This is a genomic window from Halobaculum roseum (assembly GCF_019880245.1).
GTDB lineage: Archaea > Halobacteriota > Halobacteria > Halobacteriales > Haloferacaceae > Halobaculum > Halobaculum roseum.
Genome location: NZ_CP082288.1, coordinates 230,687 through 288,357 on the forward strand (window position 1 = coordinate 230,687; position 57,671 = coordinate 288,357).

48 protein-coding genes (2 of these 48 running past the window's edge) are annotated in these 57,671 nt (G+C 69.3%); 20 read left to right on the plus strand and 28 right to left on the minus strand.

Features of this window, described 5'->3' with window-relative positions:
- The 10 genes from K6T36_RS17475 to K6T36_RS17520 form a co-directional block, all read left to right on the plus strand.
- On the plus strand, positions 1–163 hold the 3' portion of the coding sequence (locus tag K6T36_RS17475; protein ID WP_222923733.1) for a GMC family oxidoreductase. The gene continues 1,457 nt to the left of window position 1, outside the view; only the last 163 of its 1,620 coding nucleotides appear in the window; its start codon lies beyond the left edge, outside the window; its stop codon occupies positions 161–163.
- A gap of 145 nt (positions 164–308) precedes the next feature.
- Positions 309–2,747, plus strand: a complete 2,439-nt coding sequence (locus K6T36_RS17480; protein WP_222923734.1) for a variable surface family protein — start codon at positions 309–311, stop codon at positions 2,745–2,747.
- 157 nt (positions 2,748–2,904) lie between these two features.
- Positions 2,905–4,086 carry an alpha-1 4-glucan-protein synthase gene (locus K6T36_RS17485; protein ID WP_222923735.1) on the plus strand — a complete coding sequence of 394 codons (1,182 nt, stop codon included), beginning with the start codon at positions 2,905–2,907 and terminating at the stop codon, positions 4,084–4,086.
- Positions 4,079–5,323, plus strand: a complete 1,245-nt coding sequence (locus K6T36_RS17490; RefSeq protein ID WP_390182340.1) for an extracellular solute-binding protein — start codon at positions 4,079–4,081, stop codon at positions 5,321–5,323. Before K6T36_RS17485 ends, K6T36_RS17490 begins: the two co-directional genes overlap by 8 nt.
- An 18-nt stretch (positions 5,324–5,341) precedes the next feature.
- Positions 5,342–7,000, plus strand: a complete 1,659-nt coding sequence (locus K6T36_RS17495) for an ABC transporter permease (protein WP_222923736.1) — start codon at positions 5,342–5,344, stop codon at positions 6,998–7,000.
- Positions 6,993–8,246 (plus strand): ABC transporter ATP-binding protein, encoded by a 1,254-nt coding sequence (locus tag K6T36_RS19220; protein ID WP_390182339.1) that lies wholly within the window; start codon positions 6,993–6,995, stop codon positions 8,244–8,246. Before K6T36_RS17495 ends, K6T36_RS19220 begins: the two co-directional genes overlap by 8 nt.
- Positions 8,247–10,496, plus strand: coding sequence for an ArnT family glycosyltransferase (locus K6T36_RS17505; RefSeq protein ID WP_222923737.1), 2,250 nt, complete (start codon positions 8,247–8,249; stop codon positions 10,494–10,496). It abuts the gene before it with no gap.
- 197 nt (positions 10,497–10,693) lie between these two features.
- On the plus strand, positions 10,694–11,569 hold the full coding sequence (locus tag K6T36_RS17510; protein ID WP_222923738.1) for a glycine betaine ABC transporter substrate-binding protein: 876 nt from the start codon (positions 10,694–10,696) through the stop codon (positions 11,567–11,569).
- 120 nt (positions 11,570–11,689) lie between these two features.
- Positions 11,690–13,573 (plus strand): HAMP domain-containing protein, encoded by a 1,884-nt coding sequence (locus K6T36_RS17515; RefSeq protein WP_222923739.1) that lies wholly within the window; start codon positions 11,690–11,692, stop codon positions 13,571–13,573.
- A 101-nt stretch (positions 13,574–13,674) separates the two neighbouring features.
- Positions 13,675–14,481 (plus strand): CPBP family intramembrane glutamic endopeptidase, encoded by an 807-nt coding sequence (locus tag K6T36_RS17520; RefSeq protein WP_222923740.1) that lies wholly within the window; start codon positions 13,675–13,677, stop codon positions 14,479–14,481.
- Between the two features lie 43 nt (positions 14,482–14,524).
- Here K6T36_RS17520 and K6T36_RS17525 read toward each other — a convergent pair whose 3' ends face one another.
- From K6T36_RS17525 to K6T36_RS17540, 4 genes are all read right to left on the minus strand, one after another.
- On the minus strand, positions 14,525–15,652 hold the full coding sequence (locus tag K6T36_RS17525; RefSeq protein ID WP_222923741.1) for a DUF7544 domain-containing protein: 1,128 nt from the start codon (positions 15,650–15,652) through the stop codon (positions 14,525–14,527).
- Between the two features lie 151 nt (positions 15,653–15,803).
- Complete coding sequence (locus K6T36_RS17530) at positions 15,804–16,502, minus strand: dolichyl-phosphate hexose transferase (RefSeq protein ID WP_222609422.1); 699 nt, start codon at positions 16,500–16,502, stop codon at positions 15,804–15,806.
- A gap of 53 nt (positions 16,503–16,555) precedes the next feature.
- Positions 16,556–17,737 (minus strand): inorganic phosphate transporter, encoded by a 1,182-nt coding sequence (locus K6T36_RS17535; RefSeq protein WP_222923742.1) that lies wholly within the window; start codon positions 17,735–17,737, stop codon positions 16,556–16,558.
- A gap of 45 nt (positions 17,738–17,782) precedes the next feature.
- A complete protein-coding gene (locus K6T36_RS17540) occupies positions 17,783–18,544 on the minus strand; it encodes a hypothetical protein (RefSeq protein ID WP_222923743.1) in 762 nt (253 codons plus the stop codon).
- Between the two features lie 283 nt (positions 18,545–18,827).
- Between K6T36_RS17540 and K6T36_RS19225 the strand changes: the two genes are divergently transcribed.
- The 3 genes from K6T36_RS19225 (at position 18,828) to K6T36_RS17555 (ending at position 21,597) form a co-directional block, all read left to right on the plus strand.
- Positions 18,828–19,643, plus strand: coding sequence for a halocyanin domain-containing protein (locus K6T36_RS19225; protein ID WP_222923744.1), 816 nt, complete (start codon positions 18,828–18,830; stop codon positions 19,641–19,643).
- A 6-nt stretch (positions 19,644–19,649) separates the two neighbouring features.
- The gene (locus K6T36_RS17550; RefSeq protein WP_222923745.1) at positions 19,650–20,318 is read left to right on the plus strand and encodes a helix-turn-helix domain-containing protein; all 669 of its coding nucleotides are present in this window, start codon (positions 19,650–19,652) and stop codon (positions 20,316–20,318) included.
- A gap of 193 nt (positions 20,319–20,511) precedes the next feature.
- Positions 20,512–21,597, plus strand: a complete 1,086-nt coding sequence (locus K6T36_RS17555) for a sensor histidine kinase (RefSeq protein WP_222923746.1) — start codon at positions 20,512–20,514, stop codon at positions 21,595–21,597.
- A gap of 92 nt (positions 21,598–21,689) precedes the next feature.
- Here K6T36_RS17555 and nirK read toward each other — a convergent pair whose 3' ends face one another.
- Both nirK and K6T36_RS17565 read right to left on the minus strand, forming a co-directional pair.
- A complete protein-coding gene (nirK, locus tag K6T36_RS17560) occupies positions 21,690–22,787 on the minus strand; it encodes a copper-containing nitrite reductase (RefSeq protein ID WP_222923966.1) in 1,098 nt (365 codons plus the stop codon).
- Positions 22,788–22,937: 150 nt separating this feature from the next.
- Positions 22,938–24,155, minus strand: a complete 1,218-nt coding sequence (locus tag K6T36_RS17565) for a tellurite resistance/C4-dicarboxylate transporter family protein (protein ID WP_222923747.1) — start codon at positions 24,153–24,155, stop codon at positions 22,938–22,940.
- Between the two features lie 188 nt (positions 24,156–24,343).
- Here K6T36_RS17565 and K6T36_RS17570 point away from each other — a divergent pair, with 188 nt between their 5' ends.
- Both K6T36_RS17570 and K6T36_RS17575 read left to right on the plus strand, forming a co-directional pair.
- A complete protein-coding gene (locus K6T36_RS17570; RefSeq protein ID WP_222923748.1) occupies positions 24,344–24,919 on the plus strand; it encodes a DUF7342 family protein in 576 nt (191 codons plus the stop codon).
- Positions 24,916–25,371: a toxin-antitoxin system TumE family protein gene (locus K6T36_RS17575; RefSeq protein WP_222923749.1), complete on the plus strand. Its 456-nt coding sequence runs from the start codon at positions 24,916–24,918 to the stop codon at positions 25,369–25,371. The genes K6T36_RS17570 and K6T36_RS17575 overlap by 4 nt, the downstream gene beginning before the upstream one ends.
- 7 nt (positions 25,372–25,378) lie before the next feature.
- On the opposite strand, the gene K6T36_RS17580 is transcribed toward K6T36_RS17575, so the two are convergent.
- The 12 genes from K6T36_RS17580 to K6T36_RS17635 form a co-directional block, all read right to left on the minus strand.
- On the minus strand, positions 25,379–27,670 hold the full coding sequence (locus K6T36_RS17580) for a nitric-oxide reductase large subunit (protein WP_222923750.1): 2,292 nt from the start codon (positions 27,668–27,670) through the stop codon (positions 25,379–25,381).
- Between the two features lie 129 nt (positions 27,671–27,799).
- Positions 27,800–28,216: a molybdopterin-dependent oxidoreductase gene (locus K6T36_RS17585; RefSeq protein WP_225935257.1), complete on the minus strand. Its 417-nt coding sequence runs from the start codon at positions 28,214–28,216 to the stop codon at positions 27,800–27,802.
- Positions 28,217–28,277: 61 nt separating this feature from the next.
- On the minus strand, positions 28,278–29,858 hold the full coding sequence (locus K6T36_RS17590; protein ID WP_225935258.1) for a P-loop NTPase: 1,581 nt from the start codon (positions 29,856–29,858) through the stop codon (positions 28,278–28,280).
- Positions 29,858–30,472, minus strand: coding sequence for a hypothetical protein (locus tag K6T36_RS17595; protein ID WP_222923751.1), 615 nt, complete (start codon positions 30,470–30,472; stop codon positions 29,858–29,860). Before K6T36_RS17595 ends, K6T36_RS17590 begins: the two co-directional genes overlap by 1 nt.
- Before the next feature lie 6 nt (positions 30,473–30,478).
- Positions 30,479–31,411 carry a HEAT repeat domain-containing protein gene (locus K6T36_RS17600; protein WP_222923752.1) on the minus strand — a complete coding sequence of 311 codons (933 nt, stop codon included), beginning with the start codon at positions 31,409–31,411 and terminating at the stop codon, positions 30,479–30,481.
- 22 nt (positions 31,412–31,433) lie between these two features.
- Entirely contained in the window at positions 31,434–32,495 is a 1,062-nt protein-coding gene (locus K6T36_RS17605; RefSeq protein WP_222923753.1) for an ethylbenzene dehydrogenase-related protein, read from the minus strand.
- On the minus strand, positions 32,492–33,241 hold the full coding sequence (locus tag K6T36_RS17610; RefSeq protein WP_222923754.1) for a TorD/DmsD family molecular chaperone: 750 nt from the start codon (positions 33,239–33,241) through the stop codon (positions 32,492–32,494). Before K6T36_RS17610 ends, K6T36_RS17605 begins: the two co-directional genes overlap by 4 nt.
- A 10-nt stretch (positions 33,242–33,251) precedes the next feature.
- Positions 33,252–34,433 carry a 4Fe-4S dicluster domain-containing protein gene (locus tag K6T36_RS17615; RefSeq protein WP_222923755.1) on the minus strand — a complete coding sequence of 394 codons (1,182 nt, stop codon included), beginning with the start codon at positions 34,431–34,433 and terminating at the stop codon, positions 33,252–33,254.
- Positions 34,433–37,627, minus strand: a complete 3,195-nt coding sequence (locus K6T36_RS17620) for a molybdopterin-containing oxidoreductase family protein (RefSeq protein WP_222923756.1) — start codon at positions 37,625–37,627, stop codon at positions 34,433–34,435. The genes K6T36_RS17615 and K6T36_RS17620 overlap by 1 nt, the downstream gene beginning before the upstream one ends.
- Positions 37,628–37,816: 189 nt before the next feature.
- Positions 37,817–38,224: a MoaD/ThiS family protein gene (locus K6T36_RS17625; RefSeq protein ID WP_222923757.1), complete on the minus strand. Its 408-nt coding sequence runs from the start codon at positions 38,222–38,224 to the stop codon at positions 37,817–37,819.
- Between the two features lie 81 nt (positions 38,225–38,305).
- Positions 38,306–39,520: a TIGR04347 family pseudo-SAM/SPASM protein gene (locus tag K6T36_RS17630; protein ID WP_222923758.1), complete on the minus strand. Its 1,215-nt coding sequence runs from the start codon at positions 39,518–39,520 to the stop codon at positions 38,306–38,308.
- Complete coding sequence (locus tag K6T36_RS17635) at positions 39,517–39,849, minus strand: Htur_1727 family rSAM-partnered candidate RiPP (RefSeq protein WP_222923759.1); 333 nt, start codon at positions 39,847–39,849, stop codon at positions 39,517–39,519. Before K6T36_RS17635 ends, K6T36_RS17630 begins: the two co-directional genes overlap by 4 nt.
- 101 nt (positions 39,850–39,950) lie before the next feature.
- Between K6T36_RS17635 and K6T36_RS17640 the strand changes: the two genes are divergently transcribed.
- Positions 39,951–40,523: a halocyanin domain-containing protein gene (locus tag K6T36_RS17640; RefSeq protein ID WP_222923760.1), complete on the plus strand. Its 573-nt coding sequence runs from the start codon at positions 39,951–39,953 to the stop codon at positions 40,521–40,523.
- Between the two features lie 36 nt (positions 40,524–40,559).
- Positions 40,560–41,645, plus strand: a complete 1,086-nt coding sequence (locus K6T36_RS17645; RefSeq protein WP_222923761.1) for a TIGR04053 family radical SAM/SPASM domain-containing protein — start codon at positions 40,560–40,562, stop codon at positions 41,643–41,645.
- A 29-nt stretch (positions 41,646–41,674) separates the two neighbouring features.
- Here K6T36_RS17645 and K6T36_RS17650 read toward each other — a convergent pair whose 3' ends face one another.
- The 3 genes from K6T36_RS17650 to K6T36_RS17660 form a co-directional block, all read right to left on the minus strand.
- A complete protein-coding gene (locus K6T36_RS17650; protein ID WP_222923762.1) occupies positions 41,675–43,498 on the minus strand; it encodes a formate/nitrite transporter family protein in 1,824 nt (607 codons plus the stop codon).
- 195 nt (positions 43,499–43,693) lie between these two features.
- Positions 43,694–45,028: a hemolysin family protein gene (locus K6T36_RS17655; RefSeq protein WP_222923763.1), complete on the minus strand. Its 1,335-nt coding sequence runs from the start codon at positions 45,026–45,028 to the stop codon at positions 43,694–43,696.
- A 245-nt stretch (positions 45,029–45,273) separates the two neighbouring features.
- Positions 45,274–46,425 carry a multicopper oxidase domain-containing protein gene (locus K6T36_RS17660; RefSeq protein WP_222923764.1) on the minus strand — a complete coding sequence of 384 codons (1,152 nt, stop codon included), beginning with the start codon at positions 46,423–46,425 and terminating at the stop codon, positions 45,274–45,276.
- 111 nt (positions 46,426–46,536) lie between these two features.
- On the opposite strand from K6T36_RS17660, the gene K6T36_RS17665 reads away from it, so the two are divergent.
- Together K6T36_RS17665 and K6T36_RS17670 are read left to right on the plus strand one after the other, a co-directional pair.
- Positions 46,537–46,923, plus strand: a complete 387-nt coding sequence (locus tag K6T36_RS17665) for a winged helix-turn-helix domain-containing protein (RefSeq protein WP_222923765.1) — start codon at positions 46,537–46,539, stop codon at positions 46,921–46,923.
- Positions 46,920–47,219: a DUF7521 family protein gene (locus K6T36_RS17670; protein WP_225935259.1), complete on the plus strand. Its 300-nt coding sequence runs from the start codon at positions 46,920–46,922 to the stop codon at positions 47,217–47,219. The genes K6T36_RS17665 and K6T36_RS17670 overlap by 4 nt, the downstream gene beginning before the upstream one ends.
- A gap of 39 nt (positions 47,220–47,258) precedes the next feature.
- Here the strand turns inward: K6T36_RS17670 and K6T36_RS17675 are convergent, their stop codons facing one another.
- The 3 genes from K6T36_RS17675 to K6T36_RS17685 all read right to left on the minus strand — a co-directional run bounded on the left by K6T36_RS17675 (position 47,259) and on the right by K6T36_RS17685 (position 50,342).
- Entirely contained in the window at positions 47,259–47,702 is a 444-nt protein-coding gene (locus K6T36_RS17675) for a pyridoxamine 5'-phosphate oxidase family protein (protein WP_222923766.1), read from the minus strand.
- A gap of 160 nt (positions 47,703–47,862) precedes the next feature.
- Positions 47,863–49,938: a formate dehydrogenase subunit alpha gene (gene fdhF, locus K6T36_RS17680; protein ID WP_222923767.1), complete on the minus strand. Its 2,076-nt coding sequence runs from the start codon at positions 49,936–49,938 to the stop codon at positions 47,863–47,865.
- A 182-nt stretch (positions 49,939–50,120) separates the two neighbouring features.
- Positions 50,121–50,342, minus strand: a complete 222-nt coding sequence (locus K6T36_RS17685) for a hypothetical protein (RefSeq protein WP_222923768.1) — start codon at positions 50,340–50,342, stop codon at positions 50,121–50,123.
- Between the two features lie 83 nt (positions 50,343–50,425).
- On the opposite strand from K6T36_RS17685, the gene K6T36_RS17690 reads away from it, so the two are divergent.
- A complete protein-coding gene (locus tag K6T36_RS17690) occupies positions 50,426–52,021 on the plus strand; it encodes an SLC13 family permease (RefSeq protein WP_222923769.1) in 1,596 nt (531 codons plus the stop codon).
- A gap of 94 nt (positions 52,022–52,115) precedes the next feature.
- On the opposite strand, the gene K6T36_RS17695 is transcribed toward K6T36_RS17690, so the two are convergent.
- From K6T36_RS17695 to K6T36_RS17710, 4 genes are all read right to left on the minus strand, one after another.
- Complete coding sequence (locus tag K6T36_RS17695) at positions 52,116–53,216, minus strand: TrmB family transcriptional regulator (RefSeq protein ID WP_222923770.1); 1,101 nt, start codon at positions 53,214–53,216, stop codon at positions 52,116–52,118.
- A 166-nt stretch (positions 53,217–53,382) separates the two neighbouring features.
- The gene (locus tag K6T36_RS17700; protein ID WP_222923771.1) at positions 53,383–53,949 is read right to left on the minus strand and encodes a hypothetical protein; all 567 of its coding nucleotides are present in this window, start codon (positions 53,947–53,949) and stop codon (positions 53,383–53,385) included.
- A gap of 38 nt (positions 53,950–53,987) precedes the next feature.
- The gene (locus K6T36_RS17705; RefSeq protein WP_222923772.1) at positions 53,988–55,319 is read right to left on the minus strand and encodes a response regulator; all 1,332 of its coding nucleotides are present in this window, start codon (positions 55,317–55,319) and stop codon (positions 53,988–53,990) included.
- A gap of 120 nt (positions 55,320–55,439) precedes the next feature.
- Positions 55,440–57,671, minus strand: partial view of an alpha-amylase family glycosyl hydrolase gene (locus tag K6T36_RS17710; RefSeq protein ID WP_222923773.1) — the 3' portion only. It continues 138 nt past the right edge of the window; only the last 2,232 of its 2,370 coding nucleotides appear in the window; its start codon lies beyond the right edge, outside the window; it ends in the stop codon at positions 55,440–55,442.

Sequence of the window (57,671 nt, forward strand, 5' to 3'; positions counted from 1 at the left end):
CCCCGCCGAGAGCGTCGTGGACCCGCAGTTGCGGACGCACGACCTCGCGAACCTCACGCTCGCCGGGAGTTCGGTGTTCGTGACGGGCGGCGCGATGAACCCGACGCTCACGATCGCTGCGCTGTCGCTGAAGGCGGCCGAGCACGTCGCGGAGCGGTTGTAAGCCGTAGACGGTCCCGTACCGGCTCCCGTTGTCGATCGGTTCCGTACGGTTTGGACGCCGTGTGGTAGCTTTATTATCCACCCGAAGAATTCGCGGGCAGCCAACATGTACTGGTACAGACACCGCCCGAGTCGGGTGATCCCGGATGGGTAGCGACCCCGCCAGCGACGACCAGGGAGCCGGTTCTCGGCCGGACGCCGACGACGTGCTCGAGCAGTTGGCCGCCAAAGCCAGCGTCGACGACAGTGTCGCGGACGCGACGGTGGTCGAGACACACCGGGAACGTGCGCGGCGCCGGTCGGAGCGAATTCTCACGGCCAGCGACGGGAGGGCGAAGCGGAGCTGGATCCTCCCCGGGACGTACGAGCGACAGTGCGACGAGCGTGTCGCGTACGCCGACCGGTACGACGCCGCGCCTGACGGCCTCGGGACGAAGCGTGTGCCGTACGTCGAGACGGGCCGACCCGTGGAGACCTGTCCGGGCTGTGACGGCGAGGAACGCACGACCTGTTCCAGATGCGGGGGCGACAAGGAGGCGGACTGTCGTACCTGCAACGGCGACGGGAACACGACGTGCTCGGCCTGTGACGGTGACCCGGTCAGCGAGTGCGACGACTGCGAGGACGGCACACAGCCCTGTTCGGCGTGTGGCGGAAGCGCGTCCGAGGACTGCCCGGAGTGTGGGGGATCGGGAGGCCACACCGAAACCGGGCAGTGTCCACGCTGTGAGGGCGACGGCTGGATCAACTGCGAGGACTGCGACGGCGAAGGCGGCGAGTGCGACACCTGCGGGGGCGAGTCGACCGTCGACTGTCCGCGCTGTGACGGCGACGGCGTCGACGACAGGTGGATCGACTGTTCGAGGTGTGGCGGCCGGAAGTCGCTCGGCTGTAGCAGTTGCGACGGAACCGGTACCGAGCGCTGTGACACGTGCGGCGGAACGACGACGCTCTCGTGTGACGCGTGTAACGGGTCGGGGTCGGAACCCTGCGACGACTGTGACGAGTCCGGCGTCGTCCGCTGTACCGACTGCGACGAGAACGGAACGGTGACGTGTGGCCAGTGCAAGGGCGTCGGGGAGGTCGTTCACGCGGTGAGCGGCGAACTCGTGTTCGACGTGGACACGGCGGCCGAACTCGACACCGAGCGCGTTCCCGGCGACTGGATCTCCAGTCAGGACGGCACGGTCGTCGACCGGGAGCGGGACGATCCCGAGAACGCGGGGGGAGTGTACCGCCGCGTCATCGAGGAGGAGGAGATCCCGGCGATGACGATCACATACCGGCACGCCGGGGGCGAGTACGAGGCCGCCATCGTCGACGGAACCCTCCGCTACGACGACGCCCCGAAGCCGGCGGAGAACATCCAGGCGCAGATCGAACACGCGGTCGATAGCGGTGTCTTCGAGTACGACTCCGGCCGGTCGTTCGGCGAGACCGTTCGCGCGGCCCCGGGGGCGCTCGTCGCGGACGGCGCGCGCATCGGCGCCGGCGTGGTACTCACGTCGGTTGTACTTCTCGGAGTGGGGCTGGCGACGACACTGGTTCCGATCGGCGACGGACTCCAAGACGCGGTCGGCGTCGGCGCGGCCGCAGTGGCCGCGCTGTGGTACGCCCAACGAACCGGTGCCGACGAGGAGGGGATCTCGACGGCGTCCAACGGCGGCGGTCTCCTCGCGCCGGCGATTCTCGGTGTGGCAGCCGTCGGAGCGACTATCCAGGGCGTTGTCGGCCCCGCGTCCGGGCTCCTCGCGCTCGCGCTCGCCGCCGGTCTCTGGAGCAGGAGGGTGGCCGGTCGGCTTGCGTTCGAGCGGGCCCGCGTCGATCACCGGGTCCGGCAACGGAGGACGTTCCTCGAGAACACACTCGACGGGCGGCCCTCCGAGGTGGCCGCGCTCGGGCTCGCCGACCTGCTTCCGAGCCCCGAGCCCGTCCCGAGCGGCGATCTGCTCGATCGTGTCAGCAGTCTGGTGGTCACCGTCGGGTTGGGCGCGAACGTCTGGGTCGCGGGCCTGTTGGCGCTCGGGGCCGTCGGCGGCGGGAACCTCCTCCTCGACTACGTCGGGTTCGGGACGGTACTCGTGGTACCCGCGGCGACCGCGCTCGTCGCGACGGCTTCCCTGTCGGTGCTCGCCCTCGGGAGGTTCATCCAGGGCGATCCCGAGGCGGACCTGGACCCCGATACCGAACCCCGGAGCCGCCGGTCGACGGATACGCGGGGGTCCGTCGATCCGGAGGGTTCGGTCCAGTCACGCGAACCTGCCCAGTCGCGCGAACCCGTCGAGTCGCGCGGACCGACGCGGTCGACCGGGTCGAACGGTTCGGCGGACCGACTGAACGACTTCCAACTCACGCTGCTGTACTGCATCGATCGGGGCGGGGGCAACACGGGAGTCGAGATCAAAGAGCGGATGGTGGACCTGCACGACGACCCGACGGCGGAGGCCGGAGTCGATCCCGCCCTCCGACAGTTGACGCGCAGGGGGTACCTCCAACGGACAGATCGGGGCTACTACACGACGCGAGCCGGAGAGGAACTGATCCGAGAACACGAGGTTCGGATCGAGCAACGGGTCGGCTCGTAGCCGGGACCCCGAAAGCCCGTCATACCGGAGGGCCGCGGCGGAATCGGCCCGAGATCGGGCACACCGGGATCGGACACACCGCCCGATCGGGCCGTAGTTTTTGGCCGCCCGAAATATCGACACTCTTTAGGCCGCCCTAATCAGATCGGAGTAACGAATGAGTTCACCGCAGGACATCTGTGTCATCATCCCGACGATACGGGAGTACGAGTGCGTCCGCGAGTACGTCGCGAACGCACGCGACCACGGCTTCGACACGGACAGGCTGTTCTTCGTCCTCGTCACCGAGGACTTCTGTGACACGGGGGCGATGGAGTCGATGCTCGACGAGGAGGGTGTCGACGGCACCGTCTTCGACGGCACCGCACGCGAGGAGTGGTTCGAGGACCACGACGCCGCGGAGTTCTCGCACCTGATCCCCGCCGCGAGCCACGCGCAGACCTCCTTCGGCCTGCTGTACATGTGGGCCCACGAGCGCTTCGAGTACGGCGTCTTCATCGACGACGACACGCTCCCGCACGCCGAGGAGGACTTCTTCGGCACCCACATGCGCAACCTCGCGCACGAGGGGGAGATCGAGTCCGTCCGTTCGGACGAGTCGTGGGTGAACGTCCTCTACCAGTCCGACACCGACCTCTACCCCCGCGGCTACCCGTACGCCGCGATGGACGAGACCGTCGAGACCGACACCGAGCACGTCGACGAGGTCGTCGCCTCCCAAGGGCTGTGGACGAACGTGCCCGACCTCGACGCCGTCCGGATCCTGATGGACGGCGACCTGCAGGGGCAGGCCCAGACGCTCACCGAGTCGAGCGACTTCCGGCGCGACTTCGTCGCCGCCGAGGGACAGTACCTCACGGTCTGCTCGATGAACCTCGGCTTCCGTCGCGAGGTCGTCCCCGCGTTCTATCAGCTCCCGATGGACGACAACGAGTGGGAGGTCGGCCGGTTCGACGACATCTGGTCGGGGCTGTTCCTCAAGCGCGCCGCGGACGTGCTCGGCAAGCAGGTGTACAACGGCGGCCCGCTGTGTGAGCACAACAAGGCGCCCCGGTCGACGTTCGACGACCTCGCGAACGAGGTCGCGGGCCTTGAGCTGAACGAGCACGTTTGGGAGGTGCTCGACGGCGTCGCCGAGGACGCCGATTCCTTCGAGGCGGCGTTCGCGGAGATGGCCGACGCGCTCGCGGAGGGCGACTTCGAGGAGTGGAACAACGGGGCGTTCCTCAACCACTGCGGCGAGTACATGCGCGACTGGATCGACTGCCTCGACCGCGTCGAGGGCGCGGGAACACGTGCGACGGCGGCGGAGGCACCCGAGGTACCGGCGGATGACTGATCGAGAGACACACACCGACATGACCGACGAACACACCACGGACGGACGGCGGACGTATCGGCGGCGGAAGGTACTCGCGGGACTGGGCGCGGCCGGCGCGGCCGGGCTCGCGGGCTGTGGCGGCCTCGGCGGCGACGGCGAGGGAGACACCGGCGGCGGCGACGACGGCGGTGGCGGCGGAGGCGGCGGCGGAACCGGCGGCGACGACAGGATCGACGCCGCCTTCGACGATTTCCGCGGCTCCGGTCCGCTGGCGCAGGGCCGCTCCGACATCGGCGGCACGCGCATCGGCGACCTCGAGGATCTCAGCGGCGAGCTGACGATCTACCTCGGCGGCGGCGAGGGCGGCCTCTACCGCGACCTGCTCGCGAAGTTCGAGGACATCTACCCCGACTTCACCGCGACGCCGCGCGAGTCGGGAACCGCCGACGCGGCGAACACGATCATCAGCGAGGGCCCGGCGACGCCGGCGGACGTGTTCTGGTCGGTCGACGCGGGGTCGCTGGCGGCCGTCTCCGCCGAGGGGCTCGCGGCGGAGCTCCCCTCGGAGGTCGTCGACCCCGTCCCCGAGGAGTTCCACCCCGACGACACGTGGGTGGGTACCGCCGGGCGGGCCCGGGCGGTCCCGTACAACACCGAGGAACTGTCGGAGGACGACATCCCGGACGACGTGATGGAGTTCCCGGAGTTCGAGGGCTTCCAGGACGCGATCGGGTGGGCGCCCACCTACGGCGCCTTCCAGTCGTTCGTCACCGCGATGCGGCTGATCGAGGGCGAGGAGGCCACCCGCGAGTGGCTCCAGGGGATGCTCGACGCGGGCGTCACCGAGTTCAACAACGAGTTCCTCGTGTCGAACGCCGTCGCGGACGGCGCGCTCAACGGCGGGTTCGCGAACCACTACTACGCGCTGCGCGTGCAGGCCGCCCGGCCGAACGCGCCGATCGACCTCGCGTTCACCAGCGGCGACGCCGGCGGGCTGATCAACGTCGCGGGCGCGTCGGTGCTGTCGGCGAGCCAGAACAAGGAGCTCGCGTTCAACTTCGTGCGCCACCTCCTGTCGGCGGAGGCCCAGGAGTTCTTCGCCACCCGGACGTACGGCTACCCGATGGTCGGGGAGATCCCGCCCGTGGGCGGGCTGCCGCCGGTGTCGGAGCTGGACCCGCCGAGCATCGACCTGCGCGAGCTGTCGAACATCCAGCCGACCCTCGACCTGATGCGCGACGTCGGGGTGCTGTGATGCGCGAGGCGGTCTGAGATGGCCCCCGGCGAGGGCGTCGGTCGGATCCACGGCCTGCTCGCCAGCGACGACGACCAGCCGAGCGTGGCGGTCGTCCTCCTGGCGGCGGGCGTCGCGGCCGCGGTGCTCTCGCCGTTGTTGTGGCTGTTCATCAGCGCCTCGGAGCTGGCCGTCGGCGACGCCGTCTCGCTGTTGACCTCGGAGACGACGACGGAGGTGCTCGTCAACAGCCTCACGCTCGTGAGCCTGGTGACGGGCGCGTCGATCGTGCTGGGTGTCCCGCTGGCGGTGTTGACCGTCCAGACGGACCTCCCGTTCAGGCGCTTTTGGACCGTCCTCGCTGCGCTCCCGCTTGTGGTCCCCAGCTACATCGGCGCGTTCGCGTACGTCTCGGCGTTCGGACCCAGCGGCGCGCTGCCGGACCTGTTCGCCCAGTACGGGTTCGGGTTCGTAAACCCCTACCTACCGACGGTGTACGGACTCGGCGGAACGACGCTCGTGTTGACCCTGTTCACGTACCCGTACGTGTTCCTCACCACCCGCGCGTCGCTGCTCTCGTTCGACACGACACAGCTGGAGGCGGCACGCACGCTCAACCACAGCTATCCGCAGGCGTTCCGGCGGGTGATCCTTCCGCAGATCGCGCCGGGGGTGACCGCGGGCGCGCTGTTGGTCGCGCTGTACACGCTCTCGGACTTCGGGACGCCCGCGATCATGCGCCTCGACGTGTTCACCCGCGTCATCTACGTCGAGCTGAACAGTTTCGGCGTGGGGCGGTCGAACGCGACGCTGCTGTCGATCCAGCTGCTGACCGTCACCGCCGTGATCCTCGCGCTCGAATCGCGCGTCAGCGGCGACACCGCCGCGGGGTACGGGACGCCCTCGTCGGTGAAGACGGTCGTCTCGCTGGGGCCCTTCCGATGGCTCGCGGCGGCGGTACCCGCGTTCGTGAGCCTGTTCACGCTGGCGCTGCCCGTGGGGATCCTCACGATGTGGCTCGTGCGCTCAGGCCCGGGATACAGCGGAGGCGGGCTCGCGTTCCGACCGGAGTTCGCGTTGAACTCTGCGTACGTCGCCGTGTTGACCGCGGCCGCGACGGTGGTGCTCGCGCTCCCGGTCGCCTACTACGCCGGGCGGTCGAACTCGCTGCTCTCGAAGGCGGTCGACCGTGCGACGTACCTCGGCTACGCGATGCCCGGCGTCGTCCTCGGACTGGCGCTGGTGTTCTTCTCCAGCCGGTGGCTGCTGGACACGTTCGGCGCCGACGCGGCCCGACTGGTGTACCAGTCGCTGCCGCTTCTTGTGTTCGCGTACGTGGTCCGGTTCCTCCCGCAGGCGGTCGGGTCGACCCGGTCGTCCGTGCTCGGCGTCGACCGCGACCTCGTCGGCGCCGCCCGCCTGCTCGGCGAGGACCCCCGCGGCGCGTTCCGGCGGGTGACACTGCCGCTCATCTCGCCGGGGCTCGTCGCGGGCGCGGCGCTCGTGTTCCTCACGACGATGAAGGAGCTAGACACGACGCTCATCCTCCATCCGACAGGGTTTACAACGATAGTGACCTACATCTGGCGTGTTCAGGAGGCCGGGTACTACGGTCGCGCCGCGCTGCCGGCGCTCGTGTTAGTGGCCGTGTCCGGCCTCTCGATGGTGCCGCTGCTCACCCGATCCGACGATGCGTGACGATACACCCCACCCAGACCGCGACGCAGATCGACCCGATCGAGCCGACGCCGACGCGGCCGGTCCGGCCACCGACGGCGGGACGGCCGTCGACGAGACCGCCGGCAGCCCAACGGATCGCGACCGGGTCGAGTCGGCGGCGACAGTCGGCGACAGCCTCGGCGGCGACGCGGGGGAGCCGACGGGCGAGGCGGTGTTGGAACTCGAGGACGTGGTCAAGCGGTACGGCTCTGAGACGGCCGTTTCCGGCCTCGATCTGACCGTCCGCGAGGGCGAACTCGTCACCCTTCTCGGCCCGTCCGGCTGCGGGAAGACCACGACGCTTCGCATGATAGCCGGGCTGGAGACGCCCTCCGACGGCAAGATTTCCGTCGGCGACGAGGTGGTGGCCGGCGACGGCGCCGCCACCCCGCCCGAGGAGCGCGACGTGGGGCTCGTGTTCCAGGAGTTCGCGCTGTTCCCGCACCTCACTGTGGCCGAGAACATCGCGTTCGGGCTCGACGACCCGAACTCCGAGACCGCCGACGAGCGGGTGGCGGAATTGCTAGATCTGGTCGGACTCGGCGACTACGGCGACCGCTCGGTGACCGAGCTGTCGGGCGGGCAGCGCCAGCGGGTGGCGCTCGCGCGCTCGCTGGCGCCGGAGCCGGAGGTGTTGCTGCTCGACGAACCGTTCTCGAATCTCGACGTGAGCCTCCGCGTGCGGATGCGCGAGGAGGTGAAGCGCATTCTCGACGAGGCGGGCGTGACGGCCGTCTCGGTCACCCACGACCAGGAGGAGGCGCTGTCGATCTCCGACCGCGTCGCCGTCGTCAACGACGGCACGGTCGAACAGATCGGCGACCCCGGAGAGGTGTTCGAGCACCCCACCTCCCGGTTCGTCGCCTCCTTCCTGGGGCAGGCGAGCTTCCTCCCGGCGCGCGTCAGCGAGAGCGGGATAGAGACGAGCGTCGGGTCGTACGACCGTGACCTGTTGAAGGGGCTCGGCGACGGCTACGTCGGCAGCCACGTCGACGTGCTGGTTCGCCCCGACGACCTCCGGGCCACCCCGGTCGCCGAGGGCGACGCCGACGGCGAGGTGATCCGCCGCCAGTACACCGGCCCATCGTTCGTCTATCACGTGAAGCTCGACGACGGCACCGTCCTGCGCTGTCTCCACAACCACACCGAGGAGTTCGAGGTGGGCGAGCCCGTCGCCGTGACGCTCGTCGCCGACCACGCCCTCGCGTGGTACCCCGCCGAGTAGATGACGGGCGCCTCGACCGAACGCGAGCGCGATGAGAGTGCCGGCAGCGAGGACGGAACCGCCGCGCGGGCGGTCGCGGCCGTCCGGTCGCGACTCGACGCCGGCCGCGTCGCCGCGATCGTGCTCGCCGCGATCGGCGCAGCCGTCGCGGTCGTGGTCGCCACCGGCGTGTTCCCGTTCCGGTCGCTCAACCACGACGAGGGCGTCTACCTCCAGCAGGCCGATATGCTGCTGTCCGGGCAGGTGTTCCTGCGTCCCCCGGTCGAGGACGCGTTTCGGCCGTGGTTCTTCGTCGAGAGCGAGCGCGGCCTGTACTCGAAGTACGCGCCCGTCCCGTCGACGGTGTTCGCGCTCGGGAAGCTGCTGGGCGGGTACACGGTCGCGCTCGCGGGGATCGCCGCCGGCCTCGTCGCCGGCACGGTCGCGCTCGGTCGTGAACTGTTCGACGCGCGCGTCGGCGCCCTCGCGGGCGTCCTCCTGCTCGCGACGCCGCTGTTCGTGGTTCACAGCGGCGTGTACCTTCCGTACGCGCTGACGGCGACCCTGAACGTCGCGTTCGCCGTCTGGTACCTCCGCGGGGAACGACGCGAGAGCCGGCGCGACGCGACGCTCGCCGGCGCCGCCGTCGGCCTCGCCTTCTTCGCGCGCCCGTACACCGCGGTGTTGTTCGCGACCCCGTTCGTGCTCCACGCGGTCGTGACTCTCGCCGCCTCTGGCGCGTGGCGCGTACCGCCGGCCGCCGCCGAGCTCGTCGATGAACCGGCCGACGAACGGGCGCGGGGGCTGTTCGTCCGCCGCCTGATCACGGCCGCGCTGGGAACAGCGGGGGTGCTCGCCACCTTCGGGTACAACGCCGTCGTCACCGGCGACCCGTTCCTGTTCCCGTATCTCGCGTTCGCCCCGGAGGACGGCGTCGGCTTCGGCGAGCGCGCCATCCTCGGGCACGTGGTGGACTACACGCCCGAACTCGGGGTCGAGGCGAACCGGCTGGTGTTGGACACGCTGTTCACCGACTGGGTCGTCGCGGGGTCGCTGGGGGCGGCCGCGGCCGCAGCCGGCGTCGCACTCGCGCTCGTCGGGCGGGGGCTTCCGGGCGACCATAAGGCCGGCGACGGCGCGCTCGGCGGACGGGTCCGTCGGGGGCTGCTCGCGGCGACGTTCGCGAGCGTCGCCGCCGGCAACGTCGCCTTCTGGGGCAACTTCAACGTCCTCGGCGCGCTGGAGGTGCGCACAGACGGCCTGATCTACTACCTCGGTCCGTACTACCACTACGACCTGATCGTCCCGACGGCCGTGTTCGCGGCGGTGGCGTGCGTCGCCCTCGCGGACGGCCTGCGGGGGGCCGCGACCCAACTCGCCGAACGGGCGGGCCGGGTCGAGCCGCGCCACGCCCGCGCGGTCGCGACGGTCGCGCTCCTCGTCGCCGGCGCGGCCGCGGGCGGCGTCGCCGTCGGCGCCGTCGACGACACCGTCGAGCGCAACGAGGCGGTGACCGAGGAGCTCCGCGCCGGCTACGGGCCGCTAGTCGCCGACGGCGACCCCGGCGCGGCGGTCCCCGAGGACTCGGTCCTGTTCCTCCCGACGCCGTACGGCCCGTGGCTCAACCACCCGTTCCAGGCGCTGCGCAACGACCCCGGCCACGACGGCCCCCGGGTGTACGCGCTGGGCGACACGCGGGAACTGGAGGTCGCCCGCGAGTACCCCGACCGCGACCTCTACCGCTACGTGTACGCGGGGTCGTGGGTGCCGACCGACGACTCCACGGTCCGCGGCGGGGTCCGGGAGGTCGAGCGCGTCGCCGGCGACCGACTGTACCTGAACGCGACGCTCCAGCGTCCCGAGTCCGTCGAGGGAACCACCGTCCGCGTGACCGGCGACCGCGGGTCGACGTACCTCGTGGCGAACGATTCCGGCGGCCCCCTGTCGCTGTCGATGGTCGTCGAGGACGGCGAACTCACCGTGAGCGGTGAGGATCTGGTCGTCAGCGGCGGCGAGGGCGGCGAGGCCGAGGGCGCGGTGTTGCCGCTCGACGACGGCGACGAGATCGACGTGGAGGTGTTCGTCTCCACCGGACCCGCAAGCGGGTACAGCTACCGGCTGTCGTTCCCGTACGAGCGGATCGACGGGACGGCCCGGGCGCTGACGGCGACCGTCGAGCGGTGTCCGGTGCCGACGCGCTGTGTCCCGGAGGGCGTGGGCGACTCCCCGCCCGACCGCGGGATCGAGGTGACGCTGACGACGCCGACGTGACCGGGGCCAAAGCGACGGACGTCTCCGACCGGGTCCCCCTCCGATCCACGGTCTCGAACCGACACGCGTCACCGACACAGGGTTATTTGTTATCTCAGCGACTGATAGCCGGTATCGTGCGACAGACACGCCGGGAGTCGATACGGTTGGTCGGTGCAGTCGGCGTCGGCGTGTCCGGTGGCTGCTTGGGGCGTGGAGTGGGTCGAGGAACCGAGGATCCGTCGAACGTTCGCGTCGGATCGAAGTCGTTCCCGGAACAACGAGTACTGGGATATCTGGCGTACCACGGGCTTCAGTCGGTCGAGGGAATACAGGTCGTCAACGAGATCGGCTACGGGAACTCTCGCGAGAACTGGGAGGCGACAAGGACCGGGATCAAGGACCTCTACTGGGAGTACACGGGAACGGCGTGGAGTCGGCTCCCGCCGCGCCGTGACGAACGGATAACGGATCCGGACCGGCTGTACCGGCTCGTGAGCGAGGACGCTCGGTCACAGGGTGTGCGGATGGCCCCTCCGGCCTCGTTCTCCAACGGGTACGTCCTGATCGCCGACCGCGACTGGAGCGAACGAACCGGCGTGACGACGATCAGTGAGTTCGCGACGCACGTCGGATCGGGGGACACCGACTTCGGAGTGGCCCTCAACGAGGACTTCTATCACCGGTCGGACGGGTGGTCCGGGCTTGTCGAGTACTACGGGATCGGGTCCGAAGCCAAGGAGACCTTGGAGTCAGGGACGTTCATCATCACGTCGGTAGGTATCACCTACGAGCTGCTGAGTGACGACCGAGTCCAGGTCGCGAGCGGGTTCGACACCGACCCACAACTGGAGAGTCGGTCGTTCGTCACGCTCCGGGACGACCGCGAGTACTTCCTTCCGTACCAGCCGTCGCCGACGGCCTACGCACCGACCATCGAGGAGCACCCGGGTTTATTCGATCACCTCCGGCCGATCGTGTCCGCGTTGGACAAGCGGACGATCAGACGGTTGACCCGGCGGGTCATCATGGAGGACGAATCCCCGAGCGCCGTCGCTCGCTCGTACCTGAACGAGATCGGGGTCGTCGGATGAGCGGACGGCGTTCGGACGGTGGCGGACCGAGCGCCGTGCGTGACTCGCCGGGCGGCGAGGGGGTCATACGGGCTCGGCAGACAGTCGCACGAGCCGGCCACACGTGCGGGGTGATCGCGAATGCGTGAGTCGATCCGCTCGGTGCCAGGGATCCGTCACGTCGTCGGACTGGTTCGCGCCTCGTATCGGCGAAAGCTGGCTACCGCCCTCATCACCGTGCTCGTCATCGTCGGCGTCGTCATCCTGGGACTGTACGTCCAACTCGGGGCGGTGCTGGACGAGAACGTCGAACGATCGATGACCGCTGCGGCGGATGCCGAGGCGGGCGAGCTCGCCGAGTGGAACGGACAGAACCGGCTGGTGACACGGGTGGTTTCCGCCGACTCGGTGTTCGCGAACGGGAGCGATCACGCCGTTCGAGGATACCTCCTCGAGCAACGCGCGGACACGAAGGAGACCCGCATCGTCGACGTGTACGTGATCGATAGGCGCAGCCTCACCGTCGAGGTGGACGCGGATCGGGAGTTGGAGGGGACGGCCGTTCGGTCGTTACCGTGGGAGGAGGAGTTCGCGTTCGACGGCTTCGAAGACGTGCGGACTACGGAGCCGTACCGCTCGTCGAACGGGACGACCGTGATCGGCTACCTCACGCCGATCAGACACGACCCGGGGCACGTCCTCGTGGTGACGATCGACACCTCGGGCGTGTTCGAGCGGTTCGATCACCCGGTTGACGGCGGGTTCACGCGGGTCGTCGACTCCAACGGGACGGTTGTGTTCGCCGACGATCGGTCCGCGACGCTACGACAGTATCGGGATCAGGTACTTCGGGCCCCGGTAGTGAACCGCGGTCTCGACGGCGAGAACGGGTTCGTCCGTAGCTCGACGTACCGAGGACCGGACGGCCGGGGGGAGTACGTCGCCGCGTACGCGCCGGTGGCGAACACCGACTGGGTCGTGATCGAACACGCGCCCGCCGCCGAGGCGTACGCGATAACCAGACGGGCGAGAACGTGGATCGGCGTCGTCGGCCTGATCGCGGTCGGCGGGGTATCGACCGTTATCCTCGTGCTCGGGGCCGACGTGACCAGTGCGCTGTCGAGCCTCGGCACGCGGACGAAGGAACTCGAACGGGGGAACTACGACGTACGCTTCGACACCGAGCGTCGCGACGAGTTCGGCGACCTCAACAGGCGGCTCGCGTCGACGCGAGACACCCTCAACCGGCAGTTCGAGGAGATACAGGCGACGAAGCGGGCGCTCGAGGCGTCGAACGAGGAACTCGCGGAGCGGTCGACGATGATCGACGTACTGAATCGAGTGCTCCGACACAACGTTCGCAACGACGTCAACGTGATCGCGGGTCGCGTGATGTCCGTCGCGGAGGACGTCGACGACGAGCAGACGCGGGCCGAACTCGAGAAGATCCACGAGACGGCGTGGGATCTCGCGACGCTCTCGGACAGAACAAAGCGTATCAAAAACCTGGTCGCGGCGGGGGACGCCGAACGACGGTCGATCGACATCGCGGCGAAGCTATCCGTCGAGTTCGACGGACTCCGTGCGGCTTGGCCCGACTCCGCCGTCGTGCTCGAGGTCGACGAATCGTCGCCGACGGTTGCGGGGGTGCCGACGCTCCCGACGGCCGTCGCCGACGTCGTCGAAGAGGTGATCGAACACAACAACGGACGTGTCGAGATCGAAGTCGAGATCACACGCGAGTCGACAGACGGGCCCGATCGAAACCCGAACGGGTCCGGTCGAAACCCCGTCGTTCTCGAGGTCACCGACAACCGGGACGGGCTTCCCGACATGGATGCTGAGGCCGTCATGCGGGGGGAGGTGACGCCGAAGAAGCACGCGGAAGGGCTCGCGCTCTGGTGTCTTGAGTGGACGGTCAACAAATCGGACGGCGACCTCGTCGTGGACACCGACGATTCAACCTTCCAGATACAGTTGCCGCAACCGACTGAGGCAGACGCAAAAACCGTCAACTCCGAGTGATCGTCGAACGTTCGCCGCGCGCTCGGGACGCCGAGCCGGGGCGTCGGAAGCCGTGACATCCCGGTGGTGGTTTTACGTTCCCGACCGGCGGTCGTTCGGCCATGCTCCCGTTGCCCACCCGCTCGTCACTCCGTCCCGACGCCGGCGCCCACCGCCGGTTCGGCGCGCTGTTCTGCCTCGGTCTCGTCGGCGTGATCGCAGCCTCGGCCAGTGCGGTCGCCGGCGGCGGGTTGCCGGCGCCGCTGGCGGAACTGCACCCCGCCCTAGTGCTCGCGCTCGTGTCCATCCAGCCGGCCGTCTTCCTGGGCGTCGCGGTTGCGGTCGGGCTCGTCGCCGCCCCGCGCGTCGGCCTCAAGTCCCGCGTCCGCGAGTTGGCCGACGGCGACGGCGGCGCGTGGGCCGGCTTCCGATCCGAGCTTCGCCCCGCACTCGGGCTGGGCGGAATCGCGGGCGTTGCGCTGCTTCTCGCCGGGTGGCTGGTCGGTCCCGCGGGCTCCGTCTCCGGCGAGGGCGCGACGGTTCGAAGCGTGCTCGCGGCCGTGCCGTTGCGGTTCCTCTACGGCGGGATAACCGAGGAGCTGCTGCTCCGGTGGGGACTCATGTCGGCGCTGGCGGCGATCGGACGGCGGATGACCGGTGGCGCGCGAGGTGAACTGACCTCCGGCGTCGCGTGGGCGGCGATCCTCGCGTCGGCCGTCCTCTTCGGCTTCGGCCACCTCCCGACGGCCGTGACGCTGTACGGGTCGCTGACGCCGTCGGTCGTCGCGTTCGTCGTGCTCGGTAACTCGCTCGGCGGGGTCGCCTACGGCTGGCTGTACTGGCGCCACAGCCTCGAAGCTGCGATGGTCGGACACGCTGCGACGCACGTCGTGTTCGTCGCCGTCTCGCTGGCGCTGGTCGCCGCGTAGACGGCGTTGCCCGGATCACCCGGATGGCCGATCGGCTTCTCGCTCAGTTCTCGTCGGTGTCGGCCGTTCCGTTTTCGGTGTCGTCGGGGGCATCGTCGTCGCCCTCGGAAGCGATACCGGCACCGCCCTCAGCAGCGGTACCGCCACCGCCGTCGGCGGCTCGGACGGCCGCGCGGCGATCGGCGATCAGATCGAGCGACTCCTCGATGTCCCCGAGGACGAGCAGCGCGTAGTAGCGGAGGTAGACAACGAGGGGTACCTGCACGAGGGCCGCGACCCCGATCAGTGCGAGTCCGAACAACAGCGCAGCGAACAAGACGATCACGATGCCCAGTAACTCGCTCGCCGTCGCCACGAGGACCCCGACGGCCGCGAGCAGTCCGAACGGGATCAACAGCGCCACCGCGCCGACGCCGACTGCCACCGACGCGAGGACCCCGCCGACGACGGACAACACGACGCTCACCGCGGCGTACGCGAGATACTGCCACGGTTCGGCGGTTATCGTCGACCAGAGCCGCCCCCAAGCCCCCAGCAACGTCCGCTCCTCCCGGATCATGATCGGGACCACGAACACGGTCGTGAAGCCGTTGATCAGGCCGGTGAAGAGTCCCAGCGCACCGATGAAGGGTACTACCGCCAGAACCGTGAGGATCGGGACCGCGAGCCCGTTCCCGCCGTCGAACACGAACGGGGCGACGACGAGCGCCGCGGCGACCGCGAGGCTCCCGAGTCCCACGAGGCCGAGCAGGAGTCGGAAGCCGAACAGTCGCACCCCCTGTGGCCACCGACGCCCCCAGTACTCGCGCAGGGAGACCGTCTCCTTCCGTAACGACTCCACGAGAACGAACTCCATGACCGAACCGATGAACAGCGTTCCGAGCACGATGACCGAGATGAGGACGACGATCGTCGCGATGACGAGCCACTCCGCCCCGCCGATCGTCGCCGGGAGCTGAACACCGCCGGGTAGTTCCACCCCCGCACCGCCCCCCGGCCCGCCGCCCTCGAACGGCGCGGACGTCTGGATCCCGCCGAACCCGCCTCCAGGACCGGCCGCGAACAGGACGATCACGGCGAGTTTGACCCAGGAACTTCGATCGACGGGCCACAACAGCGCTTTCGTCGCACGGTACGCGTCGTCGACGTCTTCGACCGCGTGCAGGGACATTCGGAACCACCTATCGGCTCGACAACACGAAGATACCTATCGGTGCGTATCGTGTGGGGTCCGATCCGATACAACATCGATTCCACGTAGTGTCACGTTCAGGTCGAGACCTATACGAGCGGCACGAGCGGGCCTCAGCCCCGCGCCGTCGCTAGAGGAGTTGCCGGGCCCGCTCTTCGAGACAACACTTCAGGATCGACTTGCCGATCTCGGCGCCGCCGGAGAACGGGTCGAGCTTCGTCTCGCCGAGCCGTTCGTCGTAGGCGATCGGTTCCTGTCGGATCCGGTAGCCACGCATCGCCGGACGGATCAGCAGTTCCGCGGACAGACCGGTGTTCTCCGTCCACTGGATCGAGTCGATCACGTCCTCGTGGTACGCGCGCATGCCCGTCGTCACGTCGTAGAGCGTGTGGCCGCCGAGCGCGCTCGCGACGCCAGCGAACAGCCGGTTGCCGAGGCGGTTCATCGCCGGCATCGTGTCGGCGCCGTGGTAGAGTCGGTCGCCGCTGACCACGTCGTAGCCGTCGTTGATCAGCGCCAGGAAGTCCGGGATCCGCTCCATCGGGTAGGTGCCGTCGCAGTCGGTCGTGATCCGGACCGGATTGCTCGCCTCGTACAGCGCGCGACGAACGGCCGCGCCGTAGCCGCTTGGGGGCTGGTCGACGACGCGCGCGCCGCGCTCGCGGGCGATGTCGGCGGTGCCGTCGTCGGAGCTGTCGACCACGACGACCTCGGCGCGGCCGTCCGTCGCCGCGTCGATGTCGTCGAGCACCGGGCCGATCGCCTCCGCCTCGTTGTACGCACCCATGACGACGCTCACGTCGTCGAGCGTGTACGACCGTTGGTCCATACCGGACGCTATCGACGGAGGTTTTTAGGCTTGCCGAAAGCTGTCGATTCGAGTCAGAAGAACGGCGCGTACCGGAAGGTGACGAACGCGCCGAGCGTCGAGATGAGCGGGACGACGTTCTGCATCACGACGACGCGGGCGGTCGTCGCGGGGTCGAACAGTTCGCCGGGCGTAGGGATGTCAGCCGGGTCCTCCTCGCCGATGGGGGGCGCAGTCTCGCCGTCGCCGTCGGCGGCGAGCGCGTGGACCGAGACCGGGGGGGTCTCCCCCGTCTCGCCGCGGACGGCGTCCGAGACGGTTATCGGACGGGTGGCACGACCCCATCCGAGGCCGACGATGGACATCGTGGCGATGACGACGAAGCTCGCGGGGATCCCGATGAACGAGAGGAACACCACGAGCGCCGCGGAGATCGTCGCGACGACAATCGCGGCCGTCAACGGGAGCTCGGTGATGTCGCTGCCCATCGTCTCCAGCGTCCGGCGGGCGATCGTGAACGAACCGATCCCGACGGCGAGCCCGCCGATGAGGATGCCGGGATTCATCTCCAACGCTCCCGCGCCGACCAGCGGCGCGATGGCGTTCGCGATGTTGGACGTGCCGGAACTGAACGCCATCAGACAACCGATCGCGATGACGGCCGCGACGCCGACGACCTCGCGTCGGCTCGCGTCCTCGTGGATCGACACGCTCGGCACGACGCCCTCGCTCCAGTCGATATCGAGCACCGCGCCGTCGGACTCGTCCATCGCGAGGAGGCCGTCGAGCCGGGCGTAGAAGTAGCGGCCGATGATGAGCGACACCCAGAAACCGATGACCGGGGCGACGACCCACCAGATCACGATCCCGCCCATGACCTCCCAGTCGAGCGCGTCGTTGGCGACGCCCAGCCCGGCGATGGCGCCGACAGCAGTCATCGACGTCGAGGCGGGCACGCCGAAGACGTTGCCGACGAACAGCGCCAGCCCGATGAAGAACAGGACGCCGATACTCGTCTCCAGCGTGAACACGCCGGGTGCCGTGACCAGATCCGAGCCGAGCGTGTCGACGACGCGTCTGCCGATCGTCCACGCCCCGACGAAGAAGAACGTCGTCATCAACGCGGCCGCCGTCGACTTCGACACCGCACCCGCACCCACGGCGGGCCCGAACGCGGGGCCCGTCGTCGATCCGCCGATGTTGTAGCCGACGAACATCGCGACGAGCACGCCGACGAGAAGGAGTAGCTCCACCATATTACCTGTACTAATTGTCGTGCGCCCTAAGGCCTTGCTCTCTCACTATCTGGTGTCAGTCGACCCGTCCTCCTCGTCGGAGTCGCCGTCCTCGTCCTCCGTTCCCTCGACATCCTCCTTCCCGTCGCTGTCGGCGGCTTCACCCTCGGTGTCGTCCACGTCTTCGTCCGCGTCGCTTTCGGCGTCGTCGTCCGCGTCACCGCCCTCGCCCAGTTGCTCTCCGACAGACCGCTCGACCGCCTCCTCCACCGTTTCGCCCATCTTCTCCTCCATCGTCTTCTCGACCGTTTCCTCCACCGTCTTCTCCACCGTCTCGCCCACCTTCTCCTCCACCGTTTTGTCGACCGTCTCCTCCACCGTCTTCTCGACCGTTTCACCCACCTTCTCCTCCACCGTTTCGTCTACCGTCCGCTCGACCGTTTCGCCCACCTTCTCCTCCATCGTTTCGTCTACCGTCTTCTCGACCGTCTCGCCCACTGTCTCGTCTACCGTCTCGCCCACCTTCTCCTCGACCGTTTCACCGACGGATTCGTCGACCGTCTCCGCGACCGACCGTTCGACGTCCTGAACGGTCTCGTCGACGGTGTCCGCGACCGTCTGCTCGACCGTCTGCTGGACCTCGGTCGTCATCCACTGGGGGTCGAATCGGGCCATCTTCCAGGCGATGTGGAGAACGTACGAGACGATCACGCCCAGCCCGAACGCGACGCCCACCTCCGTGCCGAGCACGAGGATCAGTCCGACGGCCAACGCGATCAGGAGCCCGTACGTGAGGTCGACGACCGAGTCGACGCGGTTCGGGTTCACCGGGTCCACCCCGTGTCCGTCGCCCCGTCGCTCCCGGCCCCATACCCCGCCGTTCGATCCCGCCGCTCGGGGTCGTATCCGCGCATACCGGTTCTGGTGGCTCGGCGGGGTTAAAGTCGCGTGTCCTGGAACCGACTCCGGCGTTCCTTCGACGACGTGAGATCCGACCCGAGTCCGAACGTCGACCCGAGTGACCGGTCCGGAACCGTCCGCTATCGCTCGTTCCCAGTCGTTGGGATCCAGCGCGGCCCCACATTATCCCCGACCCGCAACTCGAACATGTATGACGGAGTCCGGAACATCATCGGTGTCGCGGCGGAGCGTGCTTCGAACGGCGCTTGCGGGCGGCGTCGCGGCGGCCGCCGGCGGGGCGGCGACGGCCCCCGCGGCCGCGCAGTCGTCCGGCGGGCTCGAGGAGTGGTTCTCGAACGTGGACAACTACGACGGCGTCGTCGACGAGACCGGTTCGAGTTCGGTGACCGTCGAGGTCGGCACCCAGGCCAACGGCGGCGCGTACGGGTTCGGGCCGGCGGCCGTCCGCGTCGATCCCGGGACCACCGTCACGTGGGAGTGGACCGGGAACGGCAGCTCGCACAACGTCGTCGCCGAAGGGGGCGGATCCTTCGAGTCGGAACTCGTCGGCGATGCGGGGTACACGTTCGAGCACACCTTCGAGGAGGCCGGAGTCTACCGGTACGCCTGCACCCCGCACAAGGCGCTCGGGATGAAGGGCGCCGTCGTCGTCGGCGACACCGAGGTCGGCGGATCGAGCGACGGCGGAACCGGCGGAGGCGGCAGTGAGTCGGCCGGTGGCGACGGCGAGGGCGGCACGGCGAACGCGACCGAGTCCGCCGAGGAGACGAACGAGTCGGCCGCCGGAGGCGCGGACGGCGGCAGCGGCGGAGGCGGAGGTGGCGGCGTCGGCGACGCGCCGGCACTGCTGGTGCTCGGCGGCGGAATCGCCGCGGCACTGTCGCCGCTCGTGTTCGGGCTGTTCCTCCTCCTGTCCGGGGAGGACACTACAACGGCCACGGAGGGCGCGTACAGGGCCGACGGCGGGAGCCAGTCGGCGGAGCGTCGAGACGACGGGGCGAGGTGACCCGACATGGCTCGCGCGCGACTCGAGGTGTCGCTCCCGGAGGACGTCTGGGTCGGACAGGTGACCCGGTCGCATCCGGACGCGACGCTGTCGGTGTTGTCGGTGCTGCCGACCGACCGCGGCGGGGTCGCGCTCGTCGCGCTCCGTGACGACGACGCGCCGGAGGTCGTCCGGGATATCGACGCCGCGGAAGGGGTCGAGGAGGTCGAACTCCAACGAGCCGCAGAGGACGTCCGGGAGGCGATCATCCGGGTCGAGACCACGGATCCCCGCCTACTGTTGCCGCTGAGCGACTCGCGGCTCCCGGTGGAGTACCCGGTCGAGATCACGGAGGGGACCGCCCGGCTCACGGTCGCCGGAGCGCGCGACAGGCTCTCGGCGTTCGCGACCGCGCTGGAGACGATGGGGATGGACTACGTCGTCGAGTACGTCCACGACGCGATCGACGCCGAGGACCTCCTCACCGACGGCCAGCGGGATCTGCTCGGGGCGGCGATCCGGGCGGGCTACTACGACACCCCGCGCGAGACGACGCTGACCGAGCTGGCAGACCGGCAGGGGATCGCGAAATCGACGGCGAGCGAACGGCTCCACCGTGCCGAGGGGACGGTTATCAAGCGATTCGCCGAGGACGCGCTCGACATCGACCCCGAGCGCTCGCCGCTGACGCAGTAGCGAACGGAATGCCCGACTCCGATGGAGGACGAGGGACAGCCACCGCGAGGTGTGGCCCGAGCGGGGCGTCGGCCGTGGGAGCGGAGTGCCGAGTCCGCATCGGGGCCCCGTTCGGGGTTGGCGACGGGAACAGCCGTCGGTTCAGACTGCCTGTACCACCGCCGTTTTGCGGATCACTCTCGTGGCTCGTCCAATGGATCTGCGACGGCTAGCCGCGGCGGCTACGATCGGAATCACGGGGATCGGCCTGCTCGGCGTCGCGAGCCGATCACTCGTCGAGGGGATTCAGGGAATTGCAGGCTGGGTCGTCGTCGGCTCCGTGCTCGTTCTCGGCGTCTCGTTCACGTTCGCCGGGCCAGTGCTGTACCGGAGTTCGGTCGAGTCCGAACACCTCCTCCGGGTTGCCGGGTGGAACGCGCTCGGTGTGGTCGTGACGATCGCCGTCCTCGCGCTGGTCGCCGCCTTCCAAGCCGCGACTGGCGGTCGCGTCGCCGCGCCGCTGCTGTCGGGAACGGTGATCCTCGGCGTGAGCGCGTTCGCCCACGTACTGATCGGCGTCAACGACGTGCGCCGGATCCGCGCGCGGACGGTCGCCGACCAGCGACAGAAGGCGGCCGTGGTGAACCGGTTCGTCCGCCACGACCTCCGTCACGCAGCACAGTTGCTGATCGGGTACAGCGACCAACTGCGCGGCGAGGGCGTCGTCGATGGGGACGATGGCGACGCCGGCCGCGATGGCCTCGCCGACCGGGTCGCCTCCATCGGGCGGGACCTGAGCGAGACGCAGTCGCGCGTCAAGATCATCGACGAACTGCTCGACGGGGAGGGCGTCGACGACCGCTCGCAGGTCGTGGTGAGCGCGGCGCTGAAGCGGCGTCACGACGAGTTGATCGACTACCACCCGAACGGCACGGTCCGGATCGACTCCGACGGGGAGCCGGCGGTCCTCGGCGGCGACCACGTCGTGACAGCGGTCGGCGAGTTGGTCGAGAACGCCTTACAGTACGGCGGCGATCCGTCCGACGTTCGGGTTCGGGAGACGCGTGCGGGTCGGGAGGTCGAGATCAGGGTCCTCGACGACGGCGACGGCTTCCCGGAGAGCGAGCGCGCGCTGATCAACGACGACGAGGTCGAGACGCAGCTCCGCCACAGCAGCGGGATGGGCCTCTGGCTCGCGAAGTGGGTGATCGAGTTCCACGGCGGAACGCTCTCGGTCGGCACGTACCCCGACGGCGGCGGCGAGGCGACTGTTCGGCTGCCCGCTGCGGACCGGTCGTAGCCGCGGCGGTCACAGAGGTGGTGCGGTGAGACGCGGTGAGATCCGGTACGGTGAGGTGGATCCTGTCCGGCGGGCGCGACGGCCCGGGGCGGTCAGCCCGTGTCCTCGCCGGCACCCTCGCCCGGCGACGGATCGAACACCTCCGGGTTCTCCTCGCCGTCGACCGAGACGACGCCGAGCATCCCCTTGCGCGCGACGCGCGAGAGCGCGTGGTCGACGAGCTTGATGTCCTCGGGCACCGGGAGGTCCATCGTGCCGACCATACAGCTGCCCGGCGGGACGTTCATCGTCTGGACGTACCGCTCGGGGTCGCCCGCGATGGCGCCGTCGCGGTAGGCGTCGGTCCAGACGTTGCCGATGGGGTGGAAGTTGCTGTTCAGGTTCGGCCCCCCATCGACCATGAACACCCGCACGGTCTCGTCGGTCTCGGCGGCCATCGCGCCGAAGCCGTCGGGTGTGAGGGCGTACTTCTGCCCGTTGAGCACGACGTACGTCGGATCCTCCGCCTTCATCGACTCCAGGTCGAAGCTGTGGCGGCCCTTCTCGCCGGCGGGCTTGTCCGTGTAGATCTCGTGTTGCCCGACGTAGAACTCGCGGTCGACCGCCGGGAGCCCGTCCTCGGGCTCGACGAGGATCATCCCGAACATCCCCGAGGCGATGTGGTAGTCCATGTTCGCGACGGCACAGTGGTAGATGAACGCGCCGGGGTACTCCGCACGGAACTGGATCGTCGCCGACTCGCCCGGCGCGACCGTCGTGTCCTCGGCGCCGCCGCCGGGGCCGTAGCACGCGTGGAAGTCGACGTTGTGGGGCATCGCGTTCTCCTCGGCGTTCGTCAGCGTCACCCGGACGGTGTCGCCGCGTCGGACCCGGATCATCGGGCCGGGGATCTGCCCGTCGAACGTCATGTAGTCGTAGACGACGCCGTCCTCGATCTCCGCGCGCACCTCGCGGGCGGTCAACTCGACTTCGACCGTCTCCGACGTGTCGCGGTCGATCGGATCGGGCACGTCAGTCGGGTCGGCTGCGACTCGGCTACTCGTCGGCTTCCCGCTCGTCTTCTCGGTCGTCTGCCGCGCGGTCTCGGTCTGTGCGTCGGTCGGCGCCTCGGCCGCGCAGCCGGCGAGCGCCGCGCCGCCCGCGCCGGTTCCGAGCGCCTTCAGCGTCGTCCGTCGCGTCGTGGGCATCAGTGGGCACCTCGCAGTTGGACGTATGGCCTGTCTCCCCATCAACCGGCTTCGTGGTTCTCACGCGGGGAGACCCGTTCTTACGCGCGGAGGGAGTCGTCGAACGGGTTCGGTGGACCGTATATAACCCACCCAACCCATCGACCGTCCCGACTACGCCGACTCTGACGGTCCCGCCGGCGCGACCCGACTTCCGAGGAGTACCCGTGCGAGCGCCCGCGTCGCGCCGATGAGCGTGAACGCCCACACGAGCAGCGCGAACCAGCCCCAGTAGGCGGGGACGACTGACAGCGGGCTGAACGTGCCGACACCGGCCAGGTTCAGCGTGCACGCGGTGTACATCCCCATCGGGAACACCCGGCCCCACGCCGTCGGCGCGTACGAGTGCAGTCGACGCCCGAATCCCAGTCGCGACCACGGGACGAGGAGGACCCACACCGGCGGCCGGCCCTCGACCCCGTCGGTCAGGAACGACCAGACGTCGAGCGCGAGCAGCAACGGGATCCACCACGAGGCGATCGCCCACGCGAGGAAGGTGATCCCGAGGATCACCGGCGCGTACGACTCCCAAGCGGGGACCGTCCCCAGTCGCGGGCCCAGCGTCGCCCCCGCGAGCGTCGTGATCGCCGCCGCACCCATCGTGATCCAGTAGGGCCCGGTCCAGTCCTCGGGGCGCACCGCCCCCTCCAGGAGCCGGTAGGTGACGACCGTCACGACGACGAAGTAGAGGACGTACCCGGCACCGAAGTAGCTCATGCTCAGCAGGACGATCTCGGTCGTGTACCCGTCGACGGCGCCCGAAAGCGACCCGCCCAGGATCGCGAGCGACTGCATGCAGACGATAACGAGCAGGAACGCCCCGTCGATCCGCTCGCTCACCGCGGGCTTGCCGGCGCCGACGAACTCGGTGACGAACAGGTAGTACAACAGCGCCGGTGTCACGGCGGTCATCGACACCCACAATACCGCCGCCGCACCCACCGCATCGAAGAACGTCAGCAGTTGGACGCCGACCGTGTTCGTCCCCACGACGAACGTCAGCGAACCCCAGTGCCGGTCCCTGTCGCGGAGGTCCGCGAGCACCCGTCCCGGGAACAGGCCGACACGGACCGCGAGGACGCCCACGAGCAGGGCGTAGCAGGCGACGTTGAAGGCCGCGAGCGGAGACGCGACCGCGTCGACGCCGAGTTCGCGGAACGCGATCGAGACGATCCCCGTGGACATGACGAGCCCGAAATACGCGGGGTCGAACGTCTCGATCGCGTCCACGACGCCCGCCGGTGAGGACGCTCCTCGGGCGGGGTCGCCGTTCCCGTCGCCCGGTTGCGATGCGCGGTCGTCCGGTCGTGATCCGTGTTCGGTCGGGTCCATGCGACGGCCTCCTCGAGAGACACCGGCCGCAACGGACCGGCCTGGATAAAAGGGACGGCATTCGGTCGGGCGAGTCCGGCTCGGCCGACGACAACGAGGGCACTGCCGGACGTGCTGGTGTCGACACCGCCGTAGACGGGTTAGTCCGTCTGGAAAAGTTTTATTCCGTCAGACCTCGTTCCGTCCGTATGGACGAGCCGCGAGCGGAACTGACCGCGGACGCGGACGAGCGAGCGACACCGCCGGCGTTCGACGAGTTGACGCCCGTCGACGAGGTCGTCCGCGGCGAACGAACGCGCGACGACTTCCTTGACGCCGTCCTCGACGCCGACGACCCGATGACGGTCGGCGAGGTCGCCGACGCGGCCGGACACGGCACCGACGCGGCGCGGGAGTACCTGGAGTGGTTCGAGCGAATGGGGATCGTCACCCGTGTCACTGATTCGCCGGCGACGTACCGCCGGAACCCGTCGTACCTGCGATGGCGCCGGGTGCAGACGCTTCGGGAGCGATACACCGACGAGGAATTGGTCGACCTCTTGGGGACCGAACGCGAGCGTGCGGAGACGTACGCGGGGGAGTTTGACGCCGACTCGCCCGACGAGGTAGCGATCGCCGACCGCGCGTCCGACGACGGCCGGTCGGTCGAGGACGTGTGGGCGGACGTGAGCGCGTGGCGAACGTCGAGGCGACGGACCGACCTCCTCGAACGGGCACTGAAGGCTGAGGGGGAAGGTTCGGCCGGCCGACGCCGCGCCGTATGACCGGCGGAGCGGACCCGGACGATCCGACCGATCCCACAGCGGGGGAGGGTGCACCGGCCGACTTCGACAGGCTGGACACGATCGCCGAACGACTCGACGGCGACGACCGGTTCGAATCGGTGGACTCCCGCCCCGAGTTCGCACCGGACCGTGTGACGTGTTCGTACGACCTCGGGTTCTATCCGGAACCGGTTCGGTCCGCCCGCCTCGAGGTCGCGTGGTTCCAGAACGGGGACTTCTCGCTCCACTACCACGAGGACCACGACGCCTCCACGTTCGATCACCGGTGGGACCGCCACCCGTCGGATCACAACGCACGGGACCACGTGCACCCCGGTCCCGACGCGCCGACGCCGGGCGAGGATACCGTTCACCCCACGGACTGGCGTGACGTGCTCGCGTCCGTTCTCCACGAAATACAGCGGCGACAGCGGGCGTTCTGGACGGGGTGATTCCCCGTCAGTCGTCGTCCAGGAACGCCCGGATCCCGTCGGTCGTGATCACGGCGTCCGGGTCGTCGACGACGCGGCGAGCGGTCAGCTTCGCGGCCACGTCGTAGGCGAACAGCGCCGTGCCGAGGATGATGAGCGTGTCCCCGGGGAGCCGCGCCCAGAACAGCGACTGGATGAGCGGCCGGTTGTAGAACGCCAGCGAGCGCGCGGCGTCGTACCCCTGCGTGAACGACACCTCCAGCTGGATGAACCCGACCGGGAGGACGCTGACGAACACCATCAGCGCGAGGCCGACGTTCCACAGCCAGAACGCCCACCGCAGGCGCCGTCCCGACCAGTTCGAGACGGTGAACCGGAGCACGTACGTCGCCATGCCGATGGCGAGGAAGCCGAACGCGCCGAACATGGCGGCGTGGGCGTGGCCGACCGTAAGGTAGGTGCCGTGCTCGTAGTAGTTGATCAGCGGGAGGTTGATGAAGAACCCGAGCACGCCCGCACCGACGAAGTTCCACACCCCGGAGGCGATGATGAACATGAACGGCAGCGTGTACGGGAACGACTCGCCGCTGCCGACGAGCGCGCGGTACTCGTTGATCGCCTCGAAGAGGATGAACACCAGCGGGATCAACTCGAGCGTCGAGAAGACGCTCCCGATGGGCACCCAGAGGTCGGGCATGCCGATCCACCAGTAGTGGTGGCTGACGCCGATGACGCCCGTTCCCATCACCAGCAGCGCCTCCAGCAGGACGGCCTTCTCGGCCGAGCGGCGCCGAAGGAGGTTCATCGACACCAGCGTCATGGCGACGACGGCGACGATGAAGAACTCGAAGGCGCCCTCGACCCACATGTGGACGACCCACCAGCGCCAGAACTCCGTCACCGCGATGTTCGTCTCCGGGGTGAACATGAAGCCCGCGGTGAACAGCAGCGCGATGGAGCCGCCGGCGTAGAGGATCATGTGCGCGAGCCCGTACGGCTCCTCCCGGTCGAGCAGGGGCTTGAGCCCCCGTGCCGCGAGGGCGGCCCACGCGACGAACCCGACGAGCAGGCCGGCCTGCCAGAGCTTGCCGACCTCCAGGTACTCCAGCCCCTCGTTGCCGAGGATCCACCAGAGGTCGCCGTCGAAGTAGCCGTGTGCGCCGAGCCAGATGCCCGAGAGCCCGCCGACGGCGACGACCACCAACGCGACGAGCAGCCCCTTCACGTACCGCGCCTGGTTGTCGGGCTCGTAGCCCGTCAGGAGCGGCGGGAGGAACAGCCCGGCCCCCAGCCAGAGCGTCGCGATCCAGAGGATCCCCAGATCGATGTGCCACGTCTTCGCCATCGCGAACGGGAGCAACTGGAGGACGTCGATACCGAGTCCCGGAACCTCCTCCAGCCCGAAGAACGCGTGCCGTTCGATGTAGTAGTGAGCGAGCAACCCGCCGAGCAGCGTCTGCGCGAGGAACAACAGCGCCGCGACCGGGACGAACCACAGCGCCGCCGACTGGCTCGGCAGCAGATCGGTGTCGTCCGGGTGGGGCACGTCGACGCCCTCGGTCGACGGCTCCGGCAGGTCGATCGACGAGTACAGCCAGATACCGACCCCGGCGCCGGCGACGAGCAGCACCATCGCGATGACGCTCCACGTCATCGCCGAGGCGCCGGGGGTGTTACCGGCGGCGGGCGCGGGCGGCCAGTCGTTGGTGAAGCTGTGGTCGGCGCCCGGGCGGTCGGTGTGGGAGAACCACGCGGTCCACATCGCGAAGTCGGCGAAGCGCCGCGCGTCCTCCTCGGAGTCGATCATGTCGACGGGGACGCCACGGGCGTTCGACCCCTCGTGGTAGCGCTCGACGTACTCCTGGCGCACCTGTTCGTGGGCGTACGCCTCGGCGGCGGAGTACTCGATGACCCCGTCCCCGGGCGACCCGTCGTCGAGGTCCGACTTCACGAGCGAGTCGACGGCCGCGCGCTCCTCCGCGGGGAGGTCGTCGTACGCGTCGCCGTAGCGCTCCTCGGCGTAGTACTCGCGCATCGCCTCGGTCTTCAGGTCGAGCGCGTCGGCGGTGTAGTCGGGGCCGTAGTACGCCCCGTTGCCGAGGATCGAACCGTGGTTCATCAGCCCGTCCCGCTGGAACGCCGCCTTGCCGGCCTGTACGTCGTCGCCCGTCGCGAGCGTCTCGCCGTCGGGTCCGACGATCCGGTCGGGGATGGGCGGCGCCTCCTCGTACGCCAGCGCGGCGCCGGCGCCCATCACGACGAGGTTCACGACGAAGGCCACGACGAGCGCCTTCGCAAGCGTCCGTCTCGTGACTCTCATGCGGTCGGGGATACTCCCGTGAGGGATTTTAGTCCGTCCGGCGTTCCGTTCGGGCGAGGACTGACACGAACATGTTCCCGGCGGTACTGGCGGCGGAAGCGACGACAGAGCCGCCATTCTCGTCGCCTATCAGTACCCGAGGTTCTCGTACTCCTCAGGGTCGTCCGACGGGTCCAGCCGGAGGAGTTCGAGTTCGCGAACGGATTTCACCGTCTTTCCGGCGTCGACGCGCGCGAGGAACCGCGGGCCGCGCTCGGGCGGCAGCGGGTCGCAGTCGCGCTCGACCGCGAGGTGGGCCGAGAGCGCGGTCGCCACCGGGACGCAGACGGCGTAGTCGCCGGCGTCGACCACCCTGAGATGGGTGGCGTCGCCGTCGATGTCGACGCCCGCGGCCTCCAGCACCGCGGCGACCGGGACACCCCGCCACACCCCGCCCCAGCGCTCGCCGCTGGCGCATAGATACTCGCGTTCGATGCGCTCGCGCTCCATCGCGCGCAGGCGGTCGAGGTCCACGGCGGCGCGGTCCTCGCCCGCGCGGACGGTCACTGCGACGCCGGACGCCGACGGGCCGCCGCGTTCCCGACGCTCGGAACGCGGTTCGGGGCGCTCATCGGCCGGTCACCCCCGGGCGTCCCGGTTCCGCGTCCTCGGCCGGAGGTTCGGCGTCGTCGGCGACTTCCCCGGTCGCCGGCCGCTCGACCGTCAGCGACCAACGGCCGTCGCCGTGGCGGCGGACGCGGGGGTCGAGCCCGTCTCGCGGACAGCCGAACCCGACGCTGACCGCATCGAGCAGCGGGTCCGGCGGCGTCGAGTCGAGGAGCGATAGCCGCCCGCCGGGATCGGTGTCCGCGGCCTCCGCGCGGACGTGCTCGCGGCGCGGGCGCTCGGGCATCCCGCGCACGTCGACGGCCGCCGACGGCACCGGGTCGTCGCCGTCGAGCCCGATCCGCTCCCGGACGGTCGACGCCATCTCGCGGGCCGCCTCCGGGACGGCGTCATCGCCGTCGCCCTCTGGACCGACCGCGAGCCGCTCGCGCAGGTCCGCGTCGAACGGGAGGCTCGCGAGCACGGGACACTCCAGTCGATCGGCGGCGTCGACATCGGCGTCGAACAGGTCGTGGCTGTCGCCGCAGGTCGGACAGGTGAAGCCGTCCATGTTGCTGACGACGCCCAGCGTCGGGACACCGTTCTCGTCGAGCAGCTCCCGGAACCGAGCGGTGTCCGACAGCGCTGTCGCCGCCGGCGTCGACACCAACACGGTTCCGTCGACGGGGACCGACTGGGTGATGGTGAGCGGCACGTCGCCAGTTCCCGGCGGCACGTCGAGCACGAGCACGTCGAGACGGCCGTCCCCATCGCCGTCGGCTCCCTCGTCGCCCGCAGCGTCCTCGTCCGCACCGTCGACGGTATGGCCCCATGCGGTGTCGAACAACAGCTCCGAGAGCGCCTCGTGGGCCATCGATCCCCGCCAGGCGACCGGACCGCCGTCGGCGAGCAGGCCGACGCTCATCGTCTCGACGCCGGCGCGCTCGACGGGCGCGGCGGCGCCGTCGTCGGTCGCGCGGACCGGTCCCTCGACGGCGAGCAGCTCCGGCACGTTCGGGCCGTACACGTCGGCGTCGAACAGCCCTACGTCGAGGCCGTCGGCCGCGAGCGCGCGAGCGAGCGCGACCGAGACGGTCGTCTTGCCGACGCCGCCCTTGGCGCTGGCGACCGCGACGACGTGGTCGACCCCGTCGAGCGTCCGGTCCGCCGCCGGAGTGTGGTGCTCGTGCACGTCGTCGTGGCCGTCATGCCCGGCGTCATCGTGGTAACCCGCGCCACCGGATGCGTCGTCGCGCGCGTCCATGTCCTCGGTACCCACCTCCTCGACGCGGACCTCCTCGACGCCAGCGACCTCGAAGACCGCGCCCCGGAGTCGTTCGACCGCGAGATCGGAGGTTTCGGGACCGAGCTCCCCGTCGGTCGGAGCCGGCCCGAGGGAGACGTCGAGCGTGACCGTCCCGTCGGCCGCACGGACGTCCGTGACGACGCCCGCCGTGAACGGGTCGTCGGCGAGCCCGTCGGGCAGCGACGCGTCGGCGAGGGCGTCGGCCGCGCGTTCGACCAGCTCGGCGTCCTGGTCGGCGGCGTCGCCGACGCGGCCGTCGCCGTGAGCGTCGCAGTTGTGCGCCGGGTCGTCGGCCATCACCACACCTCCCCAGTCTCCCGGTCCTCGGGGTGGTCGGTGTCCATCAGCGTGCCGCCGTACGGGCGGAAGCCGAAACCGTAGCGTTCGGCGACCGCCTCGACGAGGTCCTCGCGCTCGGCGATAGCGTCCGTCTCGAAGCCGTACCCCTCGACGGCGTCGACGAGGCCGTCGTCGTCGATCCGGCCGGCCGCGTGGGCGTCGGCGATGGCCGAGCGGAACGTGTCGGCGTTACGCCGCAGACGCATCGCCTCCTCGAACGTCGCCTCGATCCCGTCGGTCGGTTCCTCGCGGTCCAACGGAACCTCATCGAGCAGGTCGACCGCGCGGGCGTCGTAGTCGTCGGCCGCCACGAGCACCTCGACGACGCGGTCACGCATCGACAGGTCACGCCAGTCATCGCGGGCGTCGCCGGGGACGAACTCGTCGACGACCGACTCCCAGGTCGCCTCGCGCTCGGGGTCCTCGAACGCCTCGGCGACGAACGCCGCGACGTGTTCGTCGGGGACCTCGATGCCCAGCCGTTCGCCCGCCCCGGCCGCCGAACCGCCCGCGTCGGTCGCTGGCTCCTCGCCCGATTCTTCGCCGGTCGCGTCGAGTTCGTAGTCGCTCATGTCGTGTCACCTCCGTCCGTCGCTGTCGGTTCGCCCGCCCGGACCGCTCGGCGGGCCGTTCGGTCCGCCGCCGAGGCCGCCGGGTGCCCCCCGAGAGGAGTCGGTCGGGGGACCAATGGGCGCGCCGACACCGTCGGGACGGCCGTCCGGCGCCTCCTCCGGGCGCTCGGGGCCGCCGCCGGGCACCGAGGACGGCACCTCGATGTCCTCGGGGTCCTCCCCGCGAGCCGTCGCCAGCGCGCGTTTCGCGGCCCGGACCACGTCCTCCGAGCGGTCGGTGACGCCCTGCGACTCCAGCGCCTCCTCCGCGCGGTCGGTCCCCAGTTCGCCCAACGCGGTCGCGGCGCCCGCCCGGACGAACGCCTCGGGATCGCGCGCGAGCACCGCCGCGAGGACGGTCACGGTCTCGGACTCCTCGCCCGGGAAGGTCGCGAGGTACTTCGCGGCGTACTCGCGCACGCCGGCGTGGGGGTCCGCCTTGAGCCGCTCGCGGAGGGTCTCCGCGTCCGCGGCGCCCGTCTTCGCCAGCGCGATGACGGCGTTGCGTCGGACGAACCCGGAGTCATCGGGGAGGGCGTTCCGCAGTCCCTCCCCTGCCTCGTCGGGCGCCGCCCGCGCCAGCGCGACCACGGCCTCGGCGCGGACCCACTCGTTCGGGTCGTCGAGGCCGGGCGCGACCGCCGAGGCGTCCGCGCCGGCGACGCCGAGCGCCTCGACGGCGAACTGTCTGACGTCCGGATCGCTGTCCCGTTCGACGCGCTCGCCGAGTCGGGACACGGTCTCTCCGGCCAGTCCGTCGGCCGCCGCGTCGACCAGCCCGAGCGCGGCGTCGCGCCGCGTCGCCGCTTCGGGGGCGCGCAAGGCGGTCCGGAGCGACTGTTCGTCCTCGGCCGGCGCCCGTCCCCGGGCGCTCCAGTTCGCGTAGTCGTCGGATCCCATGGGTGTGAGTGAGTGCGTGGTGTCAGGACCGCCGTCTGATCGACCGGTACGCGACGAGGTACGTGACGACGACGACGCCGACCACGCCGGCGAGTCCGTTGCCGAAGCTCCGGGTGATCCAGAGTCCGTCGTCCCCGTCGCCGCTCGCGGTCTGTTCGCCCTCCCCGCCCGCGCCGTCACCGCCAGAGCCGCCGGAGTCGCCCGAGGAGTCGGACGGAACCGACAGTTCATCGCCCTGTAGCTGGCTGAAGCGCAGGGTGATCGACTTCTTGCCGTTCACCTCGTCGGCGCTGCCGTTCCAGACGGCGAACGCGATGTGGACCGGCTCGCCGCCCGAGAGCCCGGCGTCGTAGGTGCCGTTCGCCGTTCGCTCTCGGACGAACACGACCTGCCAGCCGTCGTCTGTCCGCCGGCCGGATGCCTGCACCGGCTGGTTCTCGGCGTAGCTCAGCGAGCCGTACCCCTTCGCGTAGTAGTTCTGTCCGTAGTCCGAATAGCGCTGCTTCGAGAGGGGGTTATCGGCCGCGAGCCCGGGCTTGGTCTCGGCGTCCGGGTGCGGGTACGCGTACATGTCGCCGCCGACGTCCTGGTCGCCGTGTTGCCAGCTCGCGCGCCAGTACCAGATGTTCACCGGCGCGTCGCCGCCGCCCATCATGATCGGCGGCTGCTCGCCCCGACGGAGCATGATCGCCGCGGCGTCGCTGTAGGCGCCCGGCTCGGAGATGTTCGTGTCGGCGGTCGGGTCCTCCCACGTCAGCCTGAAGGCGACGTGGGTGTCGTTCGCCGCCGTTTCGACGGCGAGTCGTCCGACGGTGCCGCCGCCGTACGGGAGCGCCATCTGCTGGGGGTTGAGTTGGACCGTCCGTTCGGTGGCGTTCTCCCACGCGAGCGCCCCCGGCTCCGTCGGGGCGGTGTCGACGGCCGCGACCGGCTGGCTGCCGCTCGTCACGGCCGCGCCCATCGCCGCCTGCGCCGACAGCAACAGCGCCAACACGACGGCCGTGATGGCTGTCGCACCCAGTGCCGCGGAGGTGTCGAGGCGGTCGGCCGCGGCCCGTTTCGCGGCGTCGACCCCGACGCTCATGCCGGCTCACCCCCGAGCCCGGCGTCCGTCTCGGGCGGCTCCGGGTGGCGCGCCCGGTCGTGCTCGATCAGCTCGCTCGCCAGATCCGCCGCGGCGACGTACACGTCGGCCGCGGGATCGGGAACGTCCTCGCGCTCGACGGCCGCGCCCAGGTCGTGTGCGAGGCCCGGCAGGAAGTCGGCCAGATGCGTCTCCAACACGGTCGCCTCCGCGAGTTCGAGCGTGCGGGCGTCGCCCTCGTCGTCGGGGTCGGCCTCCGCGACGGCGCGACGCGCCGCCAACACCTGCATGATCTCCAGTTCGACGGCGACGTGGTCGTGGCGGTCGTGGAAGGCGTCCGATCGGTCCAGATCGAGCGAGTCGAGCAGCCCCGAGACGGTCGCGATCCGGCGTTGTTTCGCGCTCAGGTCGTCGCGGACGGTGTATGTCGCCTCGTACGGGACGACCGGATACTCGCCGTCGTCGCCCGGGAGCCCGAACAAGGCGTTGTAGCCGTCCGCGAGCGTCTCAGCGTCTAGATCGGGGGATCCCAGCGCGTCGGCCAGATCGCCGGCCGCCCCGCCGCAGCCGAGCCGGTCGGCCGCCTCGCGCATGCTCTCGACGGCGGCCGCGTCGGTCAGCTCCGCGACGTTCGACTCCTCCGGGTAACAGAACGCCCCCGCGACGACGGCGTACAGTGCCGCGCGAGCGCCGTGGCGTCGCTTGACTTCCTCGAACTCCTCCGGCGTAGTAGGTGTGTCCGTCATCGTGATCACCTCACGGCTGGTTGGTCCACTGTTCGCCCTCGCGGACCTCCATGGGCTCCTCGATGGGCATGTCGACGACCTTCTTCCCCTTGCGGTCCCAGCCCTTCACCCGGTTCTCCTTCACCCGGTACGTCTCGATGAGCCGGGTGGTCGCGCCGAACAGCTGGAGGATGCCGAGCACGTGGTGGCTCGGATCGCGGGCGCGCTGCTGGACGATCTTCACAGACTCCTCGTAGGTGGATCCGGGCCAGTCGTTGCGCTTCTCGTCCACGTTCGGCGTGAACATCTGCGTGAGGAACTCCGGCGGCACGTGGTACGGCGGCATGTAGAACACCTGCGGCCGGGTCCCGAACTGCGGGTACAGCGGCAGGGCCACCTTCTCGTCGGACTTGACGAGGTAGTTGATCGGCGAGCGGCCGTCGGCCGCCGAGGAGACGTCGTTCGGGTGACCCGCGTCCGGCCCGCGATTGATGTTCCCGTGCAGGCGGGTCTTCCCGATGCACGAGGAGACACAACGCGGCACGTTCCCGTCCTCGATGCGGGGGAAACAGCCGACGGGCTTCTCGGAGATGCCTGTCTCGGGGTTGTACATCGGCTTGTGGTACGGGCACGACTTCACGCAGCGGCGGTACCCCCGGCACCGCTCCTGGTCGAGCAGGACGATGCCGTCCTCCTCGCGTTTGTAGATCGCCTGTCGCGGGCACGCAGCCAGGCACGCGGGGTTTTTACAGTGGTTACAGAGTCGCGGCAGGTAGAACTGCCACATGTCGTGGTACTGCTCGTTGTCGGGATCGGATTCGACCACGTCGCCGGCGGGGTACTCCCCGTGGGACTGGTCGTCGCCGAGCGCAGGGTACTCCCACTCCTCCTTGGCGGCGACGTAGCCGCGGACCTGCTCGCCGTCCTCGGCGGCCTCGAAGATCGTCTCGTCGGGACCCAGGTCGTCGAGCAGGCGCATGTCCCACCCCATCGGATAGCCGCCGTACGGCTCGGTTTCGACGTTCATCCACCACATGTACTCCTCGCCCTCGCCGCTGGTCCAGGTGGACTTGCAGGCGAACGAGCAGGTGTTGCAGTTGATACACCGGTTCGTGTTGATCACCATCCCCCAGTGCCAGTCGCGCTCCTCCTCGCGGTGCTCGTAGGGGTAGCTGTGCTCGCGGCCCAGTTGCGGGTTGTAGGTCTGAGGCATCAGGAGTCACCTCCGCTGCCGCCGGCGTCGCTGCCGCCGTCCGTCTGCAGGGTACCGTCGATGTAGTCGCTCACCAGATCGTCCTTCCGGGCGTCGGCCGGGCGCCAGTCGGCCTCCTCGTACTTCTCGACCTCGACGAGCGTGTCGCGCTCGACGCCCGTCGGCGCCCAGACCGCCTCCTCATACCCCTGCGCGAATCCGGCACCCTGCCAGGCGATGTCATCGTCGACGAGGTCGGAGACGTTGGGGTCGCCGAACGTCGGCTTGTGGACCATGCCGTCCGATTCCAGCAGCGGGTCCAGCCAGATGTTCGTCGCCACGTTGTAGCCGTGGGCGTCCTTGTCCGGCGCCTCCTCGTCCTCGGGGAACTGCTGGTCCCACCAGCCGTGCCAGATGGTGAGCTGCCCCACGTCGCCGGCCTCGGTGGGGCGCTGTCGCTCGCTCACCATGACGCGCACGACCATCGACCCGCGCTCGCCCGAGATTCGGACGTAGTCGCCCGTCTCGACGCCCACATCCGCTGCGTCGCTGGGGTGCATCTCCACGAACGGCTCGCCCAGCGGGGGGGCGTCGTTCGTCTCGCCGTCGCCGGTCGGGAACGAGAAGTCCTCGACGAGGCGCTCGGTCCCCTCGGGGTCGGCGTTGGTCGAGCCGAAGTCCCGCGAGGACCAGATAAGGTTCCAGTCGGTCATCCCCCACGACGAGTGGGTGCGGTACTTCGGGTGGGGCGTGTTGTAGTGGAACGTGTTGCCGTCGTCGAACAGGTCGTTGCTGCCCTCCTTGGCCTCGTCCCACCGCTTGCCGGGGTCGTACGGCGTCCCCTCGACGCTCTCGTAGTGGTGGATGTCGTCGCGGCCGAGCTCGATCAGCCGGTCCTCCTCCTTGTGGAACTCCATGCGGCCGGTCTTCGTGTAGAACGGCCGGTCGTCGTGAACCTGCGAGTAGAAGGGGACCCGCGGGTACGTCTTCAGCTTCAGGCGCTCGGGGCCGTCGCGGAGGTCCTCCACGTCGATCCCCTGCGTGGTCGTCCCGGCGTCGAACGCCTCCTGGATGTAGTTGGTTACGTCGCCGTCCTCGTCGAGGAACTCCGAGAAGTACGCCCGGTAGGAGTCGACGTTGCGCTCCTCGGGCGGGATCTTCTCGTCGAGCTTCTCGGCGACGCGGGCGACGATCTCCCCGTCCTGCTTGGTGTTGTACAGCGGCTCCATCACCCCGCTGTCCATGTGGACGAACGGGTTCTCCGGGCCGACGGTGATGTCGGGGTACTCACACTCCAGCCAGGAGGGAACCGGGAGCACGATGTCCGCGTAGCGCGCGGAGTAGGTCATGTGCATGTCCGAGACGACGAACAGCTCGTTCGCCGTGTCGGGGTGCGTGACGAAGTTCTGCATCACGTGCTCCTGGTGTTTCGTCTGGTTCAGGAGGTTGCAGTTCATCGTCCACAGGATCTCCGGCCTGTGCAGGTTGAACGAGGACGCTCCCTCCGGCATCAGCGGTTCCTCGAGGTCGTCCTGCGCGACGAGGTCGCCGTCGTAGTCGCCGCGGATCGAGTTCGGATCGAGCGGCTCGCCGCCGAAGAACGCGAACATGTGGCCCGGGTAGATCCCGTGGGCGCTGTTGCCGTCGGGGTTGACGTACGTCGGGTACCCGTCGAGGAGTTCGATCTTGTACTGGCCCGAGTAGTTGTAGTAGCCGGCGCCGCGCTCGCCGATGTTCCCGAGCATCGCCTGCACGAGGAAGATGCCGCGTTGGACCTCGCTGGCGCCGTAGAACCAGTGGTTGATCCCCTCGCCGGTGAACCACTGGGCCCGATCGGCGGCGGCGAACTCCCGGGCGGTCTGCCGGAGTTTCTCGGCGGGGACCGTCGTGATATCCTCGACGGTCTCCGGGGAGTAGTTCTCCATCACGTTCGCCTTCTGGCGGGCGAAGTCGGAGCGAACCTCGACGGTCGACCCGTCCGCCAGCGTCACCTCGGCCTCGGCCTCCAGTTGGGCTGTCTCGGGCGTTTCGGCGCCGACGGCCTCCCGGTCGACGGGGTGGAGGTCGCCGTCCTCGCCGAGGACGACGAACTGCCCCCAGTCGCCCTCGATGTGGTGGCTCGGCTCCTTCTCGACGCCGCCCTCGGGAGGCTCGACGTCCTCGAACACCTCGTGGGCGCGAAGGTACTTGTCGGAGTCCTCACGCACCAGCAACGGGAGCGACGTGTACCTCCGCATGAACTCCTCGTCGTACAGTTCCTCGTCGATGACGACGTGTGCGAACGCGAGCGGAACGGCCGGGTCGCTGCCGGGGCGAACCGGGAGCCAGCGGTCGCACTTCTGGACCGTCGGCGAGTAGTCGGGGTAGATCCCAACCATCTTGCCGCCGCGCTCGCGGGTCTCCTGGAGCCAGTGGTTGTCCGCGAGCTTGTTGTGGATGAGGTTCTTCCCCTGCATGACGGTGTAGTCGGCCGCCCGCCAAGCCGACGCGTCGGAGTCGCTGGTCTGGTATCCGGTCGTCATCACGTGTCCCGGCGGGAGGTCGGCGTACCAGTCGTACTCCGTCCACTCGCAGCCGCCGAAGATCGACGCGAGGCGTCGGGCCGACCCGTGGCGCGTGAACAGGCCGTCGGCCTTGATCGCGTTGAACACGTGGAAGCGTTTCTCGTCCTCCAGGCTCGCCATCTTCTCGGCGATGAGGTCGATCGCCTCGTCCCAGGAGACGCGCTCGAACTCGTCGGAGCCGCGACCCTCGGGGTTGGGGTTTTCGGGGTCCCACCCCTTGCGAACGAGCGGGTACTTGATCCGGCTCGGCTCGAAGGTACGACGGTGCAGCGTCAGGCCCTTCATACAGCCGCGGGGGTTCCAGTGGCGACTGACACCGGCCTCCTCGTACCCGCCGGGGGAGCCGGGGCCGGGGCTGCCCTCCTCCTCGTGGTAGATCTGCTCGGCGCGGATCGGCACGCCGTTCTTCATGTAGAAGTTGAGCGCGCACGACTGCGTGCAGTTGGGGTGACACACCGTCCAGTCCACGCTGTCGTAGGCGTAGATGTCGTGGTACACCTCCTCCCAGTCGCGATTCGGATACGACTTGAGGGGGTTGTCGACCGACGTGACGGGGTCGACCGACTGTGTGGCGGCCCAGCCGCTGGAGACGAGCGTCGAGACGGTACCCGCGGCCGCCGCTTTCACGAAGTCTCGGCGACTCAGTTCCACGTCGATCCACCTCCGTGCGAACGCGTACGCATACGCGTCCGTTCGGACGTGACCTTCAACAACCGATACTCTCGTTCCGGGCGACTGAGGGCGGCCGCGAACACCTTCACGCGCCCGTAAAAACCCCGTCGGGCGTCGGTTCCTAGCCCGGGGAGGCGAGCCCGTAGCCTCCGTCGACAGTTCGGGGGGTCAGCAGCAGTACATGAACGGGTACATCAGTGCGACCCGGTCCCCGTCCTCCAACTCGGTGTCGAACCCGTCGAGGTGTTCGTTGAACCGCCCGTTGATCGCGATCCGGGCGTACGCCCTCGTTCGGTCGCCCTCGGGGTTCGCCGTGAAGTCGTCGGGAAGCTCCTCGGGCGCGGGCGCCCAGCCGTGGGCGACCTCCTCCTCGGGCGTCTCGGCGATGAGGAACTCGGCGACGTCGTGTTCGTCGAGGAACGCCTCCAGGAACTCCCGCAGCGTCGTTCCCTCGAAGGAGTACTCGAATCGGTGCTCGGGCAGGGCGTCGTACAGCCGCCCGGTTCCCTTCACCTCGACGGTGGTGACGGCCCGCTCGTCATCGCGCTCCGGGGCGTCGGTGTCGGCGACACTCATGGGAGAACTTGGGCGTTCGGAGACCCTCAACGCCGCCCCGAACACGTTCGACGCGAAGGGACGGCGCGGTCCGGTCGTGGGTCAGTCGCTGGGGAACGCGGGCGATCCGGCTCCGAGCGTGCCGTCCCCCGCACGCTCGGCGGGAGTGAGGTAACACTGCGGGTCGCGGGCGCCGAACTCTCCCTCGACCGTCAGCGCGCGCAGGCGTGAGGCGCCCCGGCAGATGTCGCCGTACGCGCAGGTTCGACACTCCTCGCCGAGGCTGTCGGGTCGGTCCCGAAGCCGACGAAGGAGCGGGTTCGACTCGTCCTCCCAGATGTCGCCGAACGGGCGGTCGCGGACGTTCCCCAGCGAGTACGACTGCCAGAACTGCGTCGCGTGGACGTTACCCTGATAGTCGATGTCGGCGACCCGCTCGCCGGCCGGGTCGCCGCCGTTCGTTCGGAGGTACCGTCGGACGCGCTCGGCGCGGTCGGGACCGAACTCGCGACGGGCGTACTCGACGATGTATGCCGCGTCGCAGTAGTTGCCCACGAGCAGCGTCTCGATCTCCTCGCCGTCCTCGTGATACTCGCGCGTCAGGTCGACGAGACGCTCGACGGCGTCGCGGCGCGCCTCGGGCGTGATGTCGGCGTCCGGGACCCCGCGACCACCGTACGCGAGGTGGTAGAAACAGAAGCGGTCGACGCCCACGTCGGTGAGCAGGTCGACCACGTCCTCCATGTCGGGGACTGTGTCCTCGGTGACGGTGTAGCGCAGCCCGGTCTTCAGCCCCACGTCGAGACATGCCTCGATGCCGCGGATCGCTGCGTCGAACGCACCCTCCTGCCCGCGGAACTCGTCGTTCACCTCGCGGCGGCCGTCCACCGAGATGCCGGCGTACGCGAGGCCTGCGTCGCGGAGTTCCCGGGCGCGCTCGCGAGTGAGCAACGTTCCGTTGGTCGACAACACCGGCCGGATCCCGGCGTCGCTCGCGTGGGCAACGAGTTCGGGGAGGTCCTCTCGAACGAGGGGCTCTCCGCCCGAGAAGAGGACGACCGGGACGCCGTAGTCGGCGAGTTCGTCGAGCATCCCCTTCGCCTCGGCGGTCGAGAACTCTCCGGGTGCGGCGCCGACGTCGGCGCCCGCGTAGCAGTGAGCACACGAGAGGTTGCACCGTTTCGTCCCGTTCCAGACGACGACGGGGCGCTCCTGTTTTCGCTCGCGGATCTGTTCGGCCGTGGAGTCGCCGTCGCCGTACCGGAGCCCGTCCCCCTCGGCGTCGAGGTCGTACAGGAGCTTGCTGACGGAGATCACGACTCGACACCCCCGTCAACGTCGCCTCGGTCCTCGGCATCATCGTTGAGTTCGGCCCCGTCCGCTTCGACTTCGGCGTCACCCTCGTATTCGGCGCCGAGGTCGCGCTCGGCGAAGCGTTCGATCCGGTCGCTTCGGATCAACCACAGCGTCGACGCGTCGGGAAACAGCGTGTTCGCCTGTTCGTGCGCCACGTCGGGGGACGGCGCGGTGACGCTGCCCGCGTGCCGGAGCGGGTCGGCGGGCGACTCGCGGCCGAACACCTCCCACTCGGGGGCGTCGTCCGCCCGCGCCGCCTCGACCCGCGTTCGCCGATCGGTGTCTGCCATCGTCGGGAGAACGGCGGCCGAACCATACGGCGTTCACGACGACTCCCAACGAGTGGGAACCGGGGAGAACTGCTTATCAGTCCCTCGTCAACGACGAGGTGATGTCCGACCGATCTCCCGACCGGCGAACGGTACTGCGCGCGACCGGACTCGTGGCCGCTGGCGGACTCACCGGACTGGCCGGCTGTACGGCCGGTAGCGGAGGTGACGGTGGAAGCGGGGAGGGCGACAGCACCGACACCGACGAGCCGACCGCGACGCCGGAATCGAGCGGCGACGATGGATCCTCCGGCGGCGACGGCACCGACACCGGCGGCGACTCCGGGAACGCCTCGTTCGACGGGTGGTTCGACGACGTCGACAACTACGACGGCGTCGTCGACGAGACGAGCGCCGACGAGGTGACCGTCGAGGTCGGTACGGAGGCCAACGGCGGCTACTACGGCTTCGGGCCCGCCGCGGTGAGGGTGTCAACGGGAACGACCGTGGTCTGGGAGTGGACCGGACAGGGGTCCAGCCACAACGTCGCGGCCGAGGACGGCTCCTTCGAGTCCGAGTTGGTCTCCGAGGAGGGACACACGTTCAGTCACACGTTCGACTCCTCGGGGACGACCAAGTACGCCTGTACCCCGCACAAGGCGATGGGGATGAAGGGCGTCGTGGTCGTCGAGTGATCGGGGAGGGCTACCCGCGGAGAACTACGCACACACATGTTCGACACGAGCCAGCGCCCGATAGTTCTCGTCTGGGAGGCCTCACGCGCGTGTGATCTGGCCTGTGACCACTGTCGGGCGGAGGCGACACCCGGTCGTCATCCCGACGAGCTGACGACCGCCGAGGGCAAGCGCCTGCTCGAATCCGCGCGGGAGTTCGGCGACGGGCAGGTGGTCGTCCTCTCGGGCGGCGACCCGCTCAAGCGGGACGACCTCGCGGAGCTGATCGCCCACGGCGACGACATCGGCCTCCGGATGGCGCTCACACCCAGCGGGACCGCGTCGCTGACGCGTGAGCGCATCGAACGGCTCGCCGACGCCGGACTCCGACGGGTCGCCCTCAGCATCGACGCGGCCGACCCCGCGGTCCACAACGGCTACCGCGGCGAGCCGGGCGTCTTCGAGGAGACACTCCGTGCCGCGCGGTGGATCCGCGAATCGGATCTGGGCCTGCAGGTCAACACGACCGTGTGTGAGCGGACCGTCGAGGAACTCCCCGCCGTCCGCGAGCTGGTCGGCGAACTCGACGCGGTGCGCTGGAGCGTGTTCTTCCTCGTTCCGGTCGGCCGTGGTGCGATGCTCGATCCCGTCTCGCCCGAGCGGGCAGACGCGGTCATGGACTGGCTCCACAGCGTCGCCGATGATTCTTCGTTCGCGATCAAGACGACCGAGGCGCCCCAACACACCCGCGTCGGGCTCGAACGAGACGGCGTCGACCCGGCTGAGCTGACTCCCGGAGCCGGGTCGCCGGCGACCCGGCCGAACGTCCGCGCCGGCGACGGGTTCGCGTTCGTCAACCACGTCGGCGACGTGACGCCCTCGGGCTTTCTCCCGAAATCGGCGGGCAACGTCCGCGAGGACGACCTCGTGGACCTGTATCGGAACGCCGACCTGTTCGAACGGCTGCGCGACCGCGACGCGCTCACGGGGAAGTGCGGCGCCTGCGAGTTCCGCGCCGTCTGCGGCGGCTCCCGGTCGCGGGCGTACGCGGTCGCCGGGGACCCGCTCGCCTCCGATCCGCTGTGTCCGTACGTCCCGGAAGGCTACGACGGGCCGGTGCCCGACCGCGTTGGCGACGCCTGAGGCGTCGCCTCCGCCGGCCCGTTCCCGGACTACTTCTCGCGACGGCCCGCCCCGACGAGCCGCTTCAACAGCGGTCGGTCCGAGGGCCGTTCGGCCAACAGCAGGGAGGCCTCCACGTCGTCCGCGATGTTCATGTGAAGCGAGTCGGTGACGAGCCGCGAGAGCAGCCCCTGTTCGGTGGCGCCGATGAGGACCAGGGTGTTGTCCTCTGCCGCCCGCTCGATCGCGTCCTCGACGTCGCCGGACTCGTCGACGATGCGGTCGGCGTCCTCCAGTCCGTTCTCGGCGGCCCACTCCGCGAGGAACGTCTCGCCGCGCTCGCGGTCCCCGGGACCGTCCGCGACGTGAAGCAGCGAGACTTCGGCGTCGAGAGCCTCACGGAGCCCGCGGGCGACCTCGGCGCTCAACACGGAGTTGGGGCCGCCCGCCGTGGGGAGCAGGACTCGCGAGCAGTCGAGCCCGCGGTCCTTGACGACGAGGAAGTCACACGGCAGGCGGTTGGTCAGCTCGTCGATCGGGCGTTCGGCCCGAGCCGAGGCCCAGACTCCGTCGTCCGCCCAGCCCATCATCACCAGGTCGGGACGGGTGCGGTTCGCGCGGTCGAAGACGTCCTCGAACGAGCGGTGGGTAACGAGCGTCGAAGTCTCCAGGTCGGCCTCGTAGCGCTCGGCGAGGTCGCGTACGTCCCCGAGCAACTTGTTCGACTCGGCGGTGATCCGGTCGTGGTCGGTTCGGCGTTTGCCGTGGGTGGGTTCGGAGGGGATCTGTACCATGTGAACCACGTGGACGACTCCCTTCTCCCGGGTCGACGCGAGCGCACAGGCCATCTCGACCAGCCGGGATTCGGTTCGGGGATTGGTGATCGGCACGAGGATCCGGAAGGAATCCGGGTCGCGGACGAACTCCTCGACCGTGTCGAACAGCGGCACGTACGAGCGCCCGGCGAGGCTCCCGAGCAGCGACTCGCGGATCGATAGCCTGCGGACGTTCTCGAAACGCGCGGTCTCCAGGCGCTCTTCGGTTGTCTGATAGTAGTTGACGATCGTGACCAGCACGACCCCGCCGACGGTGTTGCCGACCAACACCGGGATCACGAAGTCGGTCATTGCCAACAGGAATCCCAGGTCGCCGACGAGCATGAGGTAGACCGCCTCCGTGAACGAGACGACGCTGTGATTGAGGTTCCCCAGCGGGATGGTGAGAAACGCGAGGTAGACGACGACGAGCCGGGAGATGGTGTCCTGAGCGGCGAAGTTCATCCAGACGACGCCCGCGACGATCAGCCCGGCGAACGACCCCCTGAAGAACAGCTCCCAATTGGTGGTCTCGTACACGCCCGTCGCCGCCAGGTCCACGGCGACTGCCCCCGCCTCCGGGGATAACACGCCGCCGTACGCCAGCACGACCGCGCCGATCGCGCCGCCGGTGAAGTTCCCGAGCGCGACGATCGTCCAGTGGCGCAACAGCGACGGCACCGACGCCAGTCGCTCCAGCGTCAACGCGACCGGGGGGAGGGTGTTCTCGGTGTACAGTTGGTAGCCGCCGATGATGATGTAGATGAAGCCGATAGGGTACAGCATCGCCGCGACGACGCTGCTGTCCGTCTGCGGGTACATCGAGGCGTACACCAACAGCGTGATCGTGATCGCGAACCCGCCGGCCAGCGCGGCGAAGAACAACTCGCGGGTGCCGGAGGTGATCTCGTGGTCCGCGTCGGCGACGATCCGCTGGAACACCTCGTCCGAGGAGAAGCGGTCCGGAACGACCGATCCCGACTCGGGAACGCCGTTGTCCGTGTGACCGTGGCCGTCGTCGCCGGACGCTGGCGACGAGCCGTCGTGCGGATCAGCCATTATTCCTACCAGCGACACCGGAACAATGAATCTTGGTTTCGTCGTCGAACGAGCGGCGGGGACACGCGGGCACGAGCGTCAGCACGGCTACGTGGTTCGACGGCCGTGACCCCCGCTGTGGCCGCGACGGACGGAGCGCGTCCGCTCGTGAGGACGGCGACGGCGACCGCGACGCTCGCGGGAGAGCCTCCACGGTCACTCCCCGCCCTCCGCCGGCGACGACGCCGAGCGGATCGTGACCGTTTCGATCCGGCTGTCGTCCATCGCGGTGACCTCGACGACGTGGCCGTCCACGTCGAGCGAGTCGCCCACCTCCGGCACCCTGTCCAGTCGCTCGAGCACCAGTCCCGCGACCGTCTCGAACTCGTCGGTGTGGAACGACGTGCCGAGAGCGTCGTTGACCGTTCGGAGCGGAACGCCGCCGTCGATCTCGTACCCACCGTCGGTGCGGCGGCGGATCGATGCCTCGCGCTCGTCGGTGTCGAACTCGTCGCGGATGTCGCCGACGACCGCCTCGACCACGTCCTCGACGGTCGCGATCCCCTCGAGTCTCCCCCACTCGTCGACGACCGCCGCCATCTGCTGGTGTTCGTCACGGAACTGCAACAGGAGGTCGTCGATCGGCGTCGTCTCCGGGACGACGAGCACGTCGCGTGCGATATCGGCGGCGGTGGTGTCCGCCGCCGTCTCCGATTCGCCGGCACGAAGCACGTCCTTGAGGTCGACGAAGCCGACGATCTGGTCGGCGTCGTCGGCGTCGACGACGGGGTAGCGCGTGTGTTCGGCCGATAGTGCCGTCGCTCTGATCGCCGACAGCGTCGCGTCGGCGGGAACGGCGACCACGTCGGGACGCGGAACCATCACCTCCCTGACGACGATGTCGTCTAGGTCGAACACCCGCTCAATCATCTCGACCTCGCGGGCGTCGACGTTCCCCTCATCGCCCGCTCGCGACAGCACCATCCGGATCTCGCGTTCCTCCAGCGTCTCGTCGGTCTCGGAGGCCGGCGGGATTCCGATCAGACTGGTGAAGGCGTTCGCCGTCCCGTTGAACACGACGAGACCCGGGTAGAACACGTAGTAGAACAGCTTCAGCGGCGGCGCGACGAGCAGGGCGATCCGCTCGGCGCGGGCGATCGCGATCGTCTTCGGCGCGAGTTCGCCGAAGACCACGTGCAGGAAGGTGATGAAGCCGAACGCGAGCGCGAACGACACCAGATGGAGGAGATCGGGCGGAAGCACCGTCCCGAGCGCCGGCTCGAGGAGGGACGCCACCGCGGGCTCGCCCGCCCACCCCAGCCCGAGCGAGGCGAGGGTGATCCCGAGCTGTGTCACCGCGAGGTAGTCGTCGAGCGACCCCATCGCCTCCTGAAGCGTGTCAGAGCCGGCACGGCCCTCCTCGACGAGCTGGTCGACGGAGGTGGCGCGGACGCGGACGAGGGCGAACTCCGCGGCGACGAAAAAGCCGTTCAACACCACGAGCACCAGCGCCACCAGGAGACGTCCGGCGGCGAAGACGACGTCTACCATGCGCCACCCCGGTTGCGCGGGCGACCGTGCGTACCCGCGAGGGCGGGCGGACGAATCGACATACTACCACACCGCCGGCGGGGCACTTAATTACCAGACCGGCACCGGACGCGACATCGGGAACCGATAAACTGGACCGAACGCGAAGGAGGGACGGGAGCGCGAAACCGGAACGGGGGAGCGAGAACAGACCGAGGAGCGAGTGGGGGGCTCGGGACGCGGTTCCCGGGGACGGCAACCGGTCGTCAGCCCTCGTAGCCGGCGTACTCCATCAGCTGTGCAAAGATGTCGGTGTCCATCGCCTCCTCGTAGACGATCCCCGTGAGCATCCCGCCGGGGTAGCTCGTGCCGTTCATCACGTGGTTCACCTTGTGGCAGTGCATGAGGTAGATCCCCGGGTCGGCGTCGGCCGTGAACTCGATGGTGTGGCGCTCCGCGGGCGCGATGTCGGTGATGTCCATCTCGTGGCGCGCCGCCTCGGGGATGGTGCCGCCGTCCTTCTCCACCAGCTGGAACCGGTGGTTGTGGATGTGCAGCGGGTGGTTCATGTACCCGCCGTTGACGTAGTGGACGCGAACGGTGTCCCCCTGCGAGACGATCATCGGCGACCCGTCCTCGGGGTGGAGGGTCCGCGGCGCCGACTTGCCGTTGATCGTGAACACGTCAGGGTGGCGGTCCCGCGGCGAGTAGCTGGCATCCTCGCCGGCCATCATCCGGTTGAGGTCCGAGTCCCAGTCCTTCACCGTCATGAAGTACTCGCGGTCGGCCGGCTCGTACCCTTCGGGGTCGACCCGGAAGATGCCGTACATCCCCATGTCGATGTGTCGATGGGTCTGGTAGTGACAGTGGTAGACGTGCGTTCCGGGCACGTTCGCGGGGATCTCGTACTCGTGGGTCTCCCCCGGGTTGACCGTGATCCCTGTCGTCGTCGGGACGCCGTCGTTCTCCCACGTCTTGCTCGTCCCGTGGAAGTGGAGCGTGTGGGGCCGCTGTCCGTCGGTGTTGTCGAGGACGACCGTCATGTCCTCCCCCTCGGTGGTCCGGAGGATCGGCCCCGGAACCGAGGGGTCGCGGTCGTCGGCCTGGAACGCCCACACCTGCGGGAACTCGATGGGCCCGCCCATCGCCTCGCCGGGGTGAACCTCGTGACGCGCCGGAAGCGTCTTCATCGTCACCGTCCCGCCCTGCTCGTCGACGTTGACGACCTCCGGGGGCGAGGTGGTGGGAAGCTCCGAGTCGGTCTGGGGCGACGCCGCGTCGGTCCCGACCGCCGTCCGTCCGCTCGCGGCGGTCGGAGCGTTACACCCCGCAAACGCCGCCGTCGCGCCGGTCGCGCCGGTGGCAGCCAGGAACTCGCGTCGACTCATCTCCGAACCGGGAGCGCCGATCTGCGTCATACACGAACACGTTGGGGGCACACCCGAAAAGGGAGAGACGCTGGTTCCCAGCGACTGGGATCCGGTCCCGGAACCGGGGATCATAAGAGGAGAACACCGAAACAACCACTCATGGTGCGCGATACCCGGCCGGGGGCCGACCCCGAACCCGACCTCCAGCCGGTACTCGACGCGCTCGACGACCCGGACTGCCGGACCATCATCGAACACCTGGACGAACCGCTGACGGCCGGAGAGGTGTCCGAGGAGTGTGATATCCCCATGTCGACGACATACAGAAAGCTCGACCTACTCTCGGAGGCACAGCTGTTGGCCGAGAGCGTGGAGGTCCGTCAGGACGGCCACCACGCGACCCGGTACCGAACGGACTTCGAGGAGGTGATCGTCGCGCTGACCGAGGAGCGGTCGCTCGACGTCGAGATCGAACGGCCGGCCGAGGACGCCGCCGACCGCCTCGCGAGCATGTGGGGCGAGGTCCGCAAGGGGGCGGAGCAATGAGCCACCTCACCATCGCCATCGCGGCCGCCAAGACCCTGACGTTCGTCTTCGGCGCGACGATCACGTACCTCTCGTGGACCGCCTACCGTCGGACGCGGGCGGCCGCCCTCCGCTCGCTTGCGGTGGGATTCGCGATCGTCACCGCCGGGAGCGTGCTGGGTGGCGGGGTCGATCTCATCGGCGACCTGCTTCCGATCGCCGGGTCCGAGCCGGTCATCCTCTACGGGGTGTTGGTCCAGAGCGTCCTCACCATGATCGGGTTCGGGTTCATCACGTACTCCCTGTACCGGGAGTGAAGTCCACGACCGGCACGCGGGCGTGATACGCCCGCCCGCCTACCGAACCGTTCGTCGTCCGGTGATCGCCTCGATCTCGAGTTCGTAGCCGATCAGAGCCGTCTCCTCGATCGCCTCGTCGAACACCCTGAGGGGAACGTACTGGTCGTTGAGGTCCGCCGCAGTGGTCGCGTCCCGGTCCTCCTCGGGAAGCCGTCGTATCGGTCCCGTCGCGATGATACTCCAGGAGTCCTCCGGCCCCTCGTATCCGTACGCGAGGAAACACGCCGTGTCGGTCGCGTCAGCGAACGCCAACTTTCTGCTGGCGCCGTCATCGCCCAGCCGAAACCGGATCGATTCGCCGTCGTACCGGAACGCCACCGGAACGGCGTAGGCGTCCCCGTCGCGAGCCAACGACAGCACGCCCGTCTGACGCTCACGGAGTCGCTCGTCGACCTCCTCGTCGGTCATGCCCGCCGTGTACACCCGGTCAGTTACGTCCATCGCTATCGCCGTTCGGATCCTCGTCGGGCACGGGCATCAATCGCGGCGTCGGTTCCGAGGACCCCGGAGCAGGGCTGACGGGTCCGGGGCGAACCATGCCGTTTCAGCAGTCGATCCAGTGTCCGCGGGAGGTCACCCTCCGGAGGCTGTTCGTTCCGGGTCACGACCGATCCTGGTCACCGGAGACGCGGACCCTGACGGCCGAGTGTTTGTACTCGGGGATCTTCGCGACGGGGTCGAGGGCGTCGCCGGTGAGCGTGTTCACCAGGGGGTCGGCCGTGTGGAACGTCGCGAAGACGCGCCCGCGACCGACTGCGGGTGTCACCTCGGCGATTGCGCTCACCGCGCCCCGTTCGCTCTCGACGGTGATCCGGTCGTCGTCGGCTATCCCGCGGTTCGCGGCGTCGTCGGGGTGGATCTGCACCCGCTGGGGACCGGCCATCCGCACGAGCCGGTCGGAACGGCGCGTGAGGGCCCCGCTGTTGAAGTGTTCGATGACGCGACCGGTGGTCAAGACGAGATCGTCGTCGTCGACGGCGTCGGCCGGCTCCACGTGCTCGACGATCCGGAGCGGTGCGTGGCGGGCTCCGGTCGCGAACGTCTCCTCGTGGAGGACAGTCGTCCCCGCCTCGGCGTCCTCCTGGAACGGCCACCGCTGGCTGTCCGTGCCTATCTCGTCGTACGTCATCCCCGAGTACTGCGGTGTCACGCGCGTGAGTTCCTCGAACACCGACTCCGGCCGGTCGTACGTGAACGCTCCCGGCTCGTTCGTCAGCCGGCTGCCCAGCTCACACAACACCTCCAGGTCCCGGCGGGCGTCCCCCGGCGGGACGGTGTTCGGGCGCATCCGAAGCACCTGCCGGTCGGTGTTGGTGACGGTGCCGCCGCGCTCGGCCCACGCGCTCCCGGGGAGCACCACGTCGGCGTGCTCGACCGTCTCGGTCACGAAGAGGTCCTGAACGACGAGGCAGTCGAGCGAGTCGAGGGCGTCGGCGACCCGTGTCGCGTTCGGCTCGGTGACGGCGGGATTCTCGCCGAGGACGAACGCGCCGCGGACCGTCTCGCCGAACGCGTGGGTGGCCTCGACCTCCGTGAGTCCGGGCTCTGCGGGGAGGTCGATCCCTTCGACGTCCCACTCGGCCGCGAGCTCCGCACGTGCCGCGTCGTCGGTGACCGGACGAGCTCCGGGGAGCAGATCGGGGAGCGCACCCACGTCGCCGGCGCCCTGGACGTTGTTCTGTCCCCGGAGCGGGTTGACGCCGGCGCCGCGGCGTCCGAGATTGCCGGTTACCAGCGCGAGGTTCAGCAGGGCGTGAACGTTCGCCGTTCCGTAGTGATGTTGGCTCAATCCCATCCCCGAGAATATCGCCGCACTGTCGGCGTTGGCATACGTCCGTGCGGCCTCGCGGAGGCTCCCGACATCGACCCCCGCGTCCGCCGCCGCCGCCGGCACGTCGAGGCCGGCGGCGAACGTCCGGTACTCGTCGAGCCCGGACACGCGGTCCGCACAGAACGATCGGTCGATCCGGTCCTCGGCGACGATCGTCGCCCCCAGCGCGTTCAACAGCCGGATGTCGTATCCGGGGCGGACCGCAAGGTGGACGTCCGCAGCCTCGGCGGTGGCGGTCTCCCGCGGATCGACGACGATCAGGGCGGTCCCGTTCCTGATCGCCGGGAGGAGGTACGAACGAAAGATGACGGGGTGGTTCTCGGCCGGGTTCGCGCCGACGACGAGGAACGCGTCGGCCTCGCCCACGTCGTCGAGCGAGTTCGTCATCGCGCCCGCGCCGAGCCGGTCGCGCATGGCCGCGACCGTCGAGGAGTGGCACAGCCTCGCGCAGTTGTCGACGTTGTTCGTCCCGAGCAACCGGACGAGCTTCTGGAGCACGTAGTTCTCCTCGTTCGTGCAGTTCGACGAGGCGAAGAACGCCAGCGCGTCGGGGCCGTCGGCGGCGACGATCCCGGCGAAGCATCGCTCGATCCGATCCAGCGCGTCCGCCCAGGTCGCCTCGACCAGTTCACCGTCTTCCCGGACCAGCGGCGTCGTCAGTCGGTCCGGGTCCTCGACGGCGTCCCACGCGGCGACCCCCTTCGGACACACCTCCGCGCGGGTGTTGACGGGACCGGCCCACCCCCGGGCGCCGTCGGTCGACGGATCGTACTCGATCCCGCAGCCGACGCCACAGAACGGGCAGATACTCTCGGCGGCGCCGGACGTGCGGTCGGAGTCGGACATATGCGACGTTCGACCGGGGGCGTACTATATGTTACTCAGACGAACGGTTCCGCCACGGCCGGCGGGCGCTCGACGGTAGTACTATCAGCGGTCCGAACTGAATCGAACGCAGCGATGCCCGGACCGTCCCACGGAGGGCTGCCATGAGCCGACCCGATCACTGGAGACAGCAGGAGCGTACGCTATCGGGCGGAATCGTCGGCCTCACCTGTGCCACGGAGCCACTTCGAGAGGACCCACGACACGATCACGATACCCTCGATCCTCGCCACCGTGTACACCCACGGACGGAGTTCGATCTCCTGATCGTCGGCGGCGGCGACACCCATCCAGAAGTCGACCGTCCGCTTCGGCAGGAGCGACTCGACGATCCCGAACGCCAACAACAACAGTCTGAGCACCATACCCCACCGTTCGTGTCGTTTCAATACAACGTTGTCGGTGCCCGTCGGCGTCGGTCGAGCACGGTCGTCGCCCGCGGGAACCGATGACCGGGCGTCGGGTCGACGCCACGATCGTCGCCGTGGCGGTCACGGCCGCCGGCGTCGTGGCGCTGGGACCGGGGGAAGCGTCGGTTTCTCAGACTGGACGTTACGTGCTAGCGACGGGAGCGTTCGCGGCGATCCTGTGGGTGACCGAGGCGCTTCCGCTACCCGTGACGGCGCTGTGTATCCCGACGGCGTTGACCGTTTTCGGGGTCTATCCGACGCTCGGTGGCGCGCTCGTCGGGTTCGCCGACCCCGTGTTGGCGTTGCTGCTGGCCGGGTTCGTGCTGGCTGCCGCGCTCTCGAAACACGACATTGACCGGCGCATCGCCTACCGGCTTGTGGCGCGGATCGGCACGTCGCCGCGTCGGCTCGTACTCGCCTTGATGATCGCGACGGCCGGACTGTCGATGCTCATCTCCAACACCGCGACGACGGCGATGATGGTGCCGGTCGCGCTCGGCGTCGCCCGAACGACCGTCGGAACGCCACTGGAGTCGTCGGGGACGAAAGCCGACGGGACATACGGCGGGAACCGGATCGAGGGGCGGCCGTCGGACGGCGACGGTGACTCGCCGACGAACATCGAGACGGCGGCTCTGTTGGGGACGGCGTACGCCGCGAGCATCGGAGGTGTCGGCACGCTGATCGGGTCGCCGCCGAACGCGATCGTCGTCTCGCAGCTGTCGGCCCGCCTCGGGTACGATATCGGGTTCGCCGAGTGGCTGATCGTCGGGCTTCCCCTCGTCGCGGTGAGCCTCCCGATCGCCTGGTACCTGCTCGCCGTCAGGATCTACCCCCCGGAGGCCGTGGACGCGACGGTCGCCCGCGAACACGCCCGTGAGCGGTTGGCGTCCCTCGGTCCCGTGGATCCGGCAGGCCGTCGGGTTGTGATCATCGCCGCCGCGACCGCCGGCTTGTGGTTGCTAGGCGGGGCCGATTTCCTCTTCGAGCCGATGCTCCCAGATCAGTGGTACACGACCTTGTTCGGGGGAGCCGGCCGAAGCGTGTTCGGACTCGGTCACCAGGGGGTGTTGTACTACGTGATCGTCGGGCTGGTCGCGATCCCGGTGCTGTTCGTGGCGGGGACGGTGGAGTGGGACGACGTGCAGTCGATCGACTGGGGAACGCTCATCCTGCTGGGCGGCGGGCTGTCGCTTGCCGACGCGCTCGCGCGGAAGGACGCCGTCTCCTGGCTCGCCGACACAGCGCTCGAACCGCTGGTCGGCGTCCCGATCGTCGTGCTCGTGTTCGTGATCGTCGTCGCGACTATCCTGGTGGGCGAGTTGGCGTCGAACACCGCGATGGCCGCCGTGCTGGCGCCGGTACTCATCGACATCGGGCCGCACTACGCCGACGCCCTCGGAACCACCGGCGACCTCGCGTCCGTACTGCTGGTCGTCACCGGCGGCGTCGCCGCGAGTTCCGGGTTCGCCCTCCCGGTGGCGACGCCCCCCAACGCCATCGCGTTCGGTACCGGCCGCGTGGGACGCGTCCAAATGCTTCGCGCGGGAAGCGCGCTTGACGTGGTGCTCGCGGTCGTCGTAACCGTCGTGCTGCTCGCGCTGTTTCTCCTCGTGTGGCCGTATATCGGGTAGCCGACCGGTCCCGTTCACGACATCGCGTCCTCACTCACGTTCGCCCGCCGGCCGCGCTCGCCGTCGCGGTCGGTCGCAGTCCGTCGATGCCACATCAGGACGACGGCGTCGTCAACTCGACTTCCTCCGCCTCGACGTCCTCAACGAACGCGCCTGGACCACCGACAGTCACCCGCTCGCCGTCCACGTCGAGGGTGAGCGTGTGCTGGACCGGAAACTCGTTGGTCGCCGGCGCAACCAAGCCCTGCGTCACGCCGACAACCTCGCCCTCCAGCTCGACCGGTTCGTCGCTGTCGACGAACCGGCCGACGACCTGTGCGCGGAACGTCCCCCCCGCGCGTCGGTGGAGCTCCGCCTGGAACGTCGCGTGCCGGAAGTTCCCGTACGTCGCCGGCAGCGGCGCCGGGTCCGTCACGACCGCCTCGGCGGCCGCGGGCCAGTAGTTGCCGATGAACGATCCGACGATGACCGGCGCGAGTTGCTCCTGGGTGAGGACGATCGCCTGTTGGCTGCTGTTCGACCGCTCGAGCATCTCGGCCGGCGCGATGACGCCCGCGCGGTTGTCGACGGTGAGCATCGACGGCATCAGCTGTCCCCACGCGCGCGCCGCGCTGGTCATCCCCGCGAGGTCCGTCGGGAGGTCGCCGTTCGGCTCGTCGACGCCGGTGACGATGAGGAGGACGAGCACCCCGCGATCGACCGCCGCGCGTAGCTCGTCGGCGACCTCGTCGATGCTGTCCAGCGGGAACGACAACGCTACCTCCTCACGCGCCTCGCCGATCGCCTGGCGGATTCGCTTGACGACCGTGACCCGTGATTTCACGACCTCGAACGGTTCCGTCGCCGCCTCGGCGCGAGAGAACCTGGCTTCGAGCGCCGGCCGCATCGACTGGGCGTCGTTGGCGAGTCTGTCGACGACCTCGCCCGGCGGGTTCGCACGGATCGTCGTCGGCGTGACGTGGTCGTTGACGGTGACGAACCCGCGCGCCGCCAGCTCCTCGCTCGCGCTGTACACGTACCGCTTGGAGACGCCGGCCGCCTCGGCGACGGTGCTGGCTTTGGCCTCGCCGTGTTCGAGGAGGGTCAGATACGTGTCGACCTCCTTGTCCGAGAGGCCGAACCGCTTCAACAGCTCCTCCACGTCGACGTCGACGTTCACGGCGGCGTCCGGAGGGTCGCCCGGGTCCGTGGTCATGGCTCACACAGGCCGGCGGGGGACCGTATAGCTCCCGGTCTGTGTCCCGGTTGCGTCCGGGAGTCAACCGACCCACTGTCGACGGTTTGGGCCAGTGTTCGTCACCGGTCGCGACTTGGGCACCGCTCCCTGAAACGGACACCGCGCGACCCGTGGAAGCTCCGGGTCAGTCCTCGTCGCCAGCGGTGGCCACCTCGACGAGCGTCTCGCGTTCCTCGAAGTAGGCGGGCGCGTCACGTTCGGCCTCGAAGGATACCACCCGAGAGACCGCCTCGTCGGGGTCCGCCTCGCCGGACTCCAGTTGGGCGATCAGGTCGTCGGCGATCTCGAGGTAGTCGGTCGACAGCTCCTGAAACAGCCGCATCCGTGACTCGGTCGCCTCGACCATCGCCTGCTTCCGCTGAAGGTCGGCCTCGGCGTCGGCGAGGGCGGCGACCTCCTCATCCGAGGAGTCGACCGAGTTCGCCGTTTCCGGTGACTCAGGCGCATCTACGTTGCCAACGTCGTGCTCGCTCGCATCGAGATCGTCCCGGAGCGCGGCGATCCCCTCGTCTATCTCGTCGATGCGCTCGGACGCCTCCTCGGCCATCGTCTCGACGCGCCCCGCGAGCAACCCCGCCTGGACGCGGCAGTACTCGACGAGCTCCTCGACAGTTCGGTCCGACTCGTCCCCGCGCCCGTCGGCGCCGTCGCCGTCGGTTCCTCCGGGGTCCCCGCCGTCCGCGTCGTGCATGCGAAGGGGTTCGGCCCCACGGGGAAAAGTGGGTTCGATCAGCCGTCGGGTTCGGGGTCCACCCGGTCCTCCTGACGCGTCCGGCACGTCCACAACCGCCCGAATCGAGTCCCGTCGGAGCCGACGACCGGCGCGGTGAAGCAGTCGATCGTTCGGCCGTCGGTCGTCTCGATCCGTGCGTGTGTGGTCGTGTCGGACTCGCCGTGGAACCGGTCCGCGGGGTTCCACTCGCCGTCCGTGGACTCGGTTTCCGCGCGCGTCCGCCGCAGCACCGCGGCGGCGTCGCCGGCCTCGACGACCGAGTCGTCGATCCCCCAGATGTCGAGGAAGCGGCTGTTGTGGGAGATCACCTCCCCGTCCGGGTCGACCACGAGGATCCCGTACGGGACGGCCTCGTGGTTCGCCGCGAGCAACGACCGTTGGAACTCGATCTCCTCCCGGTCGCGACGCCGTTCCCGGTTGCGGTGTGCTCGGTGGATCTGATCGGCGAGGTTGCCCGCGAACTGGATCTCGTCGTCGGCCCACTCACGGGCCTCGTCGGTCGATTCGTGACACAGCACCCCGATCACCTCCCCCTGTGATCTGAGCGTCGCATCGAGCAGCGCGGTGATGTCGTGCTCGTCGAGGTAGCCCTCGGCGAAGTCGAACGTTCGCGGGTCCGCCGCCGGCTCGTCGGCGTCGATCAGGCGGTGTTGTTCGAGCGCGTCGAAGTACGCCGGATACGCCTCCCGCGTGATCTCGGTCCCTCGGGAGTGCTCGTCGCGGTCGGGGTCGTAGTTGTCGACGCAGACGAGCCGGTCGTCGTCGCGCCGGAGCCACACGTTTACACGCGAGACATCGAGCACGTCGGCGGCGATCTCGGTGATACGCTCGACCGCGGCGTCGAACTCCCCGCCGATGATCGTCTCGTCGGTGGCGAGATCGCCGAGGACCGCGCGCTGCCGGCGTCGCCGTTCGCGACGCCGCTCGGCGCGCAGTTCCGCGCGGTACTTCTCCGCGAGGGTGATCGCCCGGTTGGCGAGCAGCTCGTAGCGCTCGGTTCCGGGCCGCTTCCGGAGGTAGTCGCTGGCCTCGTTGGAGATCGCCTCGCTCGCGATCGTCTCGCTTCCCTTCCCGGTGAACAGAATGAACGGGAGGTTCGGGTGTTCCCTGCGGACCGCCCGGAGGAACTCGATCCCGTCCGTCCCCGGCATGTCGTAGTCGGAGACCACACAGTCGAAGGCGGACTCCCGGAGCAGGTCGAACCCCTCGTCCGCGCCCGTCGCGGTAGTTACGTCGAGGAGATCGCTCTCCCGATGGAGGAACGTCGCCGTGAGATCCGCGAACGCCGAGTCGTCGTCAACGTACAACAGTCGAACCGACTCGGTCATCCCGTTTGGATACGAGGTGGAGGAAATAATAGTACCGGGCGGACATCCCTCTACTTCGTCGCCGCCGCGGTTTCCGTTCGCTATCCGGAGGAATAGGCTCCGCGAGGTCGGCGCTCGGAGTCAACGAAGACGGCACACGACCGCGTCGTCGACGCGGACGGCGTACGCCCCGTCGGTGTCGCCCTCACGTGTGTCGTCTTTCCCGCCGTCGATCACGTCCCCTCCGGCGGCGTCGGCGCTCACATCGTCGCCGCCGAGCAGGTCGGTCGGTTCGACCGGCTCCGCGAGGTCGACGGTCGCGGACTCGGCCCCGAAGTTGAGCACGACCGCCAGTCGCTCGTCGTCCGACTCGCGGACGTACGCCGTGACCGCGGTCGGGCCCGCGGCGCCGCCGACCGCGGCGTCGTCCCCGCCGACGATCCCGAGCCCGCCGCCGCTGCCAGGACCCCCGGATCCGTCGCCGGCGCGGACCTCGTAGTCGAGCCGGGCCGCGGTTCCCTGGCGCAGCGCATCGTGTTCGCGGCGGGCGGCCGCAAGCCGCCGGTGGTAGTCGGTGAGTTCCGTGTCGCCGTCGTGCCACGTCATCTCGCCGCGGTAGTCGGTCATGCCGCGCTCCTGGCCGTAGTACACCATCGGCGCACCCGGTAGCGTGAACGTCGCCGCGGCGGCAGCCCGCAACGCGTCGGTACCGCACTCGGCTCGGTAGCGGTCCTCGTCGTGGTTCTCGACGTAGCGCATCTGCACCGCCGAGCGCGGGAACCCCTGCACCGCTGTGGCGTCGACGGCGTCGAGCACGGCGTCCGCGTCGATGTCCCCCGAACCGACGCCCCGGAGCGTGTCGTACAGCGTCGTGTCGTAGTGCATGTGGAACTCCGCCTCGTGCATGAACGGATCCCGCGGGATCGTCTCGTCGAGCAGGAGGAACTCGGGGTCGCGTCGGCGGAGTCGCTCGGCGGCCTCCTTCCAGAAGCCGTGCGGCACGCCCCAGGCAACGTCACAGCGGAAGCCGTCGACCACGTCGGCCCACTCGTCGATCACCGACAGCATCCACGCGCGCACGGTCGGCGAGTCGTAGTTCACGTCGGGGATCCGTATCCAGTTGAACCGGAACGACGGGGTCCCCTCGCCGGCCCACTCGACGTCCGAGGGGTTCTCGGCGGCCGGGCGTCGTGGGTAGTGGTCCGCGAACGCGTCGACGCCCGCCGAGTGGAGCTGGAACGCCGGGTGGTCCCGCGAGGTGTGGTTGATCACCAGGTCGAACACCACCCGGATGCCGTGGTCGTGGCACGTCTCCACCAGCGACACGAACTCCTCGCGCGTGCCGAGGTCGTCGGCCGTGCGCGAGAAGTCCGTGATGTGGTATCCATGGGTCGTCGGGCTCTGAAGCACCGGCGTGAGCCACAACACGTCGGCGTGCAGCGAGTCGATGTACGGCACGCGTCGCTCGATCTCCCGAAACGTCGTGTCTGGCGTCTCGCCGGCGAACGACCGGACGAACACCTCGTAGATCGTCGGCGACTCGGCCCACGCCGGGGGGTCGTTCGGCCGGACGATGGATCCCGCATGGGTCCCGTCGGACGCGGAGTCCGCCCCGGAGAGTTCGACGGTGTCCATCACGCCGTATCGATCCGCCGCGGGCACGGCGTGAACGCGTGCCACCCCGTCGTCGGGGAGCGCCGCCCGGTCGACCCGGAGCGTGTCGCCGTGGATCGTGACCGCCTCGTGGTCGGCCGAGAGGCCGTCGCGGCCGTCGAACAGCCACTCGACGTTCGGCGCCCCGCCCGCCGGCGTCGACTCGGGGTTCGGACCCGCGGGCGCCGCCTCCGCGTCCGCCGAGACGACGACTACCTCGTCCTCGACCGTCGCGTCGAGGTGGAGTCTGGGGCGGCCCGGCCCGGGGACGGCGTGTTCGCCCATCACGCCGTCGGCGAGGCGGTCGTCGAGCGCGAACGAGTAGATGTGCTCGCCGGGCGGGAGGCGTATATCGAACGCCAGGAACTCGCCGTCGTCGTACGGCCGAACCTCGGCGACGCTCCAGTCGTTGAACGGCCCGGCCACGGAGACGCGGTCGGGAGTTACCCGCGCGGTCGGCACGTCGAAGTCCGCCTTCGCGATCCGCACCGTCGCGTCCGCTCGCTCGTCGGGGTACACTCGAACCGTCTGCGCGTGGACGCCGTCGGGGGCTGTCAACTCGAAGCGGTACGTGCCGGGGGCGTCCGGCGCGAAGTGGACGACGGCGCCGTCGCTCAACGATACGCCGCTGTCCTCAGGGGCGTCAACGACACGCCACGAGAAGCGGCCGCGACCGTCGTTCCCGGTCGCCGCGCCGTCCGGACCCACGTCGACGACGGC

Excerpts from the sequence above, each read along its gene's own strand:
- K6T36_RS17480 (WP_222923734.1), top strand. The coding sequence starts at position 309 with ATGGGTAGCGACCCCGCCAGCGACGACCAGGGAGCCGGTTCTCGGCCG.
- K6T36_RS17485 (WP_222923735.1), top strand. The coding sequence starts at position 2,905 with ATGAGTTCACCGCAGGACATCTGTGTCATCATCCCGACGATACGGGAG.
- K6T36_RS17490 (WP_390182340.1), top strand. The coding sequence starts at position 4,079 with ATGACTGATCGAGAGACACACACCGACATGACCGACGAACACACCACG.
- K6T36_RS17495 (WP_222923736.1), top strand. The coding sequence starts at position 5,342 with ATGGCCCCCGGCGAGGGCGTCGGTCGGATCCACGGCCTGCTCGCCAGC.
- K6T36_RS19220 (WP_390182339.1), top strand. The coding sequence starts at position 6,993 with ATGCGTGACGATACACCCCACCCAGACCGCGACGCAGATCGACCCGAT.
- K6T36_RS17505 (WP_222923737.1), top strand. The coding sequence starts at position 8,247 with ATGACGGGCGCCTCGACCGAACGCGAGCGCGATGAGAGTGCCGGCAGC.
- K6T36_RS17515 (WP_222923739.1), top strand. The coding sequence starts at position 11,690 with ATGCGTGAGTCGATCCGCTCGGTGCCAGGGATCCGTCACGTCGTCGGA.
- K6T36_RS17520 (WP_222923740.1), top strand. The coding sequence starts at position 13,675 with ATGCTCCCGTTGCCCACCCGCTCGTCACTCCGTCCCGACGCCGGCGCC.
- K6T36_RS17525 (WP_222923741.1), bottom strand. The coding sequence starts at position 15,652 with ATGTCCCTGCACGCGGTCGAAGACGTCGACGACGCGTACCGTGCGACG.
- K6T36_RS17530 (WP_222609422.1), bottom strand. The coding sequence starts at position 16,502 with ATGGACCAACGGTCGTACACGCTCGACGACGTGAGCGTCGTCATGGGT.
- K6T36_RS17535 (WP_222923742.1), bottom strand. The coding sequence starts at position 17,737 with ATGGTGGAGCTACTCCTTCTCGTCGGCGTGCTCGTCGCGATGTTCGTC.
- K6T36_RS19225 (WP_222923744.1), top strand. The coding sequence starts at position 18,828 with ATGACGGAGTCCGGAACATCATCGGTGTCGCGGCGGAGCGTGCTTCGA.
- K6T36_RS17550 (WP_222923745.1), top strand. The coding sequence starts at position 19,650 with ATGGCTCGCGCGCGACTCGAGGTGTCGCTCCCGGAGGACGTCTGGGTC.
- K6T36_RS17555 (WP_222923746.1), top strand. The coding sequence starts at position 20,512 with ATGGATCTGCGACGGCTAGCCGCGGCGGCTACGATCGGAATCACGGGG.
- K6T36_RS17565 (WP_222923747.1), bottom strand. The coding sequence starts at position 24,155 with ATGGACCCGACCGAACACGGATCACGACCGGACGACCGCGCATCGCAA.
- K6T36_RS17570 (WP_222923748.1), top strand. The coding sequence starts at position 24,344 with ATGGACGAGCCGCGAGCGGAACTGACCGCGGACGCGGACGAGCGAGCG.
- K6T36_RS17575 (WP_222923749.1), top strand. The coding sequence starts at position 24,916 with ATGACCGGCGGAGCGGACCCGGACGATCCGACCGATCCCACAGCGGGG.
- K6T36_RS17580 (WP_222923750.1), bottom strand. The coding sequence starts at position 27,670 with ATGAGAGTCACGAGACGGACGCTTGCGAAGGCGCTCGTCGTGGCCTTC.
- K6T36_RS17590 (WP_225935258.1), bottom strand. The coding sequence starts at position 29,858 with ATGGCCGACGACCCGGCGCACAACTGCGACGCTCACGGCGACGGCCGC.
- K6T36_RS17595 (WP_222923751.1), bottom strand. The coding sequence starts at position 30,472 with ATGAGCGACTACGAACTCGACGCGACCGGCGAAGAATCGGGCGAGGAG.
- K6T36_RS17600 (WP_222923752.1), bottom strand. The coding sequence starts at position 31,411 with ATGGGATCCGACGACTACGCGAACTGGAGCGCCCGGGGACGGGCGCCG.
- K6T36_RS17605 (WP_222923753.1), bottom strand. The coding sequence starts at position 32,495 with ATGAGCGTCGGGGTCGACGCCGCGAAACGGGCCGCGGCCGACCGCCTC.
- K6T36_RS17610 (WP_222923754.1), bottom strand. The coding sequence starts at position 33,241 with ATGACGGACACACCTACTACGCCGGAGGAGTTCGAGGAAGTCAAGCGA.
- K6T36_RS17615 (WP_222923755.1), bottom strand. The coding sequence starts at position 34,433 with ATGCCTCAGACCTACAACCCGCAACTGGGCCGCGAGCACAGCTACCCC.
- K6T36_RS17625 (WP_222923757.1), bottom strand. The coding sequence starts at position 38,224 with ATGAGTGTCGCCGACACCGACGCCCCGGAGCGCGATGACGAGCGGGCC.
- K6T36_RS17635 (WP_222923759.1), bottom strand. The coding sequence starts at position 39,849 with ATGGCAGACACCGATCGGCGAACGCGGGTCGAGGCGGCGCGGGCGGAC.
- K6T36_RS17640 (WP_222923760.1), top strand. The coding sequence starts at position 39,951 with ATGTCCGACCGATCTCCCGACCGGCGAACGGTACTGCGCGCGACCGGA.
- K6T36_RS17645 (WP_222923761.1), top strand. The coding sequence starts at position 40,560 with ATGTTCGACACGAGCCAGCGCCCGATAGTTCTCGTCTGGGAGGCCTCA.
- K6T36_RS17650 (WP_222923762.1), bottom strand. The coding sequence starts at position 43,498 with ATGGCTGATCCGCACGACGGCTCGTCGCCAGCGTCCGGCGACGACGGC.
- K6T36_RS17655 (WP_222923763.1), bottom strand. The coding sequence starts at position 45,028 with ATGGTAGACGTCGTCTTCGCCGCCGGACGTCTCCTGGTGGCGCTGGTG.
- K6T36_RS17660 (WP_222923764.1), bottom strand. The coding sequence starts at position 46,425 with ATGACGCAGATCGGCGCTCCCGGTTCGGAGATGAGTCGACGCGAGTTC.
- K6T36_RS17665 (WP_222923765.1), top strand. The coding sequence starts at position 46,537 with ATGGTGCGCGATACCCGGCCGGGGGCCGACCCCGAACCCGACCTCCAG.
- K6T36_RS17670 (WP_225935259.1), top strand. The coding sequence starts at position 46,920 with ATGAGCCACCTCACCATCGCCATCGCGGCCGCCAAGACCCTGACGTTC.
- K6T36_RS17675 (WP_222923766.1), bottom strand. The coding sequence starts at position 47,702 with ATGGACGTAACTGACCGGGTGTACACGGCGGGCATGACCGACGAGGAG.
- fdhF (WP_222923767.1), bottom strand. The coding sequence starts at position 49,938 with ATGTCCGACTCCGACCGCACGTCCGGCGCCGCCGAGAGTATCTGCCCG.
- K6T36_RS17685 (WP_222923768.1), bottom strand. The coding sequence starts at position 50,342 with ATGGTGCTCAGACTGTTGTTGTTGGCGTTCGGGATCGTCGAGTCGCTC.
- K6T36_RS17690 (WP_222923769.1), top strand. The coding sequence starts at position 50,426 with ATGACCGGGCGTCGGGTCGACGCCACGATCGTCGCCGTGGCGGTCACG.
- K6T36_RS17695 (WP_222923770.1), bottom strand. The coding sequence starts at position 53,216 with ATGACCACGGACCCGGGCGACCCTCCGGACGCCGCCGTGAACGTCGAC.
- K6T36_RS17700 (WP_222923771.1), bottom strand. The coding sequence starts at position 53,949 with ATGCACGACGCGGACGGCGGGGACCCCGGAGGAACCGACGGCGACGGC.
- K6T36_RS17705 (WP_222923772.1), bottom strand. The coding sequence starts at position 55,319 with ATGACCGAGTCGGTTCGACTGTTGTACGTTGACGACGACTCGGCGTTC.